General features: G+C 54.5%; 45 protein-coding genes, 1 tRNA gene and 1 pseudogene (1 of these 47 running past the window's edge). 29 read left to right on the plus strand and 18 right to left on the minus strand.

Annotated elements, in window-relative coordinates; translation table 11 throughout:
- Positions 1-135 precede the first annotated feature (135 nt).
- The 3 genes and pseudogenes from B7994_RS10620 to B7994_RS10630 form a co-directional block, all read right to left on the minus strand.
- Positions 136-333: pseudogene (locus B7994_RS10620) on the minus strand (alpha/beta hydrolase); the annotation flags it as partial.
- A gap of 51 nt (positions 334-384) precedes the next feature.
- The gene (locus tag B7994_RS10625) at positions 385-1,449 is read right to left on the minus strand and encodes a fibrobacter succinogenes major paralogous domain-containing protein (RefSeq protein ID WP_088638443.1); all 1,065 of its coding nucleotides are present in this window, start codon (positions 1,447-1,449) and stop codon (positions 385-387) included.
- Between the two features lie 79 nt (positions 1,450-1,528).
- Entirely contained in the window at positions 1,529-2,239 is a 711-nt protein-coding gene (locus B7994_RS10630) for an SDR family NAD(P)-dependent oxidoreductase (RefSeq protein ID WP_088638444.1), read from the minus strand.
- Positions 2,240-2,320: 81 nt separating this feature from the next.
- Between B7994_RS10630 and B7994_RS10635 the strand changes: the two genes are divergently transcribed.
- Positions 2,321-2,851, plus strand: coding sequence for an N-acetyltransferase (locus B7994_RS10635; RefSeq protein ID WP_088638445.1), 531 nt, complete (start codon positions 2,321-2,323; stop codon positions 2,849-2,851).
- Positions 2,852-2,853: 2 nt separating this feature from the next.
- On the opposite strand, the gene B7994_RS10640 is transcribed toward B7994_RS10635, so the two are convergent.
- A complete protein-coding gene (locus tag B7994_RS10640; RefSeq protein ID WP_088638446.1) occupies positions 2,854-3,843 on the minus strand; it encodes a guanosine polyphosphate pyrophosphohydrolase in 990 nt (329 codons plus the stop codon).
- 239 nt (positions 3,844-4,082) lie between these two features.
- Here B7994_RS10640 and B7994_RS10645 point away from each other — a divergent pair, with 239 nt between their 5' ends.
- Complete coding sequence (locus tag B7994_RS10645) at positions 4,083-4,370, plus strand: hypothetical protein (RefSeq protein ID WP_088638447.1); 288 nt, start codon at positions 4,083-4,085, stop codon at positions 4,368-4,370.
- 10 nt (positions 4,371-4,380) lie between these two features.
- Positions 4,381-5,487, plus strand: coding sequence for an iron-containing alcohol dehydrogenase family protein (locus tag B7994_RS10650; protein ID WP_088638448.1), 1,107 nt, complete (start codon positions 4,381-4,383; stop codon positions 5,485-5,487).
- 72 nt (positions 5,488-5,559) lie between these two features.
- On the opposite strand, the gene B7994_RS10655 is transcribed toward B7994_RS10650, so the two are convergent.
- Complete coding sequence (locus tag B7994_RS10655; RefSeq protein ID WP_158213137.1) at positions 5,560-6,384, minus strand: carbohydrate binding domain-containing protein; 825 nt, start codon at positions 6,382-6,384, stop codon at positions 5,560-5,562.
- Between the two features lie 161 nt (positions 6,385-6,545).
- Here B7994_RS10655 and B7994_RS10660 point away from each other — a divergent pair, with 161 nt between their 5' ends.
- On the plus strand, positions 6,546-7,427 hold the full coding sequence (locus B7994_RS10660) for a hypothetical protein (protein WP_088638450.1): 882 nt from the start codon (positions 6,546-6,548) through the stop codon (positions 7,425-7,427).
- A gap of 25 nt (positions 7,428-7,452) precedes the next feature.
- Here the strand turns inward: B7994_RS10660 and B7994_RS10665 are convergent, their stop codons facing one another.
- Positions 7,453-8,067 (minus strand): hypothetical protein, encoded by a 615-nt coding sequence (locus B7994_RS10665; RefSeq protein ID WP_088638451.1) that lies wholly within the window; start codon positions 8,065-8,067, stop codon positions 7,453-7,455.
- Positions 8,068-8,217: 150 nt separating this feature from the next.
- Between B7994_RS10665 and fliB the strand changes: the two genes are divergently transcribed.
- Entirely contained in the window at positions 8,218-9,216 is a 999-nt protein-coding gene (gene fliB, locus B7994_RS10670; RefSeq protein WP_088638452.1) for a flagellin lysine-N-methylase, read from the plus strand.
- Here fliB and B7994_RS10675 read toward each other — a convergent pair.
- Together B7994_RS10675 and B7994_RS10680 are read right to left on the minus strand one after the other, a co-directional pair.
- A complete protein-coding gene (locus B7994_RS10675) occupies positions 9,213-10,031 on the minus strand; it encodes a hypothetical protein (RefSeq protein WP_144063854.1) in 819 nt (272 codons plus the stop codon). The two genes, fliB and B7994_RS10675, sit on opposite strands and share 4 nt — an antisense overlap.
- A 435-nt stretch (positions 10,032-10,466) precedes the next feature.
- Complete coding sequence (locus tag B7994_RS10680) at positions 10,467-12,863, minus strand: Tex family protein (RefSeq protein WP_088638454.1); 2,397 nt, start codon at positions 12,861-12,863, stop codon at positions 10,467-10,469.
- A 308-nt stretch (positions 12,864-13,171) separates the two neighbouring features.
- On the opposite strand from B7994_RS10680, the gene B7994_RS10685 reads away from it, so the two are divergent.
- Positions 13,172-13,519 carry a hypothetical protein gene (locus B7994_RS10685; RefSeq protein WP_088638455.1) on the plus strand — a complete coding sequence of 116 codons (348 nt, stop codon included), beginning with the start codon at positions 13,172-13,174 and terminating at the stop codon, positions 13,517-13,519.
- On the opposite strand, the gene B7994_RS10690 is transcribed toward B7994_RS10685, so the two are convergent.
- A complete protein-coding gene (locus B7994_RS10690) occupies positions 13,510-14,376 on the minus strand; it encodes a lysophospholipid acyltransferase family protein (protein WP_088638456.1) in 867 nt (288 codons plus the stop codon). The genes B7994_RS10685 and B7994_RS10690 overlap by 10 nt on opposite strands.
- A gap of 116 nt (positions 14,377-14,492) precedes the next feature.
- On the opposite strand from B7994_RS10690, the gene nhaA reads away from it, so the two are divergent.
- Positions 14,493-15,833: a Na+/H+ antiporter NhaA gene (gene nhaA, locus B7994_RS10695; protein WP_088638457.1), complete on the plus strand. Its 1,341-nt coding sequence runs from the start codon at positions 14,493-14,495 to the stop codon at positions 15,831-15,833.
- Positions 15,834-15,837: 4 nt separating this feature from the next.
- Positions 15,838-16,245, plus strand: a complete 408-nt coding sequence (locus B7994_RS10700; RefSeq protein WP_233143174.1) for a GIY-YIG nuclease family protein — start codon at positions 15,838-15,840, stop codon at positions 16,243-16,245.
- On the opposite strand, the gene B7994_RS10705 is transcribed toward B7994_RS10700, so the two are convergent.
- Entirely contained in the window at positions 16,242-18,800 is a 2,559-nt protein-coding gene (locus tag B7994_RS10705) for a sialidase family protein (protein ID WP_088638459.1), read from the minus strand. The genes B7994_RS10700 and B7994_RS10705 overlap by 4 nt on opposite strands.
- A gap of 191 nt (positions 18,801-18,991) precedes the next feature.
- Between B7994_RS10705 and B7994_RS10710 the strand changes: the two genes are divergently transcribed.
- Both B7994_RS10710 and B7994_RS10715 read left to right on the plus strand, forming a co-directional pair.
- Positions 18,992-19,064, plus strand: a tRNA-Gly gene (locus tag B7994_RS10710).
- Between the two features lie 45 nt (positions 19,065-19,109).
- Positions 19,110-19,724 (plus strand): hypothetical protein, encoded by a 615-nt coding sequence (locus B7994_RS10715; RefSeq protein WP_088638460.1) that lies wholly within the window; start codon positions 19,110-19,112, stop codon positions 19,722-19,724.
- Here the strand turns inward: B7994_RS10715 and B7994_RS10720 are convergent.
- From B7994_RS10720 to B7994_RS10735, 4 genes are read right to left on the minus strand one after another with little or no spacing between them, the layout of a single operon-like run.
- Positions 19,709-20,614 carry an HAD-IIA family hydrolase gene (locus B7994_RS10720; RefSeq protein ID WP_088638461.1) on the minus strand — a complete coding sequence of 302 codons (906 nt, stop codon included), beginning with the start codon at positions 20,612-20,614 and terminating at the stop codon, positions 19,709-19,711. The two genes, B7994_RS10715 and B7994_RS10720, sit on opposite strands and share 16 nt — an antisense overlap.
- A gap of 4 nt (positions 20,615-20,618) precedes the next feature.
- A complete protein-coding gene (locus tag B7994_RS10725) occupies positions 20,619-21,887 on the minus strand; it encodes a hypothetical protein (protein ID WP_088638462.1) in 1,269 nt (422 codons plus the stop codon).
- Complete coding sequence (locus tag B7994_RS10730) at positions 21,880-22,542, minus strand: hypothetical protein (RefSeq protein WP_233143175.1); 663 nt, start codon at positions 22,540-22,542, stop codon at positions 21,880-21,882. The genes B7994_RS10725 and B7994_RS10730 overlap by 8 nt, the downstream gene beginning before the upstream one ends.
- Before the next feature lies 1 nt (position 22,543).
- Positions 22,544-23,455, minus strand: coding sequence for an aspartoacylase (locus B7994_RS10735; RefSeq protein ID WP_088638549.1), 912 nt, complete (start codon positions 23,453-23,455; stop codon positions 22,544-22,546).
- Positions 23,456-23,489: 34 nt separating this feature from the next.
- Between B7994_RS10735 and dusA the strand changes: the two genes are divergently transcribed.
- Positions 23,490-24,518 (plus strand): tRNA dihydrouridine(20/20a) synthase DusA, encoded by a 1,029-nt coding sequence (dusA, locus tag B7994_RS10740; protein WP_088638463.1) that lies wholly within the window; start codon positions 23,490-23,492, stop codon positions 24,516-24,518.
- A 339-nt stretch (positions 24,519-24,857) separates the two neighbouring features.
- Positions 24,858-25,817, plus strand: coding sequence for an ornithine carbamoyltransferase (argF, locus tag B7994_RS10745; protein ID WP_088638464.1), 960 nt, complete (start codon positions 24,858-24,860; stop codon positions 25,815-25,817).
- A gap of 93 nt (positions 25,818-25,910) precedes the next feature.
- Here argF and trpS read toward each other — a convergent pair whose 3' ends face one another.
- Complete coding sequence (gene trpS, locus B7994_RS10750; protein WP_088638465.1) at positions 25,911-26,906, minus strand: tryptophan--tRNA ligase; 996 nt, start codon at positions 26,904-26,906, stop codon at positions 25,911-25,913.
- An 80-nt stretch (positions 26,907-26,986) separates the two neighbouring features.
- Between trpS and B7994_RS10755 the strand changes: the two genes are divergently transcribed.
- The 12 genes from B7994_RS10755 (at position 26,987) to mpaA (ending at position 43,080) form a co-directional block, all read left to right on the plus strand.
- Positions 26,987-28,144 carry a ribonuclease D gene (locus B7994_RS10755; RefSeq protein WP_088638466.1) on the plus strand — a complete coding sequence of 386 codons (1,158 nt, stop codon included), beginning with the start codon at positions 26,987-26,989 and terminating at the stop codon, positions 28,142-28,144.
- Between the two features lie 3 nt (positions 28,145-28,147).
- Positions 28,148-28,738 (plus strand): 5-formyltetrahydrofolate cyclo-ligase, encoded by a 591-nt coding sequence (locus B7994_RS10760; RefSeq protein ID WP_233143176.1) that lies wholly within the window; start codon positions 28,148-28,150, stop codon positions 28,736-28,738.
- A 45-nt stretch (positions 28,739-28,783) separates the two neighbouring features.
- Complete coding sequence (locus B7994_RS10765) at positions 28,784-29,716, plus strand: RNA methyltransferase (RefSeq protein WP_088638467.1); 933 nt, start codon at positions 28,784-28,786, stop codon at positions 29,714-29,716.
- Positions 29,717-29,771: 55 nt separating this feature from the next.
- A complete protein-coding gene (locus B7994_RS10770) occupies positions 29,772-31,508 on the plus strand; it encodes an AAA family ATPase (RefSeq protein ID WP_088638468.1) in 1,737 nt (578 codons plus the stop codon).
- 24 nt (positions 31,509-31,532) lie between these two features.
- A complete protein-coding gene (locus B7994_RS10775) occupies positions 31,533-32,855 on the plus strand; it encodes a hypothetical protein (RefSeq protein WP_088638469.1) in 1,323 nt (440 codons plus the stop codon).
- Positions 32,856-32,927: 72 nt separating this feature from the next.
- Positions 32,928-34,112: a LysM peptidoglycan-binding domain-containing protein gene (locus tag B7994_RS10780; protein ID WP_088638470.1), complete on the plus strand. Its 1,185-nt coding sequence runs from the start codon at positions 32,928-32,930 to the stop codon at positions 34,110-34,112.
- A gap of 125 nt (positions 34,113-34,237) precedes the next feature.
- A complete protein-coding gene (locus tag B7994_RS10785) occupies positions 34,238-36,277 on the plus strand; it encodes a cell wall metabolism sensor histidine kinase WalK (protein ID WP_088638471.1) in 2,040 nt (679 codons plus the stop codon).
- 1 nt (position 36,278) lies between these two features.
- Positions 36,279-36,986 (plus strand): response regulator transcription factor, encoded by a 708-nt coding sequence (locus B7994_RS10790; RefSeq protein ID WP_088638472.1) that lies wholly within the window; start codon positions 36,279-36,281, stop codon positions 36,984-36,986.
- Positions 36,987-36,996: 10 nt separating this feature from the next.
- Positions 36,997-39,528 (plus strand): hypothetical protein, encoded by a 2,532-nt coding sequence (locus B7994_RS10795; protein WP_088638473.1) that lies wholly within the window; start codon positions 36,997-36,999, stop codon positions 39,526-39,528.
- Between the two features lie 125 nt (positions 39,529-39,653).
- Positions 39,654-41,426: an ABC transporter substrate-binding protein gene (locus tag B7994_RS10800; RefSeq protein ID WP_088638474.1), complete on the plus strand. Its 1,773-nt coding sequence runs from the start codon at positions 39,654-39,656 to the stop codon at positions 41,424-41,426.
- 121 nt (positions 41,427-41,547) lie between these two features.
- On the plus strand, positions 41,548-42,336 hold the full coding sequence (locus B7994_RS10805; RefSeq protein ID WP_088638551.1) for a phosphatidylcholine/phosphatidylserine synthase: 789 nt from the start codon (positions 41,548-41,550) through the stop codon (positions 42,334-42,336).
- Positions 42,337-42,375: 39 nt separating this feature from the next.
- Positions 42,376-43,080 (plus strand): murein tripeptide amidase MpaA, encoded by a 705-nt coding sequence (mpaA, locus tag B7994_RS10810; RefSeq protein ID WP_088638475.1) that lies wholly within the window; start codon positions 42,376-42,378, stop codon positions 43,078-43,080.
- Positions 43,081-43,161: 81 nt separating this feature from the next.
- Here the strand turns inward: mpaA and B7994_RS10815 are convergent, their stop codons facing one another.
- Together B7994_RS10815 and ruvC are read right to left on the minus strand one after the other, a co-directional pair.
- Positions 43,162-43,836, minus strand: coding sequence for a M15 family metallopeptidase (locus tag B7994_RS10815; protein WP_088638476.1), 675 nt, complete (start codon positions 43,834-43,836; stop codon positions 43,162-43,164).
- Positions 43,833-44,402: a crossover junction endodeoxyribonuclease RuvC gene (gene ruvC / locus B7994_RS10820; protein ID WP_088638552.1), complete on the minus strand. Its 570-nt coding sequence runs from the start codon at positions 44,400-44,402 to the stop codon at positions 43,833-43,835. Before ruvC ends, B7994_RS10815 begins: the two co-directional genes overlap by 4 nt.
- A gap of 82 nt (positions 44,403-44,484) precedes the next feature.
- On the opposite strand from ruvC, the gene B7994_RS10825 reads away from it, so the two are divergent.
- From B7994_RS10825 to B7994_RS10835, 3 genes are read left to right on the plus strand one after another with little or no spacing between them, the layout of a single operon-like run.
- Positions 44,485-46,365: a CHC2 zinc finger domain-containing protein gene (locus B7994_RS10825; RefSeq protein ID WP_088638477.1), complete on the plus strand. Its 1,881-nt coding sequence runs from the start codon at positions 44,485-44,487 to the stop codon at positions 46,363-46,365.
- Complete coding sequence (locus B7994_RS10830) at positions 46,362-47,582, plus strand: glycosyltransferase (protein ID WP_233143177.1); 1,221 nt, start codon at positions 46,362-46,364, stop codon at positions 47,580-47,582. The genes B7994_RS10825 and B7994_RS10830 overlap by 4 nt, the downstream gene beginning before the upstream one ends.
- An 18-nt stretch (positions 47,583-47,600) precedes the next feature.
- Positions 47,601-49,625 (plus strand): LTA synthase family protein, encoded by a 2,025-nt coding sequence (locus B7994_RS10835; RefSeq protein ID WP_088638478.1) that lies wholly within the window; start codon positions 47,601-47,603, stop codon positions 49,623-49,625.
- A gap of 79 nt (positions 49,626-49,704) precedes the next feature.
- Here B7994_RS10835 and B7994_RS10840 read toward each other — a convergent pair whose 3' ends face one another.
- Positions 49,705-52,326 carry an MMPL family transporter gene (locus tag B7994_RS10840; protein ID WP_088638479.1) on the minus strand — a complete coding sequence of 874 codons (2,622 nt, stop codon included), beginning with the start codon at positions 52,324-52,326 and terminating at the stop codon, positions 49,705-49,707.
- 208 nt (positions 52,327-52,534) lie between these two features.
- Here B7994_RS10840 and B7994_RS10845 point away from each other — a divergent pair, with 208 nt between their 5' ends.
- Together B7994_RS10845 and metH are read left to right on the plus strand one after the other, a co-directional pair.
- A complete protein-coding gene (locus B7994_RS10845; protein WP_233143178.1) occupies positions 52,535-54,844 on the plus strand; it encodes a CotH kinase family protein in 2,310 nt (769 codons plus the stop codon).
- A 127-nt stretch (positions 54,845-54,971) separates the two neighbouring features.
- Positions 54,972-57,671, plus strand: partial view of a methionine synthase gene (metH, locus tag B7994_RS10850; protein WP_233143179.1) — the 5' portion only. 960 nt of this gene lie beyond the right edge of the window; the window shows 2,700 of its 3,660 coding nt (coding positions 1-2,700); its start codon is at positions 54,972-54,974; the stop codon falls past the right edge of the window.

Genomic DNA, 57,671 nt, shown 5'->3' on the forward strand with positions numbered 1-57,671 from the left:
GTGGCCATGCGCACTAGGCAACAAGTTGCCAAGTGCTGTCCGCCAGGATGACAGCACAAGAAACTTCTTCATAAACGCCCCCCACTAAAGTTCATTCAATGAAAATATAATTTATTCAACAACCTTCAATAGATTTTATTTTAGAATCCACTTGTCCAGAAAGGCCATCTGCTCGGCGGTGTGGAACCAGTGTTCGCCGCCGTCCATTACGGTCAGGGGCGCGCCGATTTTCCGGGCGAATTCGCGCATCGTTTCTAGCGAAGTCAAGTTGTCATTCGAGCCGTACAGAATTCTTGTCGGGACGCGCCATTCGATCGGATTTTCACACACGTAGTCAGCGTTCCCGCCCTTCCCGTGCACGTAAATGACAAGGGGTTTCATTCGCTATTTGTTCTTTATGCAGCGAACTGAACTCCCGCCGTGCTTGTAGGCGAAGTCCAGGAACGTATTCTCTTTATCGTAGTCTATGCCCAGGTGTTCGGCATAGTCGGCATCGAATCCTGTGGCACTCCAGAAGTAGGCCCCATTGCCCGCGAGATAGAAATCATAGAGTGGAGCCCATCCGCCGACGGGCAATGCGGAAAAGCCGAATGCATCTGTACCATTTTTGCTTTCGGCCCAGCCGCTCTGGGATTTGAGGACATTGCTTGCGGTAGATTGCCCGCCCATCACCGTGAGCAGGGTTCCAAACTCCGCCTTGCTCGGCAAGTGCCAGCCCGGCGGACAAATCCCGTACACAGTGTCGGGCAAGGCGCATTTTTTGCCATCGCCGCAATCCTGCGGATTCTTGGTATCGGTAGCCAGTTTTACGGAATCGATTGCTGCAGCCCAGGTGTAAAGGCGGCCAGCCACGTCGCATTTTTTCGGCTCATTGTCGTAGCACCAAGACCAATCATATTTATCCTCACCCGAACCTCCTTGACCTGGGTCAAAGTTCAGGTTTTCTGCCATCCACACTTGGTCGCCAATCTTCACCGTCCTGTAAACCTTGCCATCACGGCTATCGGTCATGGCGCCATAGTCAATATCAGGGTTAAAGCGGCATTCCTTCGGCACATCCCAGCTCCAGCCCGTTTCGCCTTCCAGAAGCGCCGAACAATTTACCTTGTCCACGCTGCTGCTAGATTCCGAGGCAGAGTTCGGAATGGCGGAAGAAGAACTATTCACGCTGCTGCTGGATTCCGAGGCGGAGCCCGGAATGGCGGAGGAAGAGCTGTTCACGCTGCTGCTGGATTCCGAGGCGGAGCCCGGAATGGCGGACGAGGAAGACTCCCCGCGTTCAAAAGAAGACGGCTCGTCGCTCGGCACGGCAGATGCCGACGAGCTGCAGTCGTCTCCACACGCTACGAGTGCTAGCGTCAAGGGCAACAAGAGTGTGGTCAGGGACGGCCACCACGCTTTGTTCGTGGCAGGCTTTGCCTTACGGCTCCTCGCAATGACGTTTCGCATAAGAACTCCTTCGCCTCAACGGCCTGGTACTCTACTGAAATATAACCTTTCCTACCCCACTTGTCCAGAAAGTGCGGCTTTACCCTTCCAATTTCCAGCCGCAGTCGTTGTGGTAAATCATCTGGCGGGTCATGCCGCCGTCGATGCAGATGTTTTCGCCGGTAATAAAGCCGGCCTTGTCGCTCGCGAGGTAAAGTACCATGTTCGCGATGTCAAGCGGGTTACCGACGCGGCCTGCGGGCTGTTGCGTGGCATCGGGGCCTTCGTAGACCTTGAAATCCGTATCGATCCAGCCCGGCGAAATCGAGTTCACACGCACACGGCCCGCAAAGCTCACGGCAAGCGCATGCGTGAGGGCTGCGATCCCGCCCTTCGCCGCCGTATAGCTTTCAGTTTGCGGTTGGCTCATGCGGTCGCGACTTGAAGAAATGTTCACGATGCTTGCGCCTTTCGCAAAATGCGGAGCGAAAAGTTTCGCGAGGTAGAACGGGGCCGTCACGCCGACAGCCAGCGCGTAGCTGAATTCCTCGTAGCTGCACTCGTCAATGCCCTTCATCAGCGGGAGCGCGTTATTCACCAGCACATCCACGTGCCCGTACTTTTCGATAACGAACTGCGCGAACTTTTCGAGGACTTCCTTCTTGGAGAGGTCCCCCACAAAGCAGGGATTCTCGCAGATGTCAATATACGCGACTTTCGCCCCCTCTTTCTCAAATTCACTCACGACGGTCGCACCGATTCCGTGCGCCCCGCCTGTCACCACGACCACCTTGTTTTCAAACGATTTCATGTGGATAAATATACACTAAAACGCACAGAAGCCTGCGCCCCTGCTTGACGCACGCGCCTTTTTATCCTATCCTTTCTGCCGATGCTCCAGTATTTCGAAGTCACAAAGAAATCTCCGTGGTTGCCGCAGGTCAAGGTGCTGTACGAATCGGCGTTCCCGGCAAACGAACGAATCCCGATCAAGCATTTACTCGACGACAAAATCAAGCGGGAATTTTGGACATTTTTCGACAAAGATACGTTCTGCGGGTTTTCAAATTCCATTTCGCACGGAGACATCACAAACATCGTCTACTTTGCGGTTGTGCCAGAACTGCGTTGCCGCGGGTACGGCTCGCAAATTTTGCAAGCCATCCGCGAAAAGCATCCGGACTCCCGCATCGTCGTCGATATTGAAGTCGAAGAAGATTCCAAGGACGCCGAAGAACTCGAACGCCGAAACCGCCGCCGCGAATTTTACCAGCGCAACGGCTTTGACGCCGCCCCCGTCGAATACCACTGGCAGGGCGAGCACTACCGCCTACTTTCCGCCGGCGGCACCGTCACCGACAAAGAATTCCGCGATTTCTGGAAAGAAATCCTCAAGGACATTCCCGGCGCGAAATATCCGTAGTTTTAATCAATCAAGTCGTTCTGGAATCTTGACAGGTGTTCAAACGGCAAGATTTGCCGGCCTCTGAACAGCCCGCAGCCATCGTTGATTAGCTGGTTGTTGATGGCCTTGAACATGTTCACGTCGATTTTCGCAAGGTCAATCCCCTGCAATTTCACCAGGCGTTCATACGCCTCGTCAAAGTAGACGCACTCGCCGCTCGGAATCTGGTCGTGCTTGGAGCGCCGTTCCTCTTGCGACTTTTCGTAGCCAAAGTGGTTCGCCTCGCCTATCTCGGCATAATCGTCCATGTCCTTCGTACGCAATTGCACTTCCGTATAGCAGCGCGCAAGGTTGTCGTAGAACGTGATGTGCAAAGACTGGTAACCCGAACTCCTGGGAGTCGCCACCGAATCATGGTAATACGGCCTCACGGAATCCTTTAGCAAGTCGGAATGCCCGCTGTCATCCAGGTGCTTGAAAATCTCTGCCGAAAAGCCACGCTCTTCGAGGAACTCGGGCAACGCATTCGCAATCTCGTACAGGTATTTCCGTTCCACCTCGCTCCGGTCATCGCCCTTCTTGATATGGCAAACAGGCATCGAGATAACGATACGGTACGCAATCAGGTCTCGGAAATTCAGCTTGCTCTTGATTTCAGCTTCGGACGGGAATGCGCCATTCTTCTTGTAATAGTTGTAGATGAATTCAAGGATATAGCCGTTGAACTTTTCTTCGGCACGGATCAGGGACTTGATGCGTCCCTTGAACGTGAACGCAAGGAAGGGATACTCCCTTGTCATAAACTTGTAGAATTCCTTTATGCGCTGGGACTGCGAGGTCAAGAAGTCGTTGTGTTCCAGCAGTTCGATAATCTGAATCAGAAAATTCGAGTGAGCGAGGTCAATATTGTTGCGCGTTTCTTTCGCGCTGTTCCTGAGGTCGTTCGAATACTGGTGAAGAATCTTCAGCACCGTGTTTCCAGAGAACAGATAGTCGTTCAAGCAAATCATCTTAAGCCTCCGTATCGGGGTTTACAAGGCGAAATATAAAAACGTTTTTCGCCCGTCACAGCGGATAAAGCACCTTAAAAATTTTTCTTACAAAACACTTTACACGGGATGAAAAGCACAACAAACGCTTTTACATTTTATTCATAGAATTACATGCAAGTCCGCAAAATAATGTATATTCAAGACAAGACTTATCGTAGTTCTTTATGCGCGGGGAAAAAAATATTTCGTATATACTTATGAAGAAATTGAAATACACATTGATTGTTCTCTTGCTAGTCGTATCATATATTGGCTCGTTCCTATTCTTTTATATTCCAAATCAAAGACTTGGAATTCTCACCCCTCTTTTCTTCGCAACCACTGCATGGGCGTTTTCTGTTGCTTTTTTGAGTATAATGATTTACGCTGCGGTTACAGGACGATTAAGAAAAAAGAAATCATTTTGCCAATCGCTTCAGGATTATATCGCGACACCACCAGAAACAGATGAATTTGACAATTCGTTGAAAACCATGAAGAAATAAGGATCTTTCTATGCGTTTCTACGTACCCACGGATATCTACGTTGAAAAGGACTGCGTGAAGAACCACGCGCAAAACTTGCTTGCGATTGGAAAGCGCGCATTCATCATGACGGGCAGAACTTCTGCCAAGAAGAACGGCTCCTTGAACGATGTCACCGCCGTTCTGGAAGCTGGCCACGTGCCGTACCAGGTTTTTGACCAGGTCGAAGAAAATCCGTCTACCGATACCGTAGGGAACGCAGCAAAACAAGCCCGCGATTTCGGCGCCGACTACATCATCGGCATCGGGGGCGGCTCCGCCATCGACGCGGCAAAGGCAGCCGCACTACTGCTTGCGAACCCGAATCTTATCGCGGACAACTTGCACAAGGCTCCCGAAAAGCCGCTCGGCCACGTGCCTGTCGTCGCCGTACCGACTACATGCGGAACAGGTTCCGAGGCAACGCCGGTCGCCATCATCACGAACCACAAGATTCAACTGAAGAAGAGCATCCCGCACAAGATTTTCCCGGCGCTCGCGCTTGTCGATGGCAAGTATCTCGCCTCGGCCAAGAAGACGCTGATTATCAACACCGCGGTTGACGCGCTCGCCCACATGGTCGAAAGCATCCTGAATGTCTATTCCAACACATTCAACCGCATGTGCCCAGAATACGGCCTCAAGCTCTGGGGCGAATTCAAGGACGCGCTCCTCTCCGACTCCCCCGTCGACGAAAGCCTTTACGAAAAGCTCATGCTCACCTCGACTATTGCGGGCATGTCCATCGCACACACGAGCACCTCCGTACCGCACGGCATGAGTTACGACCTCACACTCCATCAGGGCGTGCCGCACGGCCCCGCCGTCGGATACTTCCTTGCCGCCTACGTGGAAATCTGCGAAAAGAAGGTTTCCGAAGATGTCCGAAAGATTCTCGCACTTTTAGGCCTCAAAAGCACCGCCGATTTCACACAAATGCTCGAGAATCTCATCGGCAAATGCAAGGTTTCCAACGAAATGCGCGACCAGTTCGCTGCCGCCATGAAGTCGAACCGTTCCAAGCTCGACCTCGTCCCCGGCGGAATCACACCCGAGGAAGTTGACTATATTTATGACAAGTCCCTAATCGTGGAATAAAAAAAAGAATCCCCAAGAGCAATATGCTCTCGGGGATTTTGAGTTGGAGAGGCTCTTCTTTGTCAGTTCCAGTTACTTCACAGGGAAAATCCTGCTGAAGTCGCCGATCTTTACAACATACAGGCCCTTGTCAAGATTCATCGCATTCAGTTGCGCCTGAACCTCGCCCATGTAAGTTGCCTTCAGTTTGCACACGAACACGCCCTTCATGTTGTAAACGCTGAACGTCTTTTCGCCAGCCTGCAGTAGCACCTTGCCAGCAATAGAACTCGGGGGTTCGACCTTATCTATCTTAGTCAATACCACATTGTCAATAAACACGCTGCCCGTAGCAAGACCCGCATTGATGGAAATACGGCCATTCTCGTCGGTAGGCTCATTCATGGTGAACTGGATTTCAAAAGTCTGCTTTGTGGTGGTAAGGTCGAAGGTCTTCGCTTCGCCCAAATAGCTGGTCCACGGGTCGGTATCCTTCTCGAGATTCACTTCGAGAGTCCTTGCTACGGATGCGTACGCATCAAAGGTCAACTTATAGCTTTGGCCATTCTCGTAATGCATACCGTTCTGAATCATTTGGACATCGTAGGCGTTCGAGCCCACCTTGGTCACACTGATTTCCGCCTTGCCATCGGTGAACTTCAGGGAGCCTTCGCCACTATGGTCGCTCAGAGTCCACCCAGCAAGCTTCAGCGAATCCGAGAACGAGCCATTGAAAACGGTATCCCTGTTGGTCGGGACCTCAATAGGAGCAGATACTCCATCCAGCGAGAACATCTTCACAAAGTTCCAGATATCCGAAACAGAGACCTTCTTGTAGTCGTTGATGGATTTTCCACCACCACCCCACTGAGCGAACGACAGCGTCGCTACAACAAAAAGCAGTAATAGAGTTCTCATATCCAAGAAAATTACGTTCACCATACACTCCATACATACCGGTGTAAAGGCCTACAACGGAGAAATCAGGCAAAAAAGCATAAAAAACGCAATCTTCTGAAATTTTCGCTTGTAAAAAAATGGTTGCGATTTATATTTAGGGCAGAATAGCGAAACACGAAATGAGTATCTACTACCACCTTCCCGGACTATTCGAATTCTACGACCTGTACAAGGCCTTTTTGCCGCTTTGGCGCAATCACCGCGAATTCTTTTATGACTGGTGCGAAATCGGTTCCATTTACGGTGCCCCCGGCGACTGCATCTGGGGCGGCGGCCGAGTAGGTTTCGGAGACGCAGAACCAAAGGCTGTAGCGGCACTCATGGAGGAATTCGGAATTTCGGCACGCCTCACTTTCAGCAATTCCCTGCTCCGCAAAGAGCACCTGGCCGACACCCGGTGCAACGAGTTGTGTTCGATTTTTGAAAAGGGGGGCGGAGTCATCGTCCATTCCGACCTACTACTCGATTACCTCATAGCAAAATATCCCGGCTTTTATTTCGTTTCCTCGACAACGAAGGTGCTGACGGACTTCGAGCAATTTCGGGCGGAACTGAACCGGGACGAATTCAGCTATGTCGTTCCTGACTTCAGGCTCAACAAGCAGCTCGACAAGTTAGAAACGCTCACGCTCGCCCAAAAACAAAAAGTCGAATTCCTGTGCAATGAATGTTGCTGGTTCGGCTGTTACGACCGCAAGAACTGCTACAGGAACGTGAGCCAGAAATGCCTCGGCGAAGATTGCGCCGACCATGTCTGCGTCTCGAGTACAGCACAAAAAGGCTACCGTTTTTCCGAAGCCATGAAGAACCCCGGATTTATCGGAATAGAGGATATCCAGAACACCTATGCGCCGGCTGGATTCCATCACTTTAAGATCGAGGGGCGCAGCCTCGGCAGCGCCATCGTCCTGGAATTTCTGCTTTACTACATGACAAAGCCGGAATTCCAGCTCAAGGTTCGCGAAGAAATATACCTAGACAGTTCGCTGGACCTGTTCTAGAGGCTATCATGACCGGAAGGAGGCGCTAGAACAAGCGGAAAACGGCGTTCAGCGAGAATGTCATGCGCGCGTCGCAACCGCGGACCACGGCAAAATCCACCGGATAGAACTCCACTCCGAAACGCTTGCCCGAAGTGCGCCACGAAATACCGAGATTCGAGCGGAACATGAAGGATTCAAAGTAGTAGTCGTTATTGTCCTCGTCACTTACTCGCTCGTAGGCATAAATCCTGTCGCCCTTCTCATCGAATACAACTATCGGCACGAACCGATCCCAGTAAAGGTCTTCCACCGTCCCCTCTTCCCAGTGCACCAAGAACATAAAGTTGCTAACCAGGCTAAAGTGCGTGCTGAGCGGAATATTCAGGTTGAGAAACACGCCCTCGGACAGTTCCTCGAAATTATAGTTCACGCAGTCTTCGCACATCGATAAATCCTTACCGACCTCAAGCATCGCACCGACCCCCAGATAGGGCGTTATCGGCTTCACGAGCGAGAGCGACCAGCCATACATTGTCGCCCCCTGCCAGCCACCGAGTGCGGGGCCCGTCTTGATATCGAACGTTTTCCAAGAAAAATCAGATGCGGCCGCAAACGACGCGAAAAAGACCAGAATAAAAGAAATCAGTTTCATTTTCATGGTTATTCTCCTTTCGAGAATAAAATAGATATACAGCGAGCCCAAAAGAAGGGGCAAATTAATGGAAAAGGTATTTTTTTTCACGATTATCAGAAAAAAGCCCGACCAATGAAACTCCCTGTTTCATATAGTGCAAGCCTGCATAAAATAATGTATATTAGCCGGCAGGTCTACAAGATGATTCTCCGCAAGCCCGATTTCTACGACAAGTTCAAGTGCATCGCTTCACGGTGCACGGACACCTGCTGTGTCGGGTGGGAAATCGACGTAGACGAGGCATCGCAAGAAGCCTACCGCAAGGTCGCGGGGACATTCGGCGACAAGCTCCGCGCCAACATCGAGGATGGCCATTTCAAGCTGCTCCCCCATGACCGCTGCCCATTCCTGGACGCAAACAACCTCTGCGAAATATATGCAAACCTTGGCGAGGGCGCACTCTGCGACATCTGCCGCGAGCACCCTCGATTCGTAGAAGTGTACGGCGATATCATGGAACGTGGCCTCGGGCTCTGCTGCGAAGAGGCAGCAAGGCTTTTGCTCGAAGGCGAAGGCCCGCTCGCATTCACGACCAAGGAATGCGACGAACCCGAAGACGAAATCGACGAGGAAGACCGCGAAATCCGGGACCAGGTCCTCTGCGAGCGGGAAAAGTTTTTCACGGCGCTTGCTGACAGCACAATTCCTCTCAGCGAAAGAGTCCTGCAGGTATTCGGCTACAAGGGAGACAACGTCTTCGCACCGTTCAACGATGCAAGAGAGATATACGCACTCCTCGAGAAGACCGAAAGTTTCGGCCCCGCATGGGACGACACCCTTTCACGAATCAAGGTCCGCATCGAAACCTCTGGCAGCATAATGCAGAACGACGCATCAGCGAAAAACGCCACCGCTTTTCAGGGCGAAAGCGATTTCACGGATAACGAAAGCGCAAGGCTTCTCGCCTACCTCATCTACCGGCACTACGCCAAATGCCTTTTCGACGGACGTGAACAAGGCAAACTCCAATTTGCGCTATTCTTCTGGAACGCGGCAAGGCTATTTACCAAGGAATTTGGGGGCAAGGTAAACGCCATCAAGATGCTTTCCAGGCAACTGGAATATTCCGACGAGAATATGGAAATTCTTGAAAGTGCTCTAGACAGTCTCTAGGAAATTTTCCGAAGGGTAAACACGACAGAAGAGGGCTTCCCCTGTTCATCCTTCTCCACAAGGATAAACGAGAGTTGGCACCTGCCATGCAGTTTTCCCATACATTCCCTATAGATCATGCTTTCCTTTTCAAGGCGAGCCGGAAGTGTACTCAAATCCAGGAACTCCAGCATCTGCTGTTTATCCTCATTTTCCACAAGAGCAAATACGCCACGCTCGATATTGGCCGCCAGCCCATCCTCATCGTGAACGACATCGGACACAAAACGGTCACGCTGGACAACCTCATAGTTCATTGTTTTGAGGTCTATCACATAGACACACTGGTACAGGGACGTAACGGCGCGAGTAACGCGATCCTTATGTTCCTCGTCCCGATACTTCTTGTCGAGAACAATGTTGCTGGTATAAATGCTCCTGAAATGGTTCGATATACGATTACACAGGTAGTAGCCAGCGACACCTATTGCAATCGATTCAATCGTATATCCGCCCATCACACCCAAGAACCATTCCAGCGGTTCGTGCAGATCGTTACGCAGACTAAACCTGAAATCGCTAACGGCAGCATTCGATACGAGAATCATCACATAATTCATCACGACACTTATGATGTAGATTCGCCGTTCGCAATAGAACAAACTTACCATCGGCACAAGTGCATATGTGATATACACGCCCACATGTGCAACACACATGAACATCAGCACCAGCATGAACCCGATAAGCCCCCAGAACACCGTAATCATATTCATGGGATAGTACTTGTTCAGGAACTGTTGGCCATATGACAGCAAAACAAGTATAATAGTCACACAGAGGCATGCAATGTACGATACATCGCAGTACCCCAAAAAGCGATCGAGAGCAATGGCTGGTCCAGCAAACGCGCAAAACAGAAGAATCCGCGACATGGATTCGTTCATGGAACGGCGGTTCCTGAGTAGAAAAGTTTCGTATTGGCTTTTGCGGCCTTGTTCTTCCATAGATATACCCAAACTTTCCCCCTAACTCCGATATAAGATAAAATAACAAAAATTGCAGCCAAATGAAATAGCCGCAACTTTATTGTAAGAATTAAGTTAGATAGAATTTGGGAAGGCTACCTGCCTTTGCGCTGCGTAGCAGCGCAAGGCTTGGCTCAACTATCGTCCTTGGCGCCGTGGGCTACCTGCCTTGGCGCTGCTTCGCAGCGCAAGGCACTGTAGATTTGCCAATGTCGGAACGCAAGCGTTCCGCCGCTGTCAAATCTACCTGCCTTTTTTCATCTGCTTCAGGAGGGCGCTCATTTTCGGGGGCTGGGCAACCACGTTCTTCTTGGGAGCAAAACCCGGGCGGTCCTTGCCCGCAATCTTGTTCTTCAAGTCAGCGATGGTTGCGTGGCCCTGGATGCCACCCTGCGGGCGACCACCACGGTCATCACGACGGCCACCGAAGTTGCCACGCGGGCCACCAACACGCTGGCCGCGCGGGCCACTTGCGCCAGCACCTGCCACTCCGTCGGTAGATTCCTGCTTCATCGAAAGGCTGATACGCTTCTGGTTCGCATCTACGGCAACCACGCGCACCTTCACGACGTCGCCCACAGTGAGGACTTCCTTCGCGTCGGTCACGTACTTGTCGCTGATTTCAGAAATGTGAACGAGGCCATCCTGGTGAACGCCGATATCCACAAAGGCACCGAAGTTCGCCACGTTCGTGACCACGCCTTCCATCCAGCTGCCCGTAACCAGGTCGTTGATGGTCTTGATGCGGTCGTCAAACTTCGCGTAGCGGAATTCCTTACGCGGGTCGCGGCTCGGCTTCTGGAGTTCCTTCATGATATCGTCGAGAGTAGCCTTACCGACTTCGTCGGAGAGGAACTCATCAATCTTGATAGCCTTCACCGCTTCGGCATTGCCCACGATTTCCTTCACGGGGACGCCGACCTTCTCGGCCATCTTTTCGACAAGCGCATAGTTTTCGGGGTGAACCGCAGAATCGTCCAGCGGGTTTTCGGCACCCGGAATGCGCATGAAGCCAGCAGCCTGTTCGAAGGCCTTCGGACCGAAGCCCTTCACCTTCTTCAGGTCTTCGCGGCTGGCAAACGCGCCGTTATCTTCGCGGTACTTCACGATAGCTTCCGAAAGCGTATTGCTGAGGCCTGCCACATGAGAGAGCAGCGGAGCGGAAGCGCTGTTCACGTCGACACCGACCATGTTCACGCAGCTTTCCACCACTTCGTCGAGGCGCTTCTTGAGTTCACGCTGGTTCACGTCGTGCTGGTACTGGCCAACACCGATGGATTGCGGATCCACCTTCACGAGTTCGGCAAGCGGGTCCTGCAGGCGGCGGCCAATGGAAATAGCGCCGCGGGTCGTCACGTCTTCTTTCGGGAATTCCTGGATGGCAATCATGCTTGCACTGTAAACAGAAGCGCCGGCCTCGCTCACGATAACGCGCGGCGGAACCTTGCCCTTGAACTTGAGGGCCATCTCGCCACAGAAGGCGTCGGTCTCGCGGCTTGCTGTACCGTTACCGATGGCGATGAGGTCTATCTTGTACTTGTCGATAAGCTGCATCAGGTACACCGCAGCACCGGCCTTGTCGTTGTGCGGTTCGTGCGGCTTGATGATGCCGTGGTCGAGGAACTTGCCGTTCTCGTCGAGCACAGCCACCTTGCAGCCGGTACGGAAACCCGGGTCGAGCGCGAGCACGGACTTGTGGCCCGCAGGGGCAGCAAGAAGAACGTCCTGCAGGTTCTTGCTGAACACCTTGAAGGCTTCCTCTTCGGCGGCATCCTTCAACAGCAGGCGCACTTCGCTTTCCATGCTCGGCTGCAGCAGGCGTTCCCAGGCATCCTGGCACATGGCCTCCAGGTACGGAGTCCAGGTCGTCTCGCCCTTGATAATCTGGGTCTTGAGGTAGCCGACCATCTCTTCGTTCGGGACCTCGATAGTGAGGCGCAAGACCTTTTCCTTTTCGCCTCGGCGGAGCGCAAGCATGCGGTGGCTCGGGATCTTGCTAACCGGCTCGCTGAAGTCGTAGTAGTCCTTGAACTTCGTCTCCTGCTTCTCGAAATCCTTCTTGACCTTCGAGACCATCACGCCGGTCTTTTCCATCTTAGCACGGAGGTACTGGCGGAATTCGGTATTGTCAGCAACCTCTTCGGCAAGGATGTCGGCGGCACCCTTGAGGGCGGCCTTCGGGTCGGCAAGGCCCTTCTCCTCGGAGAGGTAGATACGGGCAATTTCTTCGGCGGTATTGCCGGTGTTTTCCTGTGCCCACATCAGGCGAGCCAGCGGTTCAAGACCGAGTTCCTTCGCGATGGTCGCGCGGGTGCGCTTCTTGGGCTTGTACGGAGCATAAATATCTTCGAGGAGGGTCTTGTCCTTGCAGGCCTCGATCTGCGCCTTCAGTTCCGGCGTCATCTTGCCTTGTTCCTCGATGCTCTTGATAATCGTTTCCTTGCGGTCGGTCAGTTCCTGGAGGTAGTCGCGACGGTGACTGATATCGCGCAGTTCAATTTCGTTAAGGGTTCCCGTCTGGTCCTTACGGTAACGGGCGATGAAGGGGACCGTGCCCCCCTGGTCCATGAGTTCAAGCGCCTTTGCCACGCGCCATACTTCGAGTTTCAGTTCTTCGGCGATAACTGCAGAAAAATCCATCTGATATTCCTACTTGTATAATCCGTTTCCGGATTTTAGGGTCATAAATGCCCTGGGTTGACACAAGCGGGCCCCGTGGTTGCCCGCACCCCCGTTCGGGGGTAAGCGGAATATAGCAAAAGAAAATGTCAGTTTTGTGACATAAATCAATGATTCTAAAACGGGCCCGGAACCTAGACTGCGGCAAGACCGCCCTATTTCGTTGAAAATCAACAAGTTACGCAACGAGCCGTATTTTTAGTAGAGAGGCTTTTCCGCCCGCTCCAAAAAAAACATATTTTAAAAGAAAGGTGTTTACGGAGGATGTGATGAGAAAAATACTTACCATTGCCGCATGCGCGTTCCTTGCAGGCTGCCTTGAACCCGAAACAAAAAAATCGCAGTCCATCTTTGATACCGACCTCGACTGGACCCGTGTAAAGTCCGTCAAGATCTTCCCCCTGGATCAAAAGAACACCGAAATTGACCGGTTTGGCGAGAGCACTGCAAGCGAAATCGACAGGGCACTCGGCGAAGGAATGCTGCACTGGATTACGGACTCGGTCTTTGTCCACGAATCCGCCAACCAGCTATTCGTCAAGGAATTCAAGCGCGACGAGCCCCGTCTCCACGAATTCCCGCGAGACAAGTTCATCTTTGAATTCATTCAGAAATAGATTTCGGGATTTTCAGAATAGAAACGCCGATGCGTGAAGCCGTACCACAGGGACGGGTTTTCCTTTATGCGCGTTTCGAGCCAGCAGTTGTAGGAATCGATTACCGGCGAGGGCGAGTTCTCGTTTGTCCGGAATTCCAGTTCCTCGGCATGGAGAATGCGACAGTTGCAAGATTCCTCGAGCCAGCACACATAAACAGGCGTCCCGGGGCGGTGCCGGAGCAAGAAATCCGGTAGCGGGTTCATGTTCGCGCTTTGCCCGAGAAACGCTCCCGGAAGAGCGCTCGTGATGCGGCTATCCTGGTCGGCAAGCAGGCAAAAAAGTTTACCCTCATCAAGCAGACGAACAAACTCCCGCGGAGTACGTGCGTCTATGCCGTAGGGACGACCGTCGACAGAGCGAATCCTGCAATCCAGGATACGGTTGAGCCATGCAGGCCTCACTGGGATGTAGCTTGCAACCAGCGGAATGCCGAGGCGACAGAGCCACGGACCAATCGCCTCGTAGTTCCCGAAATGCGCCGTAAGGAATAAGCCTCCCCTGCGCATCTTTTCGAGAACAGGTGCAGAACCATCTGCAAGGCAGAAATCCTGACCGCCCAGCCTGCAGGGGTATACTGCGGTATCAGCGGGCAATTTCTTGTATATTCCGAAACAGAAGAACAATTCACCCACATGCCTAGACAGATTGCAGAGCAGCCGGCGATACAGGCGCGGCAAATCGACTGGTTGCACCGAAGCGAGCGATACGTGGAGCAAGTTCGCAAAAACAGCCTTGCGCTTCCAGCCCGAAATGCGGAGCACGGCATAGATTACCAAACTAAATAGCGACGCCAAAAATTTATTTATTACGAACATTGCGCATACAATATACCATTTTAAGCGTTTCTATAGCAGGCGGAGCAGTCATCAAACAAAAAAATGATTATTTTAGTAGGGAAAGGCTGAATCATCAACCCTAATGTCAGGTAGCCATGTCTGCAAAAGTAACGAGTAGCGATAAAATTGAAGATCTGTTCCCGGAGACCCCCATCCGTAAAATCATCACGCCGATGGAACGGTTGATGAAGGTGGAGACCACTGGAGGCATCGTCCTTATCATCATGACGTTGGCAGCCCTCCTGTGGGCGAACCTGAGTCCGGAAACGTACCATCATTTCTGGCACATGCCGTTTGCGCTTACGATTGGCAGTTGGGTTGGCAGTGCAGACCTGCACTGGCTCATCAACGACGCGATGATGACGGTATTCTTCTTCAATATCGGTCTCGAAGTCAAGGGCGAAATGACCTACGGCGAACTCAGGAACCCGAAGGCAGCGAGCCTCCCGGTGATTGCGGCGGCGGGCGGCATGCTCTTCCCCGCCCTCATCTACCTGTTGCTCTGCCCGCATGGTGAAAACAGCGCCGCCCATGGATGGGGCGTACCGACGGCCACCGATATCGCTTTCGTGGTGGGCTGCATGGCCATCCTTGGCAAGAAGGTGCCGCATGCACTCCGCGTGATGATTTTGACTCTCGCCATCGCAGACGATATCGGCGCGATTCTCGTTATTGCCATCGGTTACCCGAGCGGTGACGGCATCAACTTTGCCGCTCTCGGGACCGGTTTTGCCCTGCTCATCCTCATCAACGTTCTCTTCCGTATCGGCGTACGCAACCTGCTCCTGCACGGCCTGATCGGCGTCTCGGTATGGGCGTTCTTCGTAAAGAGCGGCGTCCACCCGACAATCGCCGGCGTGCTGCTCGGGCTCTCCGTTCCGGCAAAGCCGGTCCTCGCAAAGGGCAGGCTCGCCCACTTTGCAGGCAGCGTAGGCGGAGCCCTTTCGGGCGAAGCGAAGGACCGCAACGAGCAATACGAGGTGTTCACGCTCCTCAAGCGCGGTGCACGCGAAAGTATCTCGATGCAGGAACGCTTCTTCAAGCCCCTCGTCCCGTGGGTGAACTTCTTCATCATGCCGCTGTTCGCACTCAGCAACGCGGGCGTCGAAATCAAGCTCGGCGGCGTGGAAGTCCCGGTAATGGGAGCAGTCGCACTCGCCCTCATCCTGGGCAAGCCCATCGGCATATTCCTGTTCAGCCTGCTCGCCGTCAAGATTGGCGTGTCGGTCAAGCCCAGCTACAGCTGGAAGGTCCTGTGGGGCGGCGGTATGCTCGCCGGTATCGGATTCACGATGGCCCTGTTTGTCGCAAACCTCGCATTCGACGTAGGCGACCGCCAGGACTCCGCAAAGCTCGGCATCTTGCTCGGCAGCTTCTGTGCGGCGATTCTCGGCACCATCTACATGAGCATCGTGTCGAAAGTAAAGCACGAGTAGGACATTGCCTCATTTCGTCTACATGCTCCGTTGTGCGGGAAACCGTATCTATACGGGTTATGCTGTCGACGTAGAGGCGCGTTTCGAGCAACACAAGTCCGGAAAGGGAGCGAAGTTCACGCACGCGTTCCCGCCGGAATGCATTTTACAGAAATTCGAACTGGATTCTTATGAGGAAGCGCTCCGGCTGGAAGCGCGGATCAAGAAACTAGACCGTCCAGACAAGGAACGCCTTGCCGCAGGCGACCCTGAGCTGACCGCGGAACTCCTCGGCGGGCTCGGCGAGACACTCGACCGGAAGAAAAAGCGCCTAAGGAAGGAAGCCCGCAAGAAAAAAGAAACCCGCGAGGGGAAATCCACCCGCGGGATCAAGGCAGGACACTCCAACCCGCCAATATCTAGTGAAAGCTAGCGAACAGCCACCTTCTTGCTGAGCAAGACCTTTCCGCGACCATCCAAGAACTTGACTACATAGGCCCCCGCCGGAACCTTCGTGAGGCTCACGCGGGCATTGCCGGAGACTGTTTCCGCAAGCACCTGCTTGCCGTTCACGCCAAGCAGTAACACCCTGCCCTCGACGGAGGTATGGACCAGCAGGTCGCGGTTGTGAACCTGCACGGAAAGATTCATTACGCCAGCCACATTGCGGACATCGCGCATCCTGGTAATGAATTCCGTGCCTTCGGGTGCACCCACGATAAGCCCGCGGCCCACCGTGCTCATGTACACCACGCCGAACGTATTCATGTCACCCTGCACGAAGTTTCCGTTACCCGGGCCACCGAACTGGTGCATGTCATCGTTCACGCGTTCAAAAGTTTTGCACTTGTCGGTGCTGCGATAGATGCCAATCGGGTCACCTTCCTTCGCGGCACCCCAGATAAAGATGGTCTCGTAGTCGGCACCTTCCTTGGCCTTGCCAATACCCACGGCGATTGCCGTCGATGCGCCCTCGCAGCGGTTCCAGGTCTTGCCGCCATCTTCCGTATAGGCAAGGCCGTTCTCGCTGAAGCCCTTCGTAAGCCAGACCTGCGCCTGGTCCATCGGGACCCACACGTGGCCTTCCCTACCCGGCACCGTGCGGATGTAGTTGCTTCCGTTGTAGTATTCGCCTGCACTCTCGTTCTGCAAGCGTGCATCCTGCTTCACGAAATTCTTGCCCGCATCCGTCGACTTGTACAGCGTGCCCATGGAGTTCATCACGTAGAACACGTCGGGGTTCACCGGGTCGGCTACGATATGCGAATAGTTTGTCTGTTCTCCCGTCTCGACGGCAGTCCAGGTCGCGCCGTTATCGTCGGAGCGGTATGTCGCATTCTCGGGCCTGTGGAGCATCACCTTGCCATCGGCAGAAAGCACGATCCAGCCCTTACCGCCCTTAAGCGTCGTCTTCACGCTATCCCACGTTTGGCCCATGTCCTCGGAGCGGTACATCACATTGAAGTTCTGCGAGTCGTACTGACCATACACGGTAATCACGCCGGTACGCACCAGCGAACCGGAGAGCGGTGCATACCCCATGCTCTCGGTAGTGCCGACCGTAGGCTTATGGCGCTTTGCGCTCTCGTTGATGTTCGTGTAAGTTGCGCCATCGTAGTCGCCAATCGCCGTTACCAGCGGGCCACCCGGAATGCTCACGATATCGAGCGGAACAGTCTCCTCGATGCCACGGGACTGGAACTTCCACACGGGGACCTTCGCAGTGATGTCGTCCGTCATGAATATGCCATTACCGCTCGTAACCCAGGCCTGCTTGTTGTTGAACGGATTGATTTCGAGCGAGCCCGCCCAATGGATTGCGTTGCCCGGAATCCAGTCCGTGCCGTTCGCGTCGATGTTGATGCCATCGCCGTAATGCTGGCCGTGAACCCACGTCTTGCCACCATCCGTCGTCGTGTAGATGCGGTCGCCGTAGTTGTCGCGTTCGTTGCCTTCGGCATCCTTCGCGAGGTGACGGCCGGTGTACTTGCCCAGCGTCGAAATCACGATGTGGTTCTTGTCCTTCGGGTCAATCGCGACACCGCCATAGGAACTCTTGTCCTTCTCGTAGGTGGTGGGGCTCTGCTCGTGCGTCACCGAATCGCTCGGGGTGAGATCGGTCCAGGTGCCACCCGCGATGTTGTACTTGTAGAAGGCTCCGCTGTTAATGCTATGCGGGCCCGGGCCGTCGGCAAAAGTGATGAACATGTCGCCATCGACAATCTTCGCGCGGTGGGGCATCAGGCCGGTAGGTACTCCCGAAACGGTCTTCCACGTGGCACCGCCATCGTTACTCACCTGCAGGTTGTCCTTCGTGTCAGAAATACCGATGTAGATAGTCTTGGTCGAGCCGTCGGCGTTCTTGCCCTGCGCCTCGTCGAACATCACGAAGCTGATTCCGTTCACGTTGGTGAGGCTGTTCCCTTCGGCATTGGAAAGCGCGACCTTGTAGGCGCTCGTCCACGTCTTGCCGTAGTCGGTACTCTTGTAGAGGCCCTTCGTGCGGCTCCCGCAGAAGATGATGTTCGGCTTGTTCGGGTCCACCGCGAGCTTTTCGCCGGTCTGGCGTCCCATACCGTTGCCGTGGGCGAGCATTTCCACGTAACTCGTATCCCAGGTGGCACCGAAGTCTTCGCTCCGGAGCACGGCGGTACGGCCCTGGCTAAAGTATCCCGTACCCGCGAGCACGTAGATGCGCTTCGGGTCCGTCGGGTCGAGCGCGAACGCCTCGGTACCGTAGAGTCCCTTGTCGTTCTCCGAGATCCAGTCCATCAGCGGGATCCACCTCTTGTTCTCGAAATCGAAGCGGTAGATGCCGCCCACGTCGGTACGCGCATAGAGCACATTTTCGGCCTTCGGGTGGAAAATCACCGCCGACACGAAGCCGCCGCCATCAAAGCGGACGTTGCCCCAGTTGTAGTTTTCGGCCTGCGAGAGGCCCGCACCCGCCGCGACCAGCGCGGCACCCAGCATCAATTTTTTGAACATATTCTTACCAAACATAAAGGTACAATACCCCCATACACCGGATATGAAAATATATTATCGGATTGCGATTCGCCCCGAAATGCTGCCAGGCCGCCCCAAAAGCGTTTATGCAAACACAACAAGGCAAAAATCGCCCCAAATTTCCAGAATCCCTTTACAAAACGTCCTTTTTTTTTAAATTTGGAACACTCGCGGGAGTAGCTCAGTTGGTAGAGCGCGACCTTCCCAAGGTCGATGTCGAGGGTTCGATCCCCTTTTCCCGCTCTAGAAGAACCCTCAAAAAGGGTTCTTTTTTTCTATCATTGTCGCATGCATTTCCGCAAATTCATTCCCGGGACCCTGTTCATCGCGCTCACGCTCTGCGCGACAACAGCCTTGCACGCCGAGGAGGAAAAATCCCTGTGGCAGAGGTTCGTTGACTGGTTCAAGCCCGCCCCCGCACTCGAGGGCGAAGGCCCGCTCTATGACGAACTCCGCGAACTCGATGTCAAAATCGACCGCATCGAAGGGCGCTATTCTAGGGAGCGCCGCCCAGGCAACAAGACCCGTCTGAAAAAGGAAATGGAAGACCTCAAGACAAAGCGCGAAATGCTGGTCAAAAAAATCCTCGAAGAAGAAAAGGCCAAGAAGAACCAGCCGGCAGTCGCCGCGCCCGCAAGTTCTTCTGCGAAGCAGGTCCCTGCAAGTAGCGCAACAACGCCAGCAAGTTCCGCAACCGTCGCCGACACCAGCAAGCCCGCAGCCAAAACAACAGCAGCTGTCTGCACGCCCGACACTGTATTTGTGCGTGATACCGTCGTCGTTCATGACACGTTGTACGTGATTGTTGCAGGCAAACCCGGCGAAAATGCTGCTCCCGCACAAACAAACGCGCAGCCAGCCGACTCCGCCACAGCGCCACAAGCCGATCAGACTTCCAAGTAGTAATCGGGAACTATCCCAAGAGCGCGTTCATCCGCCTTCAGTTCCGCTGCAGGTTCGTTCCTGCCGACAATCAGCGCGCTGTCAATACCCGCATAGCGCGCACCCATCACGTCGGTCCCGAGCGTATCGCCCACCATAAGAATGCGTGAACTCGCCGGCAGGCTAGCCTTTACTTTGTTAAAAATCGCAGAAAACGGCTTCCCGAAATAATGAACGTTGTCGCAACCCGATTCACGACGCAGGCGTTCGGCCAACGCACCCGAAACAGGTGAACGCGAGCCATCAATTTTAGGCGCCCACGCATCCGAGTTCAGCACTAACAGAATGCTCCCTGGTCGACGCAAAATTTCCACTGCATGTTCGAACATCGATTCGTCTGCGGTCGCCGAAGAAACCGCTACCACTGGGCTTCCGGGATTTTCGACGGCGGAAACTCCGAACGATTCCAACACAGCCACACCCGAAGGACGGCCAATATAGTACAATTCGCGGATGGCGTTCCCCGTGCGCGAACATTCATCGAAGAATGTCGCCGCAAGGCTTCCCGAAGAAATGGTTTCTCCTGCAGTAAAGTCAAATCCGCGAGCATCGGCCTCGGCTGCCAGTACGCTTTCGATATTCGACGCCGCATTCGTCACAAGCCTAAGGTGCTTGCCTGCCTTGCGCAGCATGGAGAACCATTCCAGAGCGCCCTCATAGACAAACGACCCGCGGTTATAGAGCGTACCATAGCCGTCAAAGCAGAAGGCATCGTACTTATCTAACAAGTCACTAAGCCGCACACTGCGCGGCTCTTTTCCGCAACAATCAAAAGAAGACAACCCAAGGTTCCACCCCGGATCGATTACATTCCTGTACCGCTTGTAAATATCCAGTTCCAGCGCGTCCATGCAATCAACGGCGGGTCACGCCAAACACGCGAGAAACGGAACTAGCATCGACATCGCTCCTGTAAACGATCCTGCCGTTGTATTCAATCGTAGCAAAGACGTTTGCGATATAGGCACCGGTCGAAACACGGCGACGGTGCGCATCCAACAGGTTCCAGCGGAGCGTAAGCTTTGTCGGGGTCGTCTCGAAGCGGGAATCATCCCCCATCACCACAGAACTAGACCCGGCAACATAGGCGCCGAGGTTCGTATAAATTCTCACGTTGTAGGTAATCTTGAGTTTCGAAGGATCAATCGGTTCCTGCGATTCAAGTCCTTCCGCATTACGCAAAGCGTTCTCGAAATCGGAACCGAGAATTTCCATCGTCATGTCCCAAGTTTTCTCAATCTCTTCCTCAGGTTCGTCCATCGGGCGAAACAGTAACTGGAACACCGGAGCGTCGTTCGAAGATGCGGTACCATCGTCCTCGATTAGGTTCGAGGTCTTCAAGTCAAACGGGAAGAATCCCTTCACCTCGACAAAGCCTCCACCACTGGGAACAGCGTTGCCCGACGTATCCTTTAGGCAGCCCTCGGTTATTCGCAGGGAATCACCCGGCGAAAGCCTCTTCTCGAGAGCCAAGTCTTCATCGAACAGGAACAGCGCGCGCGAAGCGAGCATCGACCATTCTACAGAAGACGCCGGAAGGAATCTCACCGTAGAATCCTTCGCTTTCTTGAATTCCAAAATGGCGTCACACCAATCGACGGTCTCCGTCCATTCCGTAAAGTTGACTCGCAGGGAGTCCACTCGGCGGCCACGATAACTCTTGATATGGGCATCCAGTATCGCAGGAGCCATACCGTCTCGCATGTTGACATGGAAAACCGTGCTATCGGTCAAGTAGAGATTCAGCGTCCCGTAACTGCCCACCGGCATGTAGATAGAAGATGGAGTCGTCAAGTTCTCGAATGCATTCTGGTCCAAATCAACCAGCACCTGCCGTACGCTCGCGGAATCCACTCGCATCTTCGAGGCGGGCACCATATAGCGCGTAACAAGACCCGTAGAATCGATCCAGGTATAGTCCAGGCTATCGATCATCTCCTTGATGTATTCATCGGAAATCGCACCGAGGAAACGCAGAACAATCCGGTCCATCCGGCCATCGCCGTCCATGTCACGGAAAAAATTCTGCTTGGAACTCGGCGGAATCGGGCTCTGGATAAATGCAGCGAAAGCCCCGCTACAAAGCAGGGTAACCGCAAGACATATTTCCAAGACCTTACGCATCACTCCTTAATATACCATAATCTCGCCCTTCGACGGGTATCACGAGTTGCATTTTTGACAATGTTTTGATGTATTTCTTGAAAACTGCCTTAAAATCCTCCCCTAAAACCTCTTCGTCGTCGTTATCAAGGTTATAGGCGGTGTAACTTCCGTCGGCAAAAATGCTTATACAGCAGTCCCAGGTGATGTCGCCTTCCTCTTCTTCCTGGTCGTCATCGCGGTCCTGGCTTTCGAGCATGAGCATCGGGCGCGGTGCGGGGATAGCCTCCGCGTGACCATTTTCATAGACAAAGTAATTGCGGCTGACGAGTTCGTGTTCCAGCGCCATCGTGCTCGGCACACGCTCGAACTCGCCACGCAGGCGACGGATGTTTCCGAGGTCATCCTCGTACGGGTCCTCGAAATCCTTCGGGAGCACAATCTGGTAGTAGTCGAACTGTTTGCCGCTCGCGGCATAGGTATCCTTCCATGCCTGTGGCGGTTCGGGGCGCATCGTCAAGAAGTCCTCGAAGGAATCGAGAATGTCCTGCAGGCGGGACTCCCAGCCCTCGCCCCTCTGGGCCTCAATGAGTTGCATCAAGTTGCCCAGGCGTTCTTCGCCCGGAATGGAGGAAAGTTCCTCGCCCGGCACGCCGCTCATATCAAAATCGCTCATACTACCATTCCTCCACGCTCTTTACGGTCAGGCTCATCGCGATGTCCTTCTCGTAGTACGCGGGTTCGTTTATAAAGATGGGCCAAACGCTCTCGCGACCGTCCGCCTCGCCTTCGTACAAAATATCCTTACCGTCGAAGGTGCGGAACACCTTGTCGCCTTTCTTAAGTTCGCTAAAGTCACGCCCCAGCAAGTCCGGATGGATCATCGCCTCGATGGGGGCTCCGGCCCACGATTTCGGATAACCGAGATCGCGCAACTGCGTGTAGACTTCCACCTGGATGGGGGCACGCTTCTGCAATTCCCCGCGGTTCCATTCGTCAGCAAGTTCCAGGTAGCGCTTCACCAGCTTTTCAGCCTGTTCAAACAGTCGGGCATCCAGCGTGCCATGCTGCTGCGGGCCAATTTCAATACACACATCTGCCTTCGCGACGGTGCCAAAGTAGGGCGACGCACTGCGTTCTTCCGGCTGGTAGTAAATCCAGGCGTCATCGAATTCCTGCGTCAAGACGGCGGAAGCCTTCATCGTAAACGGGTCTCGAGCCGAAAGGATCAGGCAAAGCCCCATGTTCGAGCCTGTATTGTGCACATCGAGCAGCAGGTCGGTCTTCGTGCCGCCCCCCTTCGGGCCGTAAATGCGGTTCAGTTCGCGCGCACGCCTAAACTCGTACTGTTGCGGTTCAGAGGACGCGTCAAGACAAACCTGCGAAAAGGAACGATTCAAATCAAAGTCGCGGTAACGCCGGTTGAGCCGCATGGCCTCCAGGTTCGCAAGCACCAGCGCAACTTCGGCGCTGGGGCAGCACGTGCCGTAGCATTCGGGGCACGCCATCCACTTCTCGACCAAGCGAACACCCGTCCGCTCGTTCCCGTGCGTCCCGCCAGCAACGACAATTTTGTGTATTAAACTCATGTAATATATTATAGCAATTTCTACATTTGCGCGCATGAACCTGGACCACTGCCGCCGCCTATCCATCGCGCCGATGCTTGACTGCACCGACCGCCACGAGCGTTACTTTCTGCGCCTGATTTCGCGGAACATTCTGCTCTACAGCGAGATGGTCGTCGCCAACGCGGTGCTCCACACAAAACCGGAACAGTTCCTCGGGCACGAGCCCTTCGAGTACCCTGCAGTATTGCAGCTCGGGGGTAGCAACCCCGCAGACCTAGCGCATGCATCCAAGCTCGTAGAAGCAGCAGGTTTCCAGGAAGTGAACCTGAACTGCGGATGCCCTTCGGACCGCGTGCAGAACGGGAACTTCGGTGCATGCCTCATGAAGGATAAAAACCTCGTGGCCGACTGCTTCAAGGCCATGCAGGATGCCGTAAGCATTCCCGTCTCCATCAAGTGCCGCATCGGGGTCGACGAGTTCGACAGTTGGGAATTCTTTACCGATTTTGTACAAACTATCAGCAATGCCGGCTGCAAGATTTTCATTGTCCACGCGCGCAAGGCCTGGCTCCAGGGACTCAGCCCCAAGGAGAACCGCGAAGTCCCGCCGCTGCACTACAACTTCGTGCACCGCCTGAAGGCGGAGATGCCGGACCTGAACATCAGCATCAACGGCGGCATCAAGACGCTCGACCAGGTGGAAGAGCAACTGCAGGACCTGGACGGCGTGATGGTCGGGCGCGAAGCGTACGAGAACCCGTGGTTCCTGCGCGATGCCGACGAAAGAATTTTCAATGACCCGCGTCCCGAGAGCGATAGCCCCGCAGATATCATTGCTGGCAAGGCGCGGCCCGCCACCCGCAAGGCATTGCTCGAGGCCTACCTCCCCTACGTGGAGAAACAGACTGCCGAAGGCTGCCCCGCGACAATCCTCGTCCGCCACCTGTACGGGCTATTCACCGGACTCCCCGGTGCCCGCAAGTATCGCCAGATGCTCAGCAACAACGCCCCGCGCGCTACACAGTTCGGCGGGGCCGCGGCTCTCATCCGGAGCGCGATGGAACTGGTTCGAGAGGCGTAATTTCGCAAAAAAAAGCGCAGGTTCGACCTGCATCGCCCGTCCGGGATAAAAAACGCACTTTTCGCCCGAATCCCTTGACAAAACGCGCGAAATTTGCTCTATTTGGGGGCACATTTTTAAGTTTAACCTTTAACGGAGATACAACCATGCCTTGCGGAAAGAAAAGAAAGCGCAGGAAGATTGCGACCCACAAGCGTAAAAAGCGCCGTCGTCGTGACCGTCACAAAAAGAAACTTCGCTAATATCCGTTAGCATCTTCTTGTGATTTCCAAAAGACGGAGTGAAAAACTCCGTTTTTTAGTTTTTTTTGTTTTTAGGGCTTGCCCAAAGGATTCAAAAATGATCGATCGCAACAAGCATTTCCTCCGCCTCATGGACTGGAGCGAAGAAAAGATCCTCGAAACCGTCGAAATTGCCTCGCGCCTCAAGAAAGAGGTCCATGCCGGCAAGGTTTCTGACCGTCTGCACGGCCAGAACATCGCCATGTTCTTCGAGAAACCCTCGCTGCGAACCATCACCACATTCCAGGTGGGCATGAACCAGCTTGGCGGCCACGCCGTGCTGCTCGCCCCGGATTCCATCGGTCTCGGCAAGCGCGAAAGCGTGAAGGATGTCGCCCGCTGCCTCAGCCGCTGGGTGAACGCCATCGTGGTCCGCTGCTTCAAGCAGCAGCTCGTGGAAGAACTCGCCGAATTTGGTAGCGTCCCCGTAGTGAACGCCCTAACCGACGACTGCCACCCCTGCCAGGCCATCGCCTTTGCCCAGATGATTTCCGAAAACCTCGGCGGTTTCAAGAACGCCGACGGCAAGCCGAAGACTGTCGCCTTCATCGGTGACGGCAACAACGTGGCAAACTCCTTCCTCGCCCTCGCCTCCAAGGTGGGCATGAACTTCACGCTCGCCTGCCCCAAGGGTTTCGAGCAGCCGAAGAACGTGGTGGAAGAAGCCGCCGCCGGCCTCAAGAAGCACGGCTGCCAGTACCGCGTGTTCAACGACCCGAAGGAAGCCGTCAAGGACGCCGACATCCTCTATAGCGACGTCTGGGTGAGCATGGGCCAGGAAGGCGAAAAGGCCGAAAAGCAGAGCCACTTCCTCCCGTTCCAGATCAACGACGAACTCCTGAAGCTTGCTCCGGCGCACTGCAAGGTGAGCCACTGCCTGCCCGCACACCGCGGCGAAGAAATCACGGACTCCGTGATGGACAACCTCGACGTGAACATGAGCTTCGAAGAAGCCGAGAATAGGCTTCACGCGCATAAGGCAGTTCTCTGGCAGGTAATGACTCCGTTTAACGCCTAAATCGCGACACACAAAAAATTAAAAATCCCGCCGTTTTTTCCGGCGGGATTTTTTTATTGGAGATCCCCGCCTTCGCGGGGATGACACTCTATACTAATACGTACCCAACAGAGAACGGACCTTTTCCATCATCGCCTTCGACTTCACGCGGGCCTTCTCCTTGCCGTACGCGAGAATCTTGTCGATTTCCTCGGTGTGGTCGAGCAGGTAGAAGTACTTCTCACGGGCTGGGCCCAAGTGTTCCTCGAGAACATTCTGGAGTTCCTGCTTCGCGTGGCCCCAGCCCATACCGCCGGCGCGGTAGCGAGCGGCGAGTGCCTCGGTCTGTTCCGGCGTGGCAAAAAGTTTGTACAGTTTGAACACGTTGCAAGTGTCGGGGTCCTTCGGTTCCTCGATGCCCTGGGAGTTCGTAACAATCTTGCCGATCTTCTTCTTGAGGGCCTTGCTCTCGAGGAAGATGTCGATAACGTTGTCGTAGGACTTGCTCATCTTGCGGCCGTCAAGACCAGGGATGATACCCGTCGTTTCCTGGAACACCGGTTCCGGAATCGTGAAGACGTCTTCGCCGAAGTGCTTATTGAACTTGATGGCGATGTCACGTGCGAATTCCACATGCTGCTTCTGGTCCTTGCCCACGGGCACGATGTCGGCGCTGAACATCAAGATGTCGGCGTCCATCAGGCACGGGTAGCAGTAGAGGCCCATGTTCACGTTCGCATCCGGGTCTTCGCCGGCAGCTTCGTTCTTAGCCACTTTGTCCTTGTAGGCGTGGGCGCGATTCATGAATCCCTTCGGCGTAAAGCAGCTGAGGGCCCAGCTGAGTTCGAAAATCTCGGGGATGTCGCTCTGCTTGTAGAACAGGCCTTCTTCGGGGTTCAAACCGAGAGCAAGCCAGGTCGCCGCAATCTTGTAGATGTTCGCACGCATCTCGGCACCATTCTGAACAGTGGTGAGAGCATGGTAGTCGGCGATGAAGTAGACCGTATCGTAGGTCTTGGAAAGTTCGAGAGCGGGGCGAATTGCACCGAGGTAGTTACCCAGGTGAGGAGTACCGGTGGGCTTGATGCCCGTAAGGGAAATTTTTTTCATGGGCGCAAATATAGAAAACAGAATGATTTGTCCACAGTTCGATGCCCACCTCGTCTGTTATTTATTTAAATTTAGCGAAAATGATGCAAAACGAGAATTACATCCTGGTCGACAGCGAAGAATCCCTGGCAGGGCTTCTGGCAGACCTTGAACTCTATGAGATGGCCGCCGTGGACACGGAAGCCGATTCCATGCACCATTACCAAGCCCGGCTCTGCCTCATCCAGATTACCATCGGAGAGCACCACTATATTGTAGACCCGCTCTGTTCCGTCGACATTTCCCCGATTTTCGCAACAAAGGCCATGCAGACCGTGTTTTTCCACGGAGCCGACTACGACCTGCGGCTCCTGTGGCAGGCCTATGGCTACTCTCCCAAGAAAATTTTCGACACCATGCTTGCTGCAAAGTTTCTCGGGGCTCAGCATCTCGGCCTTGCCGACCTGGTTCGCGAGAATTTCGGTGACGAACTCAAGAAAGAGAACCAACGCGCCGACTGGACAATCCGTCCGCTTCCGCTAGAGATGTGTGAGTACGCCATTCACGATACGTTCTACCTGCACGAACTATGCGCCATCCTTTCGGAAAAACTCCTCGCGGCCGGCCGCATGGACTGGCTCATGGAACAATGCCAGGCCCTGATCGAGCATGCCAGGATGCCCAGCGAAAAAACGCGCGAGCACTGGCGCCTTACAGGCTCAAGCCTTTTCAGCCCCTGCGGGCTCAACATCTTAAAGCACCTGTGGGAATGGCGTGAAAAGCAGGCCGAACTCATGGACAGGCCTCCCTACAAGGTCATGCCTGCAGAACTCATGCTCGCCATCGTGCGCTCGGCACAGGCACATTTCCCCGACGTGAAGGTGGAACACCTTCCCAAGCTCCCGAGGAATTTCAGGGAAGAACGGCTAGACTCATTCAAGGAAATGCTACAGACCGCCATTTCTACGCCGGAAAGCGAATGGCCAGAACGCTTGCCGAAGGCCCCGCCTCCGCCTGTGGTCCCCCATTCCGAACTGCTCGCCGCCCTCAAGTTCTGGCGTGACGAAGAAGCCGAAAAGGAACATCTCGACCCATCGCTCCTTGCAAACAGGGCCCAGCTCATCTGGCTTGCCGCACCTGGATGCATGGCTTGGGAAGAGCGTTACGCCGAAGCCCACCTAATGAACTGGCAAAAGAATATCTGGAACCGAATCCTCCGCGAAAAACTCCCCACGGCAAAGCGAATCGGCGAGGACTAGCCCATGAGCTTGATACCGGCAATTGCCATCTGCATCCTGGTCATGCTTGTTTTCGGGAGTAGTCCCATTGTGGAACTTGTCCTCAAGAAGCGTCGCGAAAAGAGGGGCGAAGACGTCATCAGGGACCCCTGGACCGAGATCCACGAAATTCCCGGTTACAGGGACGCGCGCAACATCGCGGCATTCTACCCCGTGAAGGGCGAACCCAATATCAAGCCTATCATCCAGGAACTTGCCATAGAGGGCCGACTTCTGCTTCCGCGTTGCGAAGGCGATGGCATCATGAACTTCTACAAGGTGAGCAGCCTGCGCAAGGACTTGGTCAAGGGACATTTCGGCATCATGGAGCCACGCGAAGGCTTCGAGAAATTCGAAGGCGAGATTCCCGTGTTCCTCGTTCCCGGAGTCAAATTCAACTGGGACGGTTGCCGCGTCGGCCACGGAAAGGGATACTACGACAGGTTCCTTTCCAAGTACCCCAAGGCATACAAGGCAGGCATCGCCACGCCGGCACAGATTTCAAAGGAACCGCTAGCACAGAAGGAAACCGACATCAGAATGGATGTCATCATCGCCTGCAAGGAACTGTACTAGAGGCTGACAAAAGCACTTAACACAAGGAAAAAACGGAGTTATTCAATGGCTTTCAATAATGACGGCAACCGTCGCGGTTTCAGTAGTGACCGCAGGCAAGGGTTCGGGCACGAACGTCGGTTCGAGAACCGTTTTGAAAAGAGGTTCGACAACAGGGGCGAAAGGAAATTCGAGAACAGGCGCCCCTCCCCGGACAACGTGATTACTGCAATGGGTGACGCGGATTCGCAACCGCAGGTCGCCGTCGGAGGCATTAAGGAAGTCACTGAACTTTTGACCAAGGAACCGCTGAAGGTCCACCGCGTGCTGTTCATGCACCAGTCGGGCAACCCGAAGCTCTACGAACTGCAGAAACTCGCCAAGCGCTCGCACGTGCACGTGCAGCAGGTCGACTCGAAAATTCTCGACAGCTACGCCCGCCCGAACCAGGGTGTCGTCGCGCTGATGAACGAGAAGGAACTCCTGAACTGGATGGACGTGCGCGAAGAACTCTTTGCAGCGAAAGAGAAGGGCGAAAAGAAACTTATCGCCGTCGCAACAAATATCGAAGACCCGCGCAATCTGGGCGCCTGCATCCGCAGCTGCCTCGCCCTGGGCGTCGACCTGTTCCTGATTCCCGCGAAGGGAATGTGCGGGATTACCCCGAGCGTAGCCCGCACCTCTGCCGGCGCCCTCGAAAAGATGCGCGTATGCAGGCCCGATAACCTCGAGGCCGCCGTCGGTGAACTCAAGATGGCCGGCTACCAGATTCTCGGGCTTGACGCCGACACCGAAACGAACCTCGCCGACTTCAAGTTCGCCGACCAGGCCGTAATCGCTGTCGGCGGCGAAGACGTAGGCCTTCCGCCGTTCATCAAGAAGCAGTGCGACGCGGTGCTGCGCATCCCGATGATGCCCGAAGCGCACTCCTACAACGCATCTGTAGCCCTTTCCCTCGGACTTTACGAATTTGCAAGGCTTCGCATCAAGACGCCCTAGACAGGAAGCGCCCGATAAAATTATCTTGAAACCATAAACAGAACAGAGGTCTCTTATGGAAAGCGCAAGAAAAGTCATCAACACATTCCTCAAGACGAAGTACAATCCGAACGACCTGAAGAGCGAACTCTACAAGGCAGGCGAAGCCGCCAAGGAAGAGGGATGGACCTTCATGGACGCGAGCTTCCAGCTGGGCGGAAAGGCCCGCGACGAAGGTCTCTCTCCGGACGAAGTCGAACAGGTCTTGCGCAGGGCTTTCTCCTCGGAAAAGCGTTCCAGCGAACGTGAAGAAGTCCACCAAGAGGCTCCCGCCGCCGCTCCCGCAGGACAGGCACCGGTCGTAGAATCCATGCCGAAGTCAACAATCATCTCGCCCCTCCCTACGGGCATGATTTCGATGGAACAGATGCTTGCTCTTGGCCTCGACACGCAGTCGATGGAACTCCTGCAAAACTTCAAGATTGACCCCGAAGCCCTTTCCATTCCTTGGCCCGCTGCCGACTGGAGAAAAGACCTCGCGAAACTCCTTGAAGTGGCCTTCGAAAAAGACGAAACCATCGAGTTCAAGATTTCGGACACGCCCACGGCGACCGCCGAACTCGTTTCGAATATCGTCGACCGCGACGATGCCATCAAGAAAATCATGAAGAGCCTAGACTGCCAGGACGGCGCCCTCATCTGCGTAAACGCGACAAAGGGCGGAACGGATGCGACCGACGAAAGTTGGCGTTACCGCTATGCCGTCATTGACAACCCGAAGATGTCCCTGGCCAAGCAGCTTGCTTACTACAAGGCTTTGAACCTCCCGTGCGCAGCCCTCGTGAATACGGGCGCGAACTCGGTGCAGGCCTGGGTAAAGATCGGTGCAGTTGACCGCGAGGAATACGACGAGCGCATTGAATTCCTATTCAAGACTCTCGATTCCCAAGGGTTCAAGATCGATTCCGCAAACAAGAGCCCCAGTTTCATGGCTCGCATGCCGGGCGTGCTGCGTGGCGGCAAGCAGCAGTACCTCATCGGCACCGAGCAGGGCGCGAAGAACTTCAAGGAATGGAAGGAATGGGTCGAGTACTCCCTCGACGGCAAGCCGCTAATCGAACTTGCCAGTGACAGCGAGGAACCGCCAAAAAAAGATGCGAGCATCATCGAGAACATGCTGCGCGCAGGCGAATTCTTCCTGTTCCAGGCCCCCCCCAAGAGCGGAAAGTCGCTCGCCCTCATGGACATGGCTCTTTCCATTTGCTACGGCGAAGACTGGTTCGGCAACGCGACCTCCTCGAACGACGTGCTGTTCATCAACTTCGAACTCACGAAGTCCGTATTCCTGAACCGTCTCCACCTGCTCGGCAACAAGCGCGGGCTCAACGCGAGTACGCCAAAGTTCGGTTTCTTGAACCTGCGCGGTACGGCGCTCTCCCCGCTCGAGACAGCGCAGCTTATCGCGAAACGTATCGAGGGTGCCAAGAAACTCGAGAATCACGACTACCGCGTAGTGGTCATCGACCCGATATCCGCCGTACTCCACAACCCGAAGTCCATGCGACTCACCGGATCCCCGCACCAGATTCTGATGCAGATGATCGACACGATTATCGCGCTTACGGGCTGTGCCGTCGTTACCGCATGCAACAACGACGAATACCCCTACCTCCAGTCCCGCGCCGACAGCGTCATTTCGCTCTCGCCGGTGGAAGGCGCCCTGAACCTGTTCCAGATAAACGGGTCTTTCCGCGAATTTCCGAAAATGCTTGCCAGGGAATGCTCCTGGATCTACCCGCGCTTCCTCGTGTAGCAAGCACCACAAGAGTAAAATCAGATGTTCAAGAACACAAGAAAGAAAGCAACAGCCGGCCACGCCCCGAAGAAGCTGGTCGCCGGCAGATTCCATGCGTCTTCGCGCAAGGCCTTACCCGAACAGAAACCTGCACAGGCAAAATCCGCCCCCGTAAAAACAAGGGTCGCCAGTTTCGAAGACCTGAAGCAGCAGCTTACCGCATGGGCAACGAACGAACGCATTCCCGGCAAGATCCAGGCATGGTTCACACGCGACGCCATCGCTGACCACAGCGACTGGCGCATCATAAACAAACTTGTAGGCGGGCACGAGACACTCGTACTCGACGCCCCCGCAAAGGGAATGGAAGTTCCCGAGACCGTGCAGGGAATTTTCGACCAGTTGCACAAGGAACACCTCCGTACCATCAAGAAGGCGCTCCGCCAAATCTGGTTCCGCGCAACCGGCGACGGAAGGTACGCACTCCTCATACAGGCGAACGTACACGGCAAGAACTCCGGCCACGAAGTCAAGACCCTCGTGGAATTCGTACAGCACACTTACCCGCAGGTTATCAGCTGCCACCAGATCCAGTGCACGCCCAACCACATTTTCGACCCTGCCGCACAGCTCAAGATGCGCATCGACCTGCGCAATGTTTTTGGCAGCGCTTTCATGCCCATCGCAAATACGGGTTTCTCGACACATGTGCTCGACTGGTCGCCGAGAATCAAGGACGCCTGGCTAGAACTGCCCGAGCGCATCCGCGACGCCATCCATCCAGCCGCAGGCGACAAGTTCTTCGAATTTTACTGCGGGCCAAGCTTTGTGGCATCGAGCCTCGCGCAGGATTTCGATCAGGTCGATACCCTCGACTGCCGCGAGACCGCCATGGAATCCACAAAGATGAATTCCCGCAATCTCGCCGGCGGTTCGCTCAAGTTCCACCGCGGGCACCTCGAAGCGCCTTTCCTCGAGAAATTCTTCTCCCGCAAGGAGAACGAAGGCCGCTGGACATTCTACCTGAATGTCCCGGCAGAAGAACCCCTGAACGCAGAGCAAATCCAGGCAATAGCGGCCTCGCGCCCCGAACGCATCCTGCTGCAGGCCGGCGACCTCGAATCCGCAGCGAAATACGTCAAGCGGTTCCGCGCCGAAGGCTACATGCTCCGCAAGAACATACCCCTGTACCTCGAGCCCGGCACCGGGAAATTTGACCTCCTGATGCTCTTCGTGCCCGACAGGGCCGGACTCCTGGGCGGATTTGCGGCAAGAAACAGCAAAAACCGCAAGGTTGAACGTCCAAGAGAACAGGTTTTCGGCAAAAAACAGGGCGATATCCCGCATTTCGTGCAAAAAAAGTAGCCACCCCGCAAAAGAAAAGATTAAATTATAAGCAGTTAACTCGTTTTCATTCAAAGGGTTACAAGGTTCTGTATGAAGTTTTTCAAGTGTGCGACCATCACCCTCGGTCTGTCGGCCCTAATTGCTTCCGCCTACGTGGTCAAGGAAGGCGATACCCTCTGGGACCTGAGCGACGAATACCTGCACGACCCGTTTGCCTGGCCCGACCTCTGGGAAAACAACAGGCACATCCAGGACCCGCACTGGATTTACCCAGGCGACTCCATCTACCTCGGCGACTCCGTCCGTGACGAGCCCGTGATGGTGATTCCCGCCGACAAGAAGAAATACCCCTGCAAGGCTGCGGTAGCCGATTCGAACCTGCCCAAGGGCAATGGATACACGGTGAGCAACGCCGGCTGCGACGAGAACGACGAACGCAACGGCGAATTCGAGAACATGCTCGGCAACCTCCGCGACAAGGACAAAAAGCAGAAGAAGAAACGCCAGGAAGAAGATTCCTACTACTACAAGAAGCGTCCCGCACCGAAGATTTTCAACGGTTACTACCAGATTCTCGCTCCCGAAATCTACACTTTGGATTCCCTGAAGAACGATTCCAGTTTCGTCTCCGTCCGTTCGGGCGAAAAGAAGGAACCCATCCTCCACATTCCCGAAATGGAAATCGTCGTAGGTATCGGCAAGAAGACCCACCCCAACCTCAAGAAGGGTGATCTCGTCGAGATTCTTGACGCAAAGAAAATCGAGGTTCCCGCAAACCACGGGCGCACCTTCGACAAGTTCGCGCTCCTCAAGCTTTCGGGTGTAGCCAAAATTACCGCCATCGGCGATACGCTTTCCCGCGCGATGATCATGCAGAGTTTCCGCGAAATCAAAATCAATCAGTCCAAGTGCCGCCTAAAGCACCCGCTTGAACCGATTAACGTAAGCGGCTACGAGAACGTTCCCGAATCGAACATCGACTCGATGGCGCAGATCCGTTACGCAATGGACCCGATGCTCATTATCGGAAGCTATTCCTACGTGCTCATCGGTAAGGGCTCCGACCAAGGCTACAACACCGGCGACGCCGTCGCCATCTGGGAAGAAGACAAATCCGACGCCTCGATTCCCCCGCGCCTGCTCGGCCGCGGAATCATCGCCCGCGCCGCCCAGAACGAAGCAGCGGTCCTAGTCCGCGAAGCTTATTCCAACAACCGCCGTATCGAAACCGGTCATAGAGTTTCCGTTACCCACAAGGCTAGTATCGTCAAGTGACCAAAGCGCTACTCATCACAACCGGACTCGCCCTTTCGCTGGTGATGCTGCTCATGGCAAGCAGCGTCCTCGTGTTGTTGTTTCCAAGTATTTCGGCTAGTCTCCCCCTATAAGAAGGGGTGACGATGCGTTTTTCGAAAGGAAACCTGATTCTCATCCTCGTATTCGTAGGCGGCATCATCATGCCTACGGCAATCCTTTCGTTTCTCGGCTTCCGCAACATCCAGAACGAGATGTTCCTAGCCCAGAAGAACTTCGACGAGAACCAGGCAGCATTCCAAAAGGACATCGAAGACGCCATCAACAAGGAACAGGAAAAGATCTACCAAGAGACAAAGGCAGCCTCACTATTCCTGTACGAACAGCCGCGCAGCCTGCTCGAATTCGGCAATGCGGCATCGTTCAAGGATGTCGCCGGCATCGAGGCAATATTCCTGTACAACAACGAAAGCCTCGTCTACCCCGACATTTCTTCGAAGCATTTCTACAACACACACGACTTCTCTGCAATCGTAGCATCGCCGCTTGAACAGCGCCTGTTTGACGCAGAGCAGGACACGAGCCATAGCGAGAGCCTGCTGCCGAGACTCATGAAGAGTTCCTCGCTGTTTGAAACGCGAAACGAGCAGGTGCTGAACATTCTCGGAATCGTACGCCTCTGCTACAGGAACAAGGACTACAATGAGGCCCTCAAGTGGCTGAAGGTTCTCGAGAGCCACCCACACCTGCAGGGCTACCTGCACGCGGACCTCACCCGTTCCGTAAACCTGCTGCATTTCGAAATCCTCGTCAAGCAAAAGAAACACGCCGAAGCCGAAGACTACAGCCTTTCTGTACTGAACCAGTTCCTACAGAGCGAAAGCATCGAGGACATCCCCTCGGCCAAGTTCTTCTTCGAGACTGCGTTCTCGCAAATCCTTTCGTTCGAAGACCTCTCACAAGAAAAGCGCGAATCGTTCTGGAACCTGCGAGCGAACTTCAACCGCCAGCTCGGGTACATGGAAATCCTTTCAAAATACCGCAAGAACTTCGAAGAGCTGCTGGACAACGATTTCACGACAAAGGAAGGCATCCTCTACCGCAACGACAATGGTATTACCTTGTTCAAAATGGGATACCCGCTCCTTTCGGGCAACCAGATTGTCATAGCGAAAATAGACGAGGAGGCCTACCGCACAAGGCTCCTCGAAAAAGTAAAGAACATATCGCAACGCTGGAAAAACGTTCCCTTCTCCATTGTAGACGAGCGCGATTCCATTCTCGCGGGGAGCATTCCCGACAGTTCGAGCGTACTCTCGCAATCTAGGCTTTCAGAAGCATTCGCCTGGGAATTTTCGCTCTACGAAAAAGACATCAGCGAAATCCGCCAGGAATCCCGCCAGCGCATGTACCTGATGTACGGTTTGCTTCTGTTCTCGCTCATCACCGTCATCTTCGGTTCTTTCTTCATGTTCCGTTTCATTGTACAGGAACGCAGGCTACTCGCCATGAAAGCGAACTTCCTCTCGAGTGTTTCGCACGAGCTCAAGACTCCGCTTACCTCCATCAAGATGTTTGCCGAAATGATGGCCCGCGGGCGCGTCGCCAAAGTCGAGAAGGTGCAGGAATATTCGGGACTTATCGGCAAGGAAGCGACAAGGCTCGAAAACCTCATCGGAGCCATCCTCAACTACACGCGCATGGAACACGGCACGGGAGCCTTCAAGTGGGAAAAACTCGACTTCTCGGTATGTGCGCGCAAGGTATTCGACGCCGTTGAAGACATCGGCGTGGAGAAGGGGCTGGAATTCCATACGCGTTTCGAGCCAGGCGCCTACGTGATGGGCGACTACACGGCCCTATACAGCCTTGCACAGAACCTTATCGAGAACGCCATCAAGTACACGAATGCTCCTGGCGAAATTACCATCAGCGTGTATACCGAAGAAGACCGAGCCGTATTTTCGGTGACGGATACGGGCGTTGGCATCGATTCTTCGGAACAAAAGAATATATTTAATGACTTCTACAGGGTCGGTGACGAAATGACCCGCAGCACAAAGGGTTCCGGACTTGGACTTGCCATAGTGAAGAGAGTTGCCGAGACACACAAGGCAACTATCTCACTTTCAAGCAAGCTCGGAAAGGGTTCAACATTTACGGTTAGATTCAAGAAGGTGGACTGATATGCAGCACAAAATACTCATCGTCGAAGACGAAGAAATCATCAGGCTTGGGCTCCAGGATAACTTCGAGCTTGAGAACTACATCGTCGAAACCGCCGCCGATGGCGACGAGGCCGTTGCAAAAGCGGACTCGTTCCTCCCTCACCTGGTCATCCTCGATCTGATGATTCCGAAGAAGAGCGGGTTCGAAGTCTGCCGCATCATCCGCAAGAAGCACCCGGAATGCTTCATCATCATGCTCACGGCAAAGACCGAAGAAACAAGCAAGGTGGCAGGCCTCGAGATGGGCGCCGACGACTACGTGACCAAACCGTTCTCTATCTTGGAACTGCTTGCCCGCGTGAAGGCGTTCCTCCGCCGCACAGAAGTCGCCGCACCACAAGAAAGTATTCCACAGACAAACGACGCCATCGACTTTGCCGACATCCATCTGGATTTCAAGAAGTACGAAGCGACGAAGGCAGGCGAACCCCTCGAGATGTCCGCCCGTGAATTCCAGATCCTCAAGTACTTCTGGCAGCACCGTGGCGAGGTCGTACTCCGCGAAGACCTACTCACCGACATCTGGGGATACACACCCGACAATATGCCTTCGACCCGAACCATCGATAACCACATCGTGAACCTCCGTAAAAAACTCGAAGACGACCAGACAAACCCAAAGATAATCGTATCTATCCGCGGCGCAGGCTACAAGTTCGACGCATAGGGAATCAAGAATGTTCATCAGGCATCAAAAGAAAACCGCGGCAGCCGCAACCTGGAAGGCGAAATCAGTCCTCGCCATCCTGTGCCTCTGTGGCGTTTTCGCGCATGCCGAAAAGATGAATTCCACAATTCAGGAAGCCATATACGAATTCGAGATGAAGGGAGAAGTCGCAAAGGCAACCCGCCTCCTCGAGAAAGTCTCTACACAGGGCGACCGCGAAGACAAGGAAAGGGCGTTCTTCTACCTGGGCAAGATTAAGGAACTAGCAGGCAACAAGGCTTCAGCAAACTTCTACTACCAGCAGAGCCTCACTTCGACAAAGGAAATCAACAAGGCCTACTGGCTATCGGAACGAGAAGCTGCAACGGGGAACACGAGCGAAGCCCTCATCAAGAAGAAGGTGGCCCTGCGCGCCCCCATCAAGAAGGTTTTCAAGGGCGAGCCCTCGTACATCCTGCTCAGCAACGGCAATGTCAAGAAGGTCCTAGCCGATACCATTGTCGACGTACACACGGGCATTCCCGGCAAGTCCGACTTTCTGAGCATTGACGGTTCGGGAATCTGGTTCCAGACCAGTGCCAAGGACAGCCTTTTCTACAAGCCGCATTACAGCAAGTCTCCCCTGAAAGCCTATGCCATTCCGGCAACGACCGAATTCTACGCGAGGGGCGACAACGCTATCGCGCAGAACGGGCATACGCTAACCCTCCTTGACAAAAAGGGAATCGTCGCACAGATTAACGAGACCTACAGTGGTTGCCACATCGAGGGCTACTACTCCACGACAGGCCACTACATTCTCAACTGCACCGACAACGCACTACATTTCGTATCGCACGTAGACGGGACAGAGACCTATACCATTTCTCAGTTCGACGCCATCCAGAAGGTCCTCATCGACGGGAACGACATCCTGCTCCTTTCGGGCAACTACCTTTTCTGCTACCAGCCGAAACTCCGTTCCAGCCCCCTCTGGAAAATGCAGTTCAGCAATGCTGAAGAAATCCTGCCGTTCAACAAGCGCATCGCCGTCCTGGAAGCCTCCGGCAGAATCACATTACTCGACAAGAGCATGGGTAGTGTCGTGAATATTATCCGGAGCGACGCCGTCGCCATGCACCCGCTTGCCCTGGGCACGCTCGGCCTGTTCTCCAACGAGGGCGACCTCATTGCAGTAGACACGCTGCTCATGCCCATCTGGCATTTCAATTTCGCGCGCCCCATCATGGCGCCACCCATCTACACCGAGAACGGTATCCACCTCATTTTCGATGACGCACACCTAGTGAGCATCGCCCCGCACTACTACGGCAAGCGAGCACTGCAGTCCGACCTGTTCGCTCTCAAGGCATCGGCCATGGCCGAAGCGGGTGCGTGGAACGAGATTTCCCCGCTACTCGACACGCTTCTCAGACTCGAGCCCGGCAACGCCGAGGCTTGGCTCTACAAGGCTCTCATGCTCGAATCTACCGGCGGTAGCGAAAAGGAACGCCAGAAGGCCTGGTCCGAAGCGGTAAGGCTTTCCATCAGCACGATGCGCTCGAGTAACAGCATTCTGAACCGGTACAGCAAGGCCATCGGCGCCAAGTTCGTAAGCCTGCTGTCCATCTCGCCCAAGACAATGTACCCGCAGTTCTTCGGCCACAAGAAGAACCTCTTCACTCTCGACCCCGCAGCAGAAAAGCTCATTTGCATCAATGCTGACAACGGCGAAATACGGTGGTCCAGAAACCTCCCCAAGATGACGGACAGCCCTGTCCTAAGCAACGACGAGAACACGCTCGCGCTCGCCTCCGGATTTGCGCTCAACATCTACGACCTAGACAAGGAAACCGACCCGCAAACCGTCCAGCTGCCGGGCAAGGCGTTCAATATCCAGCAGACGCCGTCATCCATCTACATCGCCACATGGAACGGGTTCCTTCTCAAGATTACCAAGTCCGAAAACAGGCTCGCCTGGTCACGCAAGATCTATTCATCGCCCTTCCTGTTCACCCCGCACGAATCCACCCTCTACGCGGCAAGCCTCGATGGCGAAATAAAGTATATCGTCGACAACTCCGGCCAGCCGATGGAATCCAGCCCCAAACTCCCGATGACCATATCGCATATCGTGCACGCGGATTCCACCGTAGCAATCGCTACCGAAAACAACCGTCTATATTTATATAGTGCTAGCGACATCTCGCGCGAGCCCACCCAGATTTTGATGGAATCCCCCATTGCATCGCTCCAGACAACAAAGGGCCACGACGGCAACAACATCCTGGTAGGGCTTGCGGACCAGAGCATCCTGCTCTACTCGGCCTCCGGAACCCCGCTTTGGAAGTTCCAGGGCAAGAACTCCATCTTCATGAAGCCCTTCATTTCGGGTTCGCTTGCATGGATCGACCAGGGTAGCGAAGTCATATCGCTTTCGTTAAAGGACGGCTCGGTCGTCAACCGGTTCAAGACCCCCGGAGGGGCCGGAACACCGTTCGTAATGAACCGAACCCTCTATAGCGCATCATCAAAACGCATCCTTTACGGCTTTTCTTTGTGATATTCATCACATTTTGTAAAAAAATGCTTGCAATGTCCATAATTGCAATCGTTTATTCCATTTTAGAGTTACTGTAAAGAAATTTTAGTAGCAAAAATCATTTATTCTCACTAAATTTTAATAGTATGAGCATATTTGGTAAATTATTACGTATAACCTCAACATTCCCGATGGTCTTTACCGCGGGCATGTTCGTGGCGTGCGAAGATGAAACTGCAGAGAAAAGTGTTGCGGACAACTCGGAATACCCTCGTGCAGAAACACTATATATAGGTGGTTTTGACTGGGCCCCTCCGGCGACGTTCAACCCGCTGGACTATGACCCGAATTTCCCCATCGACGGAAATGTCCGCCTGATGTACGAGACTCTCGTCACCTATAACCAGATTACCGATAAGCTCGAGCCGATGCTCGCGGATTCGTTCACCAAGACCGATTCCAGCATCACAGTCCACCTTGACGAAAAGGCAAAATGGAACAACGGCACTCCGGTGACCGTCGAAGACGTCATCTTCACGTTCCACATCGACTCCATCCTCCCGACACCGCGTCACGGGAACTGGCAGTACCTTTCTTCCGTCAAGGACGACGGAAACAACAACATTGTCTTCAATTTTGCCCGCAATAACAGGAACCCGCTCATAATCCTGAACGCCATTGCGGAAACATCCATTCTCCCGAAGGCTGTATTCGAGCCGATTATCAAGGGCGCCAAGGAAGGCAAGAACTACAACTTCAGCAAAGTCGTAGAATTCAAGAACGATTCCATGCCGGTCGTCTCCGGACCTTACAACCTGAAGGCGTTCTCGCCCGACAAGATTGTACTCGAAAGGAACGACAGTTACTGGGGCAACGCGAACCACGGAGGCAAGCTGCCCGCACCGAAATACATTATCCATTCACTGTATAACGGCAACAACCATTTCAACAGCGCGATGACAAAGGGACACCTCGACGTGTCGTCGATTTTCCTCCCGCAAATCTGGAACAAGGCAAAGGACGGCATCCGTGCATGGAGCCGCGAAGAGCCCTACCACCTTCCGGGATCGATTACGACACTCATCATCAACCACAAGGTCGCCCCCTTCAACGACCCCGCATTCCGCAGGGCGCTCGCGCATTCCGTGAACTTCGAAAAGATCAAGTCCAGGGCGAACTCCAACTACACACCCGCCATCCAGGCCGGGTTCATCTTGCCGTTCGGACCTGAAGCCCGCTTCTTCAACAAGGAAGATGCCGACAAGTACGGATACTCCTACAACACCGAAAAGGCAAAAGAAATTCTCACCGAAGCAGGCTACAGTTGGGATGCCGAAGGCAAACTGCTCGACAAGCAGGGCAAGCCGGTGCGCGCCATCAGTATCGAATGCCCGCAGGGCTGGACCGACTGGGAAGACGCCATCAAGGTCATTGTGGAATCCTTCGGCGAAGTCGGCATCACGGCCGAGCAGAACTTTGTGGACTACAGCGTGTGGGACAAGAACCTGCGCCATTGCACGTTCGACCTCGCCATGAAGACGCAGACCGCAGAACTTTCAGCGGCAACCCCGTGGACCCGCTTTGACCAGGTAATGGGAAGTGTCGCCCTCAAGCCCGTCGGCGAAGATGCCTTCTCGAACCAAGGCCGCTTCAAGAACGACGATGCGAACCAGTTGCTCGCGAAGATTCCGACCATCACGTCGGAACAGGAACTCACGAACGCCTACCGCGAACTGAACAAGATATTCATGGAGACCATACCGGTGCTCCCGGTCATGTACCGCCCCACGCAGTACTACCAGTTCTCCACCAAGCACTGGACGAACTTCCCCACCGAGGAAAACCCGTATGCTCCGCCGCAGCACCTGATCGTAGCAGCCGGCGTGAAGGCCCTCTGGGAAATCCAGCCGGTCAAGTAATTTAATGGATTTTCAAAAAAAACGAGAGAAGGCTACCGCCTTCTCGTTTTTTGTCTTTCCACAGTTCTTTTCCTGGCAAAAAAAACTATCTTTCGTATGACACGTATAAGTGGAGCTTTTTATGGGTAAGACTCGTTTTATTTTGCCGAACGCATTCACCAGCATGAACTTTCTCTTGGGAGCCTTTTCCATCTGCTGGACGACAGGCGCTTTCTCCGCAAAAGACCCTATTCTCATGGGCGCATACTTCATTATCCTGAGTGTTCTTTTCGACAAGCTTGACGGCTTCGCCGCCCGACTGGTAAATGCGAGTTCCGAATTCGGAGCCCAGTTCGACAGCCTTGCCGACCTTATCGCATTCGGCCTAGCTCCCGCATTCAGCATTCTGTTCGCCTACAAGAATCTCGCCCCGCAGTTCTTTGACGCAAACGTGCCCCTGATGGCAGTAGCCTTCTCTGTCTACGTGCTCTGTGCCGCCATGCGCCTCGCCAAGTACAATGCCTGCGACGCAGACAGCTACCACCATCATTTCTCAGGCGTGCCCACGACCTTCGTCGGCGCAACCAACGCCATCCTCATCGTGTTCCTCAAGAACAAGGGCATCTTTGCCGATACCGAAAGCCTTGTTATCTACATTCCCGTCATTGTCCTGCTCATCACGGGCATCCTGATGGTGGCCCCGCTATTCCTCCCGAAGCTCCAGCCGCGCAAGAACAAGGCGTTCAACCTATTCCAGGCCGTGCTCATCGTTTTGACCTACATCGCAGGCTTCCTGTTTATCTCCGAAAAGATGTTCCTGCTGGAATACCTGCTCGTGCTCGTCGTGAGCTACCTGACAATTGGCCTTGCCGTCGGGCTTATCCAGCGCAACAAGATTATCGAAGAAGCGAAAGCCGAAAGCGACAAATAGTCACGCCCAGCAGGGCATAGAATAACGGGTCAATTCCAGATGATTTCCGGCGTTCTCCACCTGCCTCTAAAAAAATACGGCTGTACCACGCAGGGCAGTCCGCTCCATTACGCCCCCTGCAAAGGCCGATGCGACCTTCTTGTTGTTGCCGGAATTCACGGCGAAGAGCCCGAGACTACCTTTTTGCTGAGCAGAGCGCTCCGCCTTTGCGGAAGCCCGATAGAACATACCGCATTCGTGCTGTGCGCGAACCCCGACGGTATGGCGCTCGGGACCCGCGGAAACGCGAACGGCGTCGACCTGAACCGCAATTTTCCGACATCGAACTGGAGCAGCGAACCTGTACGCGTGAGGTCCGTACTTGAAGCGGAGCGCGACACGGAACTCTCCCCAGGGAAATCCGCCGGCAGCGAACCCGAAACGCAGGCGCTTGTCAGCCTGATAGAAGAACTTGGCCCGAAGACAATACTCTCGATGCATGCCCCCATCGGGTGTGTCGATGCACCGGAGAAGAGCCCGCTGGTGCAAAGCCTGTGCGATACATTCCGCCTGCCGTGGAAGCCCGATATTGGCTACCCGACCCCGGGAAGCCTCGGAACATGGTGCAAGGAAGCCGGCACGGGCCATTTGCAAAAAAGGCCCGAATGCATTACGCTGGAACTGCCGCGCCTGTCGCCGGAAGTGCTGTTCGACAGATACGGGAAAGAATTTGCCAAGTGGCTAAAAAAAATGTGTAATGTGTAGTGTAAAATGTGAAATGAAAAAAGAGTAACACCTTTCATTCCACATTCCACATTTCACATTATCTTTTAATCACCTGATCTTTTAAATAAAATACGGGTAGATATAGTCTTCAGCTAGCTGCGGGAGGTTCGCGAGGATGGCGTCCTTACAGGCGATATCGCTCTTCTCGTATATGCCGCGGAGTGTTTCCAGGGAAAATCCTTCCAGCAGTCTGCGAGACGTAGGCAGGTGAGCGATGTGCCAGCCTTCGGGCTTGATCTTTCCCCTGCCAGGGACGAACACACGGTTGAAGCCGAAGGCTTCGTTTGCGGCAAAGCGCGCATCCAGGAACTCATGGAATTTGGCAAACATTCCCGTACACTCGTCGGGAGTCAGTTGCACCTCGTAACCTTCGGGGCAAGCGTTAGCGTCGACTACGTCGATGTCGGTCCCCAGATGGTGACGGCTTGCACCGGGAAGCGCAGACCATGTGAGAATCGCATACATCAGTTCTTCTTCGTCAGCAGGGCGCTGCATGGGCTTACCGAATTCATCGAGCAGCGGGAGCTCGCCTGCGGCCTTGCGGTTCCAGATGGAAAGTTGTTTTTCGAACGGGCGGTAAGCCGATTCCAGACGAAGGCGGAAACCGTTCCCTTCTAGAAGTGCGGCAAGACGCGCGAGGTCATCGCAGATTTCTTTACAGACAAAATAACTGCTTTGAAATTCAACTAGTTCCGGCGAGCCAAGACCATAGGGCAACAGGTTTTGCGTACTCATTGGAGAGTTCCTCCCATCTTTTCGATAAGCGCCTTCCATTCAGAAACACTTGCCTTTTTCTTACGGCGAACCGGCCGGCCCTTCAGGGCTGTCGCAAGCGGCGCCGGGTTCGCATGCGTCCAGGCAATCGCAAGGGCATCGGAAGCATCGAGCGGAAGTTCCGAGGACTCTATACCCAGTTGTGCAAACACCATATTCGCGACCTGTTCCTTGGAGGCGCTGCCATCGCCCGTAACCGCCTGTTTCACGATTTTCGGCGGATACTCGCTGAACGACATCCCGCGACGGCGGCAGGCTACAAGAATCGCACCGCGGATATGCCCGAGTACGAGGGCACTCTTCGCATTCTTCGCAAAGAACACGCCTTCCATCGCAAGAGCTTCAGGGCGATACTGATCCAGCCTCGCTTCTAGTTCTGTCACGATATGCAATAGGCGGTCTTCGACCGGGAGAGTCGCCTTCGCATGGAACACGCCGTATTCGAGCACGTCCACCTTCCCTTTTTCCGCCTTCACGAAGGCATAACCCGTCGTGATAGAGCCGGGGTCGATTCCGAGTATAATCATGCCTTCTAAATTAGATAAATAGTTCTTCGGCATTATCCCTTTTGTCAAATTTCTTATTAGATTTTCAAGGAGAGAGGTTTTTATGGTCATCGATCAAGAGCACACCGGAATCATGCGCAAGAAGACACACCCGAGACAGTTGGGTGTCCCCCTAAACCGCTGGGGTAGAAACTTAATTTCATGTTGCCCATTCCACTCGCCCGAAGAGACGTCGCTGTTCTTCTACGACGCGCTGGGCTACTGGCGCTACCGCTGCCTGCAATGCGGCAGCGAGGGCGACCTCGTCGAATTCGTGATGAGAAGCCGTTTCAACGGCATGGATGAACAGTCCGCCCGCGCCGAAGCAACGGAATTCCTGGGAGCCCGCGAGCACGAGCAAGATGCAGACCCCGACGAACATCCTTGGATTAAGGAAATAGGCGGCGAAAAGTCGCGTGTTCTCGAGAACTTCGTACGCTACTGCCACTGGGCCGCCTGCAAGAGCCCGTCTTCGGCAGAATTCCTGGAAAGCCGCGGATGGAGCATCGGCCAGGCCCAGCTCTACGGCCTCGGCTACTACAGCGGTGACCCGGAACCGTTCTACAGCTACTGCATGCTTTCGGGCATCGAGCGTCACCAGGTTTCGTTCTACCTCGACAACCTTGAAGATTACCGCGAACCGCGCATCACTATTCCGGCACGCAATTCCAAGGGGCTCATCCATTCCGTGTACGGGCGTTCCATGGAGAACGACGGAGCGCACAACCCCTATATTTCCTACGCCTCGGGCCCGAGCGACATTCCGTTCAACATCCAACCCGACAACGACAAGCCTATCATCGTAGAAGGCATGTTTGACGCCCTTACCGCCGACCTCGCCGGAATCCCTGGCGTTGTATCGACCATGTACCAGGACCTCACGCTGAGCCACCTGTACAAGCTAAAGGCCTGTGGCGCTGAATCCATAACCCTCATTCTCCGCAGGGAGCCGAACCGCAGGGAACAGGAATTCCGCATTCAGAACTACCTGATGATGGCGGAAGCTCAAGGACTGCGATTCAAGTCCATCGTGCTGCCCGAAGGCGAGACGGTCGACCTGATGTTGCGCAACTACGGTGCAGACCACCTGCTGAACCTGATTGCAGAAACAGAAGAAGACACCATACATACTCACCGCCGTTCCGTGCTCCTCCAGGACATCAAGGAGAACTACGATACGGCGATGGGATGCCCGCCCAACGAATGCGTGGGATACACCCTCAACACGTTCCCACAGTTCACTCGTAAGATTGACGGTATCCAGTCCGGACTCTTCTATGTCTCCTCGAATCCGTTCAGCCTTAAGACCTCGCTACTTTCAAGCCTTGCTCTCGACCTTATCGAGAGCAACCCGACCGTAAAGCTCATCTATATCGCGCTCGAAACACCGCGACGCCAGATATTCGACAGGCTTATCGCCATGCGCATCGGCAAATCCGTCCTCGACGTTCGTAAGAAGAACGAAGACGAACAGGTGAACCAGATGATACTCGAGGCAACGCGCAAACTGATGGAGTTCGTCCGCGAAAACCGTCTGGAAATCTGGGAAGACCACCCCACGTTCGACAATACGGAACTGTTGGCAACACTCAAGGAAGAACAACGCCAGCACCCCGACCTCGTCGTGATGATCGATGGCATCGACCACTTCAAGGTTACCGACAGGTCCGACCTCGATGATATCCACGAGCGTCGTTCTTCCGCAATGCTTGACATCTACAAGTCGCTCGACATCCCGATGTTCCTAGGCGGCGAACTTGTCGATGAGGAAGGCACCCTCATCGCACCGCGCGCCTACCTTCGCGATTCCGACGCCATCTACTGGCTCGAAACCAAGGACGGCGAACATTCCCTGACGGTGAATTCCAAGCGGCTCGGAAACAACAACCTTTACAGGAGTACGCTTTCCATCGACCCGGAATCAAACCGCATCTGCGAAGCATGATGGGAAAAAAGATGGAAGCCGAAACAGGACGCAAGTTCACCATAATGGACTTCAACAACTTCTGGAGTCCCTCTGGCGGTGGCGTGCGACGCTACCACCTGCAAAAAATGGCATTCTACGAACAGCAGGGCGATGTGCTCGAAGTGTTCGTGATGCCCGATGCGAAGACCTTTACCGAAGTGCGCAGTGACGGACTGATTATCGAGCACGTAGAAGCCTTCCGTTTCCCCGGCAACTGGGAATACCGCTTCATGTGGAAGCGCAACCAGATTGCGCCCGTGCTCGAAAAGTACAGGCCCGATATTATCGAGGTAGGATCACCCTACATTTTGCCCACCGCAGTGCGCCATACCGCAAAGCGGGTCAGCCCAACATCCCGGCTTGTCGCCTTCTGGCACGCAGACTTCCCCGTGACCTACGTGGGCCGCCCTGTGGCCCAAAAACTCGGAGCCGGCATCGGAAGGTTTGCCCGCAAGGAGGCATTCTGGTATGCCCGAAAGGAATTCAAGGATTTCGACTGCATACAGGCATCCTCGAAAGAGGCAATGGCAAGACTGCGCAAGAACGGATTGCCAAACCCGCAATGGATCCCGCTCGGGTGCGATATCGGCATGTTCACCCCCGAAAAGCGGGACGAATCACTCGTAAGCGAACTCAAGGCCGGCAACCCGGATAGGCTCACGCTGTTTTTCCCACACAGGCACTGTAACGAGAAGGGTATCGACCTTGTCCTCGGGGCATACGATATCCTTGCCGAAAAATTGGGGCACGAGCCAGCAATCGTCTTTGCAGGTACGGGCCCGAGCCTCCCGCTGGTGCAAGAAGCCGCAAACAAGTACGAGCACGTGCGCTACGTCGGGTTCATCAACTCCATCGACGAGATGGCACGCTACTACGCAAGCGTCGACATCGGGCTTGCGCTATCGGGCTGGGAGACCTTCGGGCTCTCGATTCTCGAGAGCATGGCCAGCGGAAACGCGCTTGTCGGGGCATCCGCAGGCGCCGCATTCGAACACGTGACCGAATCGGGTGCAGGCACAATCCTCAAGGAACGTACGCCACAGGCCCTCGCCGAAGCGATTGTAGAACTTTACCATTCCGACCTCAATGCAATGAAAAAGCGCGCTCGCGCATATGCCGAGAAGTTCAGCTGGAACGACTGCTTTAAGCGACAGCTGAACCTCTACCGTAAAGTTGCAGAGAGTCCAAAACAATAATTGACCTCATTCCCGTTTATGAAAAAGTTTGAAATTCTTTTTGGCAAGTTAAGGCCGATATATGGCGCGATACACAAGCTGATCCTGATATCGCTCGCCGCATGGGGCGCGCACATCCTGCTGCGCATTCTTTTGCTGTTCCGCGACAATCCCTATGGCTTCCCGTTCGTATCGAAACCGGACTGGTTCATATTCCACGCCGTAAGCATCGACTTCATGTGGATATGCAAGTCTCTCCTGGTATTCCTCATTGCGGCTGTAATAGCCAGTCTTATCGCCAAGAAGCCCGAGCGCCCCGCAACTATTATCGTCAAGATCTACGCAATATTCCAGGGTATTCTCCTCCCGCTTACGTTCTTCGACAACGAAGTACAGCGTTTCCTCGGCAGCCACCTTTCGTTCAGCCTTGTCGATACCTACAAGGATACATCGTCTATCGTGATGTTCTGGGACTACATGGCAAACGACCTGAGCGTACCGTTCCTGCAAATTCCCGTACTGCTCCTGATTGTACCGCTTGCATATGCCCTATACAGGCTGCTGCAGAAGGTTCTGCGCGTTCCGGCGACCAACACGGGAGTTTTCTGCCTCAAGAAAAGTGTCATCGTGATGATTGTCTTCTACATCGCCTCCTACCTCTTCGTCTACTTTATATGGACAGGCGGATCCCGCATGACAAAACTGCGCCCGGTCGTCTCGCTCATATACAAGGACCTGTTTGTCAAGCAAAAGGCCGGAGCCGAATTGAGCGAAGAGGAACTTGCCGCATACAAGGCGAGTTACCAGGACCTGTGGCAGGCAATTGAAGGCGACACCCTCTGGAAATTCGAGGACAGCGACGCGGGCAACCACCTGCCGCTCTACCGCGTGCCCAGTGCAGAACTCCTGAATAGTGAAAAACTGCAGGCACAGCGCATCATGAAGCCGAACTTCATCTTGGTCCTCATGGAATCGCAACGCGGGCTAAACGTAGGCTATATGAACCCACAAAAGAGCCCCTCCCCTACACCTTTCATGGATTCGCTCGCAGCACATTCACACGCATGGATGCGCATGCACACCAGCGGAGTCCCCACCACGGGTGGAGTACTTTCGACACATATCGGCATTCCACACCATTCGCGCCTGCTGCAGGCGACCGACCTAGCCCCCATAAACCTCCCGAGCTTTGTATCGGTGCTTACGGACAGCGGCTACAGCACGCATTACCTGTCGGCGGCCGACCCGGCATGGGACAATCTTAGCGTATGGATGCACAAGTGGTACACCGCACAACACTACAACCGCGACTTCGAGGACGATTCCACATTCGTCGACCACGCGATTGAATACGTACGCGACACGCTCTCCAAGGAAGGCAAGCCTTTCCTTGCCACCCTCATGACGCGCTCAAACCATTACCCGTTCAACTTTGCGGCAGGCATGACCGACGAGGAGAAGAACAGGCCCCTCCAGGAACGCATCAATGTGACCATGGGCTATGCCGACAGGCAAATCGCGCGCTTTTTCCATGCTATCGAAAACGAGGATTGGTACCAGAACACCTATGTCATCGTAATGGCCGATCACGGATTCCCGCTAGGCGAAAATGGAGTCTCGACGATGAACGGCGGCGGATTCTCGAACGTGAGCTGGATTCCGTTCATGATTCACGGGAAGGGGCTTGACGCCGTACGCGATACGACGACCGCTGCACAGATCGATATCGCGCCCACCGTACTTGAGTTAGCTGGTTTTGCAGTGCCAAACATATTCATGGGACACAACTTGCTGCGCGTACACACTGCTGATTCTACATCTGTGCCGGAACCGCTCGCAGGCCTATCGCTCGGCGCTTACTCCGGCTATGCCGCCATCGGGCTGAACGGCTACCGCTTTATCGCGAAGTACCCCTCACAAGAAGAAACGCACATCTTTGCCGAAAGCGACACCCGCCAGGAAAATGAACTGACTGGCAAACTACAAAAAGAAGAAGGCCGCCTCTCAGCGACCCTCGACACTTTGCTCAAGATTTCGGACTACTCGCTCGAACGCGGGCTCTAAATCCTCAGCCAACGTTAAAAAAGGAAATCCCCGGTCAAGCCGGGGATGACTTCAATCTATTCGGGGATAACCGCAGGCTTTATTTCTTTTTTAACCATGTGCCACACAGGTACATGCAGAATACGATGCTCGTGATGAGGAACATCGCGATGCCGATGCAGGCCAAATCGCCAATGCCCTTCAACCCACGGTGCGTGGTAAACAGGAACCCGACAAAGCCCGCGATGGTCGTGGTGGAACTTGCCATCACGTTGCGACCCGTGGTATCCATCAGCTGACGCAGAGTCATGTTCTTGTCCGCCATCCACGAAGTAATCATGTGAATCGTGGAATCGATACCGATACCGAGCGCCATCGGGATGACAATCACGTTGTAGATGCTAATCTTCCCAAACTCGAACAGGTCGGTAAGGAGCCCGAGAAGCCCGAGCGTGAGTAGCGTTCCCATGCCAAACGAGATACAGCCCGCAAGGAAGAGTTTGGGCTTGCGGAACGATATCACGAGCGTTCCAAAAATCACGAGGATAATCACGAGCGCAAGCCTGAAGCTATCCTGCTTCACCGATTCAATCACGTCGGAGAGGATAAACTGCGACGAGAACGTACGGAGGTCTTCACCGTCAAAGTTCCAGCGGCCATAGCGTTCCTGGAACCTGTGCAGGGCCTTCGCATCCCAGCTGGGGAAAGCGCCGTAGATAAACCCGATCTTTCCGTAACTGCCATCCTTTTCACGAAGCAGGTCCAGCGCCCATTCCGGAATATCTTCGGCGGTAAACGTCTCTTCTACGCCGGCGAGTTTGCGGAGCGTTGCTATGTTCGCGGAATCCTGCCCTTCGGCGCGGTCGAACACACGGGCCTCGGCAAGATCACGGATTTCTTCGATAATTTCAAGGCGGGCCTTCTGCGAATCGAGCGAAGGTACAAACGTCTTGAGTGTAAGGAAGCTACGCAGCGTGGAATCCTTTTCCACATGCAGACGCACCATCAGGGTGTCGTAAAGCATATCGAGCTGTTCCGACTTGCTCCCCATCACTGCAGCAGGCGTAGAGGTTGCACGGCTGTTCGTGCGGGTCACACCCGTGGCGATACCGTTGCTCTTGTGATTATTTTCTGTCGACACGCGGCGCAAGTTACGCAGGTTGTGTTCGAAATCCACGTCCTGAGCAAACCAGATGGAAACGGCGCCAAGGGCAAAGCCCGCAAATGCCGCATACTTAAAGAACCTGAGGATCTTCGATTCGTTCCAGGACTTGGGCAGCAGGCTGTTTTCGGGAGCCTTCGGGATACCGCCCATGCACTTGATGAACACAGGAAGCACGAGCACCGAGGTGAGCATACTGAACAGCACGCCGCTCGACGCCACCACGCCGAATTCATAGAAGCCGCGGAAATGAGCAGCAAGCAAGGTAAGGAACGCAGCAATCGTCGTGAAACTTGCGAGGATAAACGGCTTCAGCATCTTGCGCTGTGCGGCCTCGAGAACCTCTTCGAGCGTCGCATACTTGTGCATGAGTTTCTGCGACGTGCCGAGAATATGGATAGAGTAGTCGATGCCAATACCCAATATGATAGAGGCGACAAATACGGTGAACGGGTTGAACTTGCCGTAGATGAGCGCAGTAAACGCGAGCGTGGGGATACAGGCGTAGAGCACGGATGCCGTCACGAGAATCGGGCCCTTCACGCTCCTGAAGAAAATCATCGTGAGGAGGATGATAAGCACGAGGCTTATGCCGAACGAGAAGATGGAATCGTTCGCGACATCGTCCACTTCCTTGAGGCCCTCGTACGTGCCTTCCACGGAGAAGCGCGTGGGCACGGGGTATGTCTTGCTGCTGAAATACGCAAGCAGGGAATCGGTACGCGCCAAGATATGCGTCACGAACTCGTAATCGGTAGAAGGCTTGATGAGTTTCGCGTTCACCACGCCGTTGAACAGGATTTTGCCGGTGCTGTCGGGCTGCGGGCAACCGATGAAGCGGGTACGCAGTTCCGGCGGGACAGGCTTCTTCTTGTCCCATTCCTCGGCATCTTCCTTCTTAGAAACTTCTTCCTTCTCGTTCTTCTTGAAGAAGGCATCGAACGCGCCGACGGCTTCGTCAGGGAGGCCTAGTTCCTGCGGGATATCGGCACTGAACCACACGCGTTCCTTTTTGGCAGGGGCCGGCGCGGATCCACCTGCATTGCCGGCGGAATCCGGAGCGGAATCATCGCCCAGCAGGTCAACGACAAGCGGGCCGTTCTTGCGCCCGATTTCCAGCTGCAGGTCTTCGAGGTTGTCGCGGATGTTCTCGAGGTACTTTACCGGCAGGTAGAGGAGCGCATTGTCCTTGAAGAACTTGTTGTCGTTATCGACCTGCGTCGAGACGAAATCACCCTGCCAATTCTTGTGGATGTATTCGCTGATGGAATCCTGCAGTGCGGCCACCAGGTGCACGTCTTCACTCTGGATGGCAATCATGAAACGGTCGGTGCTCCCGAATCGCTGATACGACTCCTCAAGGGCCTTCACGCTAGGAGTATTTTCGGGAAGCAGGTGCGAGAGGTCGGCGTCAAGCTTGAGACCCGGCTTAAACAGGATGGGGACGGCCAGGAGTACTGCAAGGAGGAGGTAGAAGGCCAGAGCCTTGTACTGATGCCTGCAGATCAGGGGGATATACCAGTTGGAAAATCGTTCTATTAGTGATTTCTTGCTCGCCATAATGGCTAATATAACAAAAAAACGGCGTTTTTTTACCCCTAAAACGGGTTTTGCGGCCACTTCCTGATATTGCGCAAATTTAGCGGACGAACGTAAAGTCTGTAAAAAAAACGGACCGACTTCCACAGCGGCCATTTTAGATAGTAAATTTCCCAGTATGGTTAGTATGGCTCAATCAAAGTTTTATTGTATAGGCATTTCCGCGATTTTGGCTACAGGTCTCGGAACATGCTTCCTTGGATGCTCCGACACCTCCTCTGCCGCCGAATCTGACGTAATAATTCCCATCCCGACAGAACCCATCCACGTCGTCGAAGAAGAAAAAGTGCAGGTACAGCTGAACGAAATCGCTCCGCTCAACCTCGCCTGGCTAGACCAGGACGGCGACGACCCCGCATGGGTAGAAATCTACAACGCGCTGGACAAGGAAGTGAACCTGAAAGGGTTCTCGCTCGTAGAGAACCTGACCAATCCGCAGAAATGGGTTTTCCTCGACGAGACAATTCCAGCCAAGTCCTACCGCACTGTGTTCCTCGACAAGAAGGACGTCCGTACAGTCAAGGGTACCGCAGACGGCATCGATGACGAAGGAAACACGCTGCACGCGCGCACGCACACGAACTGGAAACTCAACAAGGATGGCGGCACGCTCTACATCATCGACAACCACAACGCCATCCACGACTCAATTACCTACCCTGCTCTCCCCGCAGGCATTAGCTTCGGGCGGACTTCCGACGGTTCCTACAAGTACTTTGCGAACGCCACTCCCGAAGCGGCGAACGACGATGCAGGCGCATTCGCGACCCTTGCCCCACATTTCGACTTCGGCACCAAAAGCGCCGGCTTCTACACTGGCGAAATCACGATCGATCCACCGACAGTTCCCGAAGGCACTACCGTCCGCTGCATGCAGAACGGCTCCAAGCCGACCGAGGATTCGCCGGCATTCTCCGAACCGCTAACCCTATCCAAGAACACCGTACTCCGCTGCGCCGCGTTCCAGCCCGGCGCCCTCACCACCGAAGTCATCACCAGGACTTTCTTCATCGACGAGACTGTCCGCATGCCAGTTGTCGCCGTAAGCGTTGATTCCGCATTTTTCAGAGAAGCCTACATCAAGACCGACGCCAGTTCCCCGAAGAGCGCCCCCGCGGGGCTCTTCGAAGACACCGAATTCCCAGTGCACGTAGAATACTTCCCCGATGGCAGCAAGTCCACCAGCCCTGCCTGGGAAGTCGATGCAGGAATTTCCATCATGGGCGGTTACAGCAGGCTCAAGGACAAGAAATCCGTCGCTATCGTGATGCGCGAGCAGTACCAGGACGGGAAAATCGATTACCCGCTGTTCGAGACACGCAAGGAGACCAACAGCAAGTTCCGCGGATTCAACCTGCGCAACAATGGAAACCGCATCGCTAGCGACTACATCGGAGACGCGATGGGCGGAGCCATCCTCGAAGGGAGCGGAGTCGACTACCAGCGTAGCCGCCAGGTGGTGGTGTTCTACAACGGGCGTTACTACGGCATCCACGACATGCGCGAGCGCTTCAACAAACACTATGTAGAAACGAACTACGGCATCGATGCGAATACCGTCACCATGGTAAAGCATCTCGGTCACGAAGTCACCGCCAGCAACGGATCTACCGACGAATACATGGCTATGCTCCACTTTATCGCCAACAACGACTTCAGCGGCGAAAACAATGCGAACTACGAGATGGTCAAGACCATGATGGATGTAGGCAACTACGCCGACTACATGGCTGCAGAAATTTTCGACCACAACGGCGACTGGCCCAACAACAACGTACGCGCATGGAAGAGCCCCGAGCAGCCGTGGAAATTCATGATCTACGATCTTGACCACGGATTCGACTGGACATGGGGCGTAAACAACGGCGAGTTCGACCAGGATACAAAGATTTTCCCGTGGATTAGGAAGGGCGGCGGAAACAAACCCTGCATAAACGAGGGCTGCTTCGCAAATATATACGTACAACTTATCAACAACCCGGACTTTGTCCGGCTCTTCCTGAACCGTTCCGCCATCATGTTGCAGAACAACCTGAACGGAGCCAATGTGACCCGAGTGGTCGATGCAATGACGGCGACCATCGATACCGCCGAAATATCCCGCGACATGAAGAAGTTCAAGCAAGACGAAATGTACTACAAGAACTCCTGCGGAAAGGGATTCAGCAAGACCGGTAGCTGTCTCAAGGATTGGTGCATGACTCGCGACACGACAGTCATAGACGACTACAAGAACGAATTCGGCGTGAAGGGCATGATTACCGTGAACATCAACGCCTCAGGCTCCGGCCACGTACTAGTCGAAGGAAAGGCTGTTCCGGCGACATATGCCGGCAAGTTCTTCAGCGGCGTGGCAATGGAACTGACAGCCGAGCCGACAAACGGAGGCGTTTTCACCGGATGGGATGACGGTGTTACACAAAACCCGAGACTTGTTGCTCCGACAGACGGCGTCACATATACGGCCTTATTTAAGTAGTCGACTCGAAAAAGCGGCTTTAGAGCCGCTTTTTTTATAAAAAGATTGACCACACAGGCTGGTTTTTTCTAAATTTATGCATAAAATTGAATAAACGCATAAAAGTAAAGATTCAACGGTTCGTGCCATGGACAAGAAAATGACTTTACGCGAAGCTTTTGAAAGCAAGATGATGCTGCTCGATGGCGGCATGGGTTCTGTCATTCAGACTTACGGCATCAAGGGCGCGAACAACGACATGCTCTCCATCGAAAAGCCGGATATCATTCTCGATATCCAGCGCCGTTACGTGGATGCGGGCGTGGACTGTTTGACGACGAATACTTTCTCAAGCCAGCGCGTCAGCCAGCACGAATACCACCAGGAACACCGCATTGCCGAAATGAACCGCGCTGCCGTGAAGATTGCGAAGCAGGCCGCGGCAGAGGCCATGGAAAAGTTTGGCCGCCAGGTGTACATTCTGGGCGACGTGGGCCCCACGAGCAAGATGCTCTCCATGAGCGAAGACGTGAATGACCCCGCGAGCCGTAGCATTACTTTTGACGAGCTGGAAGATGCCTACCTGGAACAGATTCAGGTGCTGGTGGAAGAAGGCGTCGATGCGATTCTGATTGAAACGATTTTTGATACGCTGAACGCGAAGGCCGCCGCCAGTGCATTCACCAAGGTGATGGAAAAGCGTGCCGCAGACGCAACCGCCGCCGGAAAAGCTGACGACATCAAGCCCGTCGAGGTCATGTTCTCCATGACGGTGAGCGACGCCTCGGGCCGTACGCTTTCGGGCCAGACGGTGGAAGCATTCGCCGTGAGCGTGATGCACATGCATCCGCTTTCTATCGGCCTCAACTGCGGTCTCGGTGCCGACGGTATGGTGCCCTACCTGCGCCGTATGGGCAAGGTCGCGCCCTGCTATATTAGCTGCCACCCGAATGCGGGTCTCCCGAACCAGTTCGGCGGTTACGATGACACGCCCGAAGACATGGTGCGACTCATGGGCGTGTACCTGGACGACAAGCTGGTGAACATGATTGGCGGTTGCTGCGGTACCACACCGGAACACATCGCCGCCATGCGCAAGATGCTTGACGCATTGCCCGCCGATTACGAACGTCGCAAGCCCGCGCCCAAGTACGCCACAAGCCCGCTGCTCCGCCTCGCCGGTTTGGAACCGCTGTTCAAGGAACAGGTGCGCCCGAGCAATGGTGCCGACAGCTGCAACGCCGAAGATTTTGTGAAGGTGGGCGAACGCTGCAACGTGGCAGGCTCCAAAAAGTTCCTCCGCCTCATCAACGAAAAGAATTACGAAGAAGCACTCGACATCGCCCGCAAGCAAGTCGAAGACGGCGCCGACGTGATCGACGTGAACATGGACGATGGCCTGCTGGACGCTACCGCCGAAATGCAGACCTTCTTGAACTTACTTGCTTCGGACCCGGCCATCAGCCGCGTGCCGATTATGGTGGACTCTTCCCGATTCGAAGTGATCGAAGCGGGCCTCAAGTGCGCCCAGGGCAAGTGCATCGTGAACTCCATCTCTCTGAAGATGGGCGAAAAGGCTTTCATTGAGCATGCGCTCACCATCAAGCGCCTCGGCGGAGCCGTCATCGTGATGCTCTTTGACGAAGAAGGCCAGGCCACCAATTACGAGCGCCGCGTACAGATTGCCGCCCGCGCCTACGACATCATGGTCAAAAAGCTCGGCTTCGATCCTTCGGACATCATTTACGACCCGAACGTTTTGACAGTCGCTACGGGCATGGCAGAACACAATGCCTACGCCATCGACTTTATCCGCGCCGTCCGCTGGATTATGGACAACCTGCCCGGCGTGCGCATCTCGGGCGGTCTTTCGAACCTTTCCTTCGCCTTCCGCGGCAACAACTACCTGCGCGAAGCGATGCATACCACCTTCTTGCATTACGCGATTCCGAACGGCATGGGCATGGCCATCATGAACCCGAGCGCGATTATCGAATACAAGACGATTCCGCTGGAACTTCGCATGGCCATTACCGAAGTCATCTACAATACGGAACCGGATGCGAGCGAAGCGCTCATCGAAATTGCAAGCCGCATGACCGCAGCAGCCGCTGCCGCCAAGGAAGCGGGCACCAAATACGACCCGAAGGCAATTTTCGCCATGAGCACAGGCGCAAGCTCTGCTGACGACAACGCCAGCGCTGCCGCCGAAGCAAAGCCTACCACGCCCGAAGAACGTTTGCAAGAAGCCTTGCTCAAGGGAACTTCCACCACTCTTCAGCCGGACTTGATGGAACTCATCAACCGCGGCGATAGCCCGGTGGGAATCATCTCTGGCCCGCTAATGGACGGCATGAACGAAGTCGGTCGTCGCTTCGGTGAAGGCAAAATGTTCTTGCCGCAGGTGGTCAAAACCGCACGTACCATGAAGAAGGCCGTGGAAATTTTGCAGCCCTACATCGAGGCGGGCAAGGATGCCAACGCATCGAGCCGCGGCAAGATTGTGATTGCCACCGTCAAAGGCGACGTGCACGATATCGGCAAGAACATCGTCTCCGTGATCATGGCCTGTAACGGCTACGAAATGGTAGACCTCGGCGTGATGGTTCCCGAAGATGTGATTGTGAAGGCGGTCATCGAAAACAAGGCCGACATCTTGAGCCTTTCCGGACTGATTACGCCCTCGCTCGAAGAAATGTGCACCGTGGCGAAGGCCATGCAGGCCGCAGGCCAGCACATCCCGATTATCGTCGGCGGCGCAACGACCTCGCCCACGCACACCGCCGTAAAGATTGCCCCGTGCTACGACGGCCCCGTATTCCACGTGCGCGATGCCGCAAGCAACCCA

This window comes from Fibrobacter sp. UWR2 (genome assembly GCF_002210285.1).
In the GTDB taxonomy this organism is placed as follows: Bacteria; Fibrobacterota; Fibrobacteria; order Fibrobacterales; family Fibrobacteraceae; genus Fibrobacter.

Bases quoted from the DNA above. Each gene is read 5' to 3' on its own strand.
- B7994_RS10625 (WP_088638443.1), bottom strand. From the start codon at position 1,449: ATGCGAAACGTCATTGCGAGGAGCCGTAAGGCAAAGCCTGCCACGAAC.
- B7994_RS10630 (WP_088638444.1), bottom strand. From the start codon at position 2,239: ATGAAATCGTTTGAAAACAAGGTGGTCGTGGTGACAGGCGGGGCGCAC.
- B7994_RS10635 (WP_088638445.1), top strand. From the start codon at position 2,321: ATGCTCCAGTATTTCGAAGTCACAAAGAAATCTCCGTGGTTGCCGCAG.
- B7994_RS10640 (WP_088638446.1), bottom strand. From the start codon at position 3,843: ATGATTTGCTTGAACGACTATCTGTTCTCTGGAAACACGGTGCTGAAG.
- B7994_RS10645 (WP_088638447.1), top strand. From the start codon at position 4,083: ATGAAGAAATTGAAATACACATTGATTGTTCTCTTGCTAGTCGTATCA.
- B7994_RS10650 (WP_088638448.1), top strand. From the start codon at position 4,381: ATGCGTTTCTACGTACCCACGGATATCTACGTTGAAAAGGACTGCGTG.
- B7994_RS10655 (WP_158213137.1), bottom strand. From the start codon at position 6,384: ATGAGAACTCTATTACTGCTTTTTGTTGTAGCGACGCTGTCGTTCGCT.
- B7994_RS10660 (WP_088638450.1), top strand. From the start codon at position 6,546: ATGAGTATCTACTACCACCTTCCCGGACTATTCGAATTCTACGACCTG.
- B7994_RS10665 (WP_088638451.1), bottom strand. From the start codon at position 8,067: ATGAAAATGAAACTGATTTCTTTTATTCTGGTCTTTTTCGCGTCGTTT.
- fliB (WP_088638452.1), top strand. From the start codon at position 8,218: ATGTATATTAGCCGGCAGGTCTACAAGATGATTCTCCGCAAGCCCGAT.
- B7994_RS10680 (WP_088638454.1), bottom strand. From the start codon at position 12,863: ATGGATTTTTCTGCAGTTATCGCCGAAGAACTGAAACTCGAAGTATGG.
- B7994_RS10685 (WP_088638455.1), top strand. From the start codon at position 13,172: ATGAGAAAAATACTTACCATTGCCGCATGCGCGTTCCTTGCAGGCTGC.
- B7994_RS10690 (WP_088638456.1), bottom strand. From the start codon at position 14,376: ATGTTCGTAATAAATAAATTTTTGGCGTCGCTATTTAGTTTGGTAATC.
- nhaA (WP_088638457.1), top strand. From the start codon at position 14,493: ATGTCTGCAAAAGTAACGAGTAGCGATAAAATTGAAGATCTGTTCCCG.
- B7994_RS10705 (WP_088638459.1), bottom strand. From the start codon at position 18,800: ATGTTCAAAAAATTGATGCTGGGTGCCGCGCTGGTCGCGGCGGGTGCG.
- B7994_RS10715 (WP_088638460.1), top strand. From the start codon at position 19,110: ATGCATTTCCGCAAATTCATTCCCGGGACCCTGTTCATCGCGCTCACG.
- B7994_RS10720 (WP_088638461.1), bottom strand. From the start codon at position 20,614: ATGGACGCGCTGGAACTGGATATTTACAAGCGGTACAGGAATGTAATC.
- B7994_RS10725 (WP_088638462.1), bottom strand. From the start codon at position 21,887: ATGCGTAAGGTCTTGGAAATATGTCTTGCGGTTACCCTGCTTTGTAGC.
- B7994_RS10730 (WP_233143175.1), bottom strand. From the start codon at position 22,542: ATGAGCGATTTTGATATGAGCGGCGTGCCGGGCGAGGAACTTTCCTCC.
- B7994_RS10735 (WP_088638549.1), bottom strand. From the start codon at position 23,455: ATGAGTTTAATACACAAAATTGTCGTTGCTGGCGGGACGCACGGGAAC.
- dusA (WP_088638463.1), top strand. From the start codon at position 23,490: ATGAACCTGGACCACTGCCGCCGCCTATCCATCGCGCCGATGCTTGAC.
- argF (WP_088638464.1), top strand. From the start codon at position 24,858: ATGATCGATCGCAACAAGCATTTCCTCCGCCTCATGGACTGGAGCGAA.
- trpS (WP_088638465.1), bottom strand. From the start codon at position 26,906: ATGAAAAAAATTTCCCTTACGGGCATCAAGCCCACCGGTACTCCTCAC.
- B7994_RS10755 (WP_088638466.1), top strand. From the start codon at position 26,987: ATGATGCAAAACGAGAATTACATCCTGGTCGACAGCGAAGAATCCCTG.
- B7994_RS10760 (WP_233143176.1), top strand. From the start codon at position 28,148: ATGAGCTTGATACCGGCAATTGCCATCTGCATCCTGGTCATGCTTGTT.
- B7994_RS10765 (WP_088638467.1), top strand. From the start codon at position 28,784: ATGGCTTTCAATAATGACGGCAACCGTCGCGGTTTCAGTAGTGACCGC.
- B7994_RS10770 (WP_088638468.1), top strand. From the start codon at position 29,772: ATGGAAAGCGCAAGAAAAGTCATCAACACATTCCTCAAGACGAAGTAC.
- B7994_RS10775 (WP_088638469.1), top strand. From the start codon at position 31,533: ATGTTCAAGAACACAAGAAAGAAAGCAACAGCCGGCCACGCCCCGAAG.
- B7994_RS10780 (WP_088638470.1), top strand. From the start codon at position 32,928: ATGAAGTTTTTCAAGTGTGCGACCATCACCCTCGGTCTGTCGGCCCTA.
- B7994_RS10785 (WP_088638471.1), top strand. From the start codon at position 34,238: ATGCGTTTTTCGAAAGGAAACCTGATTCTCATCCTCGTATTCGTAGGC.
- B7994_RS10790 (WP_088638472.1), top strand. From the start codon at position 36,279: ATGCAGCACAAAATACTCATCGTCGAAGACGAAGAAATCATCAGGCTT.
- B7994_RS10795 (WP_088638473.1), top strand. From the start codon at position 36,997: ATGTTCATCAGGCATCAAAAGAAAACCGCGGCAGCCGCAACCTGGAAG.
- B7994_RS10800 (WP_088638474.1), top strand. From the start codon at position 39,654: ATGAGCATATTTGGTAAATTATTACGTATAACCTCAACATTCCCGATG.
- B7994_RS10805 (WP_088638551.1), top strand. From the start codon at position 41,548: ATGGGTAAGACTCGTTTTATTTTGCCGAACGCATTCACCAGCATGAAC.
- mpaA (WP_088638475.1), top strand. From the start codon at position 42,376: ATGATTTCCGGCGTTCTCCACCTGCCTCTAAAAAAATACGGCTGTACC.
- B7994_RS10815 (WP_088638476.1), bottom strand. From the start codon at position 43,836: ATGAGTACGCAAAACCTGTTGCCCTATGGTCTTGGCTCGCCGGAACTA.
- ruvC (WP_088638552.1), bottom strand. From the start codon at position 44,402: ATGATTATACTCGGAATCGACCCCGGCTCTATCACGACGGGTTATGCC.
- B7994_RS10825 (WP_088638477.1), top strand. From the start codon at position 44,485: ATGGTCATCGATCAAGAGCACACCGGAATCATGCGCAAGAAGACACAC.
- B7994_RS10830 (WP_233143177.1), top strand. From the start codon at position 46,362: ATGATGGGAAAAAAGATGGAAGCCGAAACAGGACGCAAGTTCACCATA.
- B7994_RS10835 (WP_088638478.1), top strand. From the start codon at position 47,601: ATGAAAAAGTTTGAAATTCTTTTTGGCAAGTTAAGGCCGATATATGGC.
- B7994_RS10840 (WP_088638479.1), bottom strand. From the start codon at position 52,326: ATGGCGAGCAAGAAATCACTAATAGAACGATTTTCCAACTGGTATATC.